Annotated in this window: 53 protein-coding genes and 1 tRNA gene; 33 read left to right on the forward strand and 21 right to left on the reverse strand. The window is 72.3% G+C overall.

Annotation, left to right across the window (positions count from 1 at the left end; translation table 11 throughout):
• Positions 1–122: 122 nt before the first annotated feature.
• The 3 genes from OTB19_RS27810 to OTB19_RS27820 all read right to left on the reverse strand — a co-directional run bounded on the left by OTB19_RS27810 (position 123) and on the right by OTB19_RS27820 (position 3,331).
• Positions 123–1,337: a S1C family serine protease gene (locus OTB19_RS27810; protein ID WP_267801250.1), complete on the reverse strand. Its 1,215-nt coding sequence runs from the start codon at positions 1,335–1,337 to the stop codon at positions 123–125.
• 155 nt (positions 1,338–1,492) lie between these two features.
• Positions 1,493–2,515: a LacI family DNA-binding transcriptional regulator gene (locus tag OTB19_RS27815; protein ID WP_267801251.1), complete on the reverse strand. Its 1,023-nt coding sequence runs from the start codon at positions 2,513–2,515 to the stop codon at positions 1,493–1,495.
• Between the two features lie 24 nt (positions 2,516–2,539).
• Positions 2,540–3,331, reverse strand: coding sequence for a winged helix-turn-helix transcriptional regulator (locus tag OTB19_RS27820; RefSeq protein ID WP_267801252.1), 792 nt, complete (start codon positions 3,329–3,331; stop codon positions 2,540–2,542).
• Positions 3,332–3,790: 459 nt separating this feature from the next.
• On the opposite strand from OTB19_RS27820, the gene OTB19_RS27825 reads away from it, so the two are divergent.
• The 10 genes from OTB19_RS27825 (at position 3,791) to OTB19_RS27865 (ending at position 11,048) form a co-directional block, all read left to right on the forward strand.
• Entirely contained in the window at positions 3,791–4,045 is a 255-nt protein-coding gene (locus OTB19_RS27825) for a MoaD/ThiS family protein (RefSeq protein WP_053680787.1), read from the forward strand.
• Positions 4,046–4,055: 10 nt separating this feature from the next.
• On the forward strand, positions 4,056–5,705 hold the full coding sequence (locus OTB19_RS27830; RefSeq protein WP_267801253.1) for a hypothetical protein: 1,650 nt from the start codon (positions 4,056–4,058) through the stop codon (positions 5,703–5,705).
• A gap of 80 nt (positions 5,706–5,785) precedes the next feature.
• On the forward strand, positions 5,786–6,502 hold the full coding sequence (locus OTB19_RS27835; protein ID WP_267801254.1) for a DUF2993 domain-containing protein: 717 nt from the start codon (positions 5,786–5,788) through the stop codon (positions 6,500–6,502).
• A gap of 161 nt (positions 6,503–6,663) precedes the next feature.
• Entirely contained in the window at positions 6,664–6,747 is an 84-nt protein-coding gene (locus OTB19_RS43720) for a putative leader peptide (RefSeq protein WP_350206375.1), read from the forward strand.
• A 187-nt stretch (positions 6,748–6,934) separates the two neighbouring features.
• A complete protein-coding gene (locus OTB19_RS27840) occupies positions 6,935–7,780 on the forward strand; it encodes a sulfurtransferase (RefSeq protein ID WP_053680791.1) in 846 nt (281 codons plus the stop codon).
• 69 nt (positions 7,781–7,849) lie between these two features.
• Positions 7,850–8,140, forward strand: a complete 291-nt coding sequence (locus tag OTB19_RS27845) for a DUF1416 domain-containing protein (RefSeq protein ID WP_053680793.1) — start codon at positions 7,850–7,852, stop codon at positions 8,138–8,140.
• A 185-nt stretch (positions 8,141–8,325) separates the two neighbouring features.
• Positions 8,326–8,589, forward strand: a complete 264-nt coding sequence (locus tag OTB19_RS27850) for a DUF3099 domain-containing protein (RefSeq protein WP_267801255.1) — start codon at positions 8,326–8,328, stop codon at positions 8,587–8,589.
• 315 nt (positions 8,590–8,904) lie between these two features.
• Positions 8,905–9,477, forward strand: coding sequence for an FABP family protein (locus OTB19_RS27855; RefSeq protein ID WP_267801256.1), 573 nt, complete (start codon positions 8,905–8,907; stop codon positions 9,475–9,477).
• A 79-nt stretch (positions 9,478–9,556) separates the two neighbouring features.
• Positions 9,557–10,024, forward strand: a complete 468-nt coding sequence (locus OTB19_RS27860) for a Fur family transcriptional regulator (protein ID WP_267801257.1) — start codon at positions 9,557–9,559, stop codon at positions 10,022–10,024.
• 55 nt (positions 10,025–10,079) lie between these two features.
• Complete coding sequence (locus tag OTB19_RS27865) at positions 10,080–11,048, forward strand: YgfZ/GcvT domain-containing protein (RefSeq protein WP_267801258.1); 969 nt, start codon at positions 10,080–10,082, stop codon at positions 11,046–11,048.
• A gap of 45 nt (positions 11,049–11,093) precedes the next feature.
• Here OTB19_RS27865 and dtd read toward each other — a convergent pair whose 3' ends face one another.
• Positions 11,094–11,519, reverse strand: coding sequence for a D-aminoacyl-tRNA deacylase (dtd, locus tag OTB19_RS27870; protein WP_267801259.1), 426 nt, complete (start codon positions 11,517–11,519; stop codon positions 11,094–11,096).
• A gap of 132 nt (positions 11,520–11,651) precedes the next feature.
• Here dtd and OTB19_RS27875 point away from each other — a divergent pair, with 132 nt between their 5' ends.
• The 8 genes from OTB19_RS27875 (at position 11,652) to OTB19_RS27910 (ending at position 17,034) form a co-directional block, all read left to right on the forward strand.
• The gene (locus tag OTB19_RS27875) at positions 11,652–12,272 is read left to right on the forward strand and encodes an AmfC protein (protein WP_267801260.1); all 621 of its coding nucleotides are present in this window, start codon (positions 11,652–11,654) and stop codon (positions 12,270–12,272) included.
• A gap of 94 nt (positions 12,273–12,366) precedes the next feature.
• A complete protein-coding gene (locus tag OTB19_RS27880; RefSeq protein ID WP_267801261.1) occupies positions 12,367–13,611 on the forward strand; it encodes a GNAT family N-acetyltransferase in 1,245 nt (414 codons plus the stop codon).
• Positions 13,593–13,745, forward strand: a complete 153-nt coding sequence (locus OTB19_RS27885) for a hypothetical protein (protein WP_267801262.1) — start codon at positions 13,593–13,595, stop codon at positions 13,743–13,745. Before OTB19_RS27880 ends, OTB19_RS27885 begins: the two co-directional genes overlap by 19 nt.
• On the forward strand, positions 13,727–14,518 hold the full coding sequence (locus OTB19_RS27890) for a putative protein N(5)-glutamine methyltransferase (RefSeq protein WP_267801263.1): 792 nt from the start codon (positions 13,727–13,729) through the stop codon (positions 14,516–14,518). Before OTB19_RS27885 ends, OTB19_RS27890 begins: the two co-directional genes overlap by 19 nt.
• A gap of 65 nt (positions 14,519–14,583) precedes the next feature.
• Positions 14,584–15,468: an RNA polymerase sigma factor SigJ gene (sigJ, locus tag OTB19_RS27895; protein WP_267801264.1), complete on the forward strand. Its 885-nt coding sequence runs from the start codon at positions 14,584–14,586 to the stop codon at positions 15,466–15,468.
• A gap of 94 nt (positions 15,469–15,562) precedes the next feature.
• On the forward strand, positions 15,563–15,973 hold the full coding sequence (locus OTB19_RS27900; protein WP_267801265.1) for a helix-turn-helix domain-containing protein: 411 nt from the start codon (positions 15,563–15,565) through the stop codon (positions 15,971–15,973).
• Positions 15,974–15,990: 17 nt separating this feature from the next.
• On the forward strand, positions 15,991–16,566 hold the full coding sequence (locus tag OTB19_RS27905) for a hypothetical protein (RefSeq protein WP_267801266.1): 576 nt from the start codon (positions 15,991–15,993) through the stop codon (positions 16,564–16,566).
• A gap of 129 nt (positions 16,567–16,695) precedes the next feature.
• Positions 16,696–17,034: a DUF2516 family protein gene (locus tag OTB19_RS27910; RefSeq protein ID WP_267801267.1), complete on the forward strand. Its 339-nt coding sequence runs from the start codon at positions 16,696–16,698 to the stop codon at positions 17,032–17,034.
• 118 nt (positions 17,035–17,152) lie between these two features.
• Here OTB19_RS27910 and OTB19_RS27915 read toward each other — a convergent pair whose 3' ends face one another.
• The 3 genes from OTB19_RS27915 to OTB19_RS27925 form a co-directional block, all read right to left on the reverse strand.
• Entirely contained in the window at positions 17,153–18,442 is a 1,290-nt protein-coding gene (locus tag OTB19_RS27915) for a PP2C family protein-serine/threonine phosphatase (RefSeq protein ID WP_267801268.1), read from the reverse strand.
• A 374-nt stretch (positions 18,443–18,816) separates the two neighbouring features.
• Positions 18,817–19,917 carry an NlpC/P60 family protein gene (locus OTB19_RS27920; protein WP_420716924.1) on the reverse strand — a complete coding sequence of 367 codons (1,101 nt, stop codon included), beginning with the start codon at positions 19,915–19,917 and terminating at the stop codon, positions 18,817–18,819.
• Positions 19,918–20,128: 211 nt separating this feature from the next.
• Positions 20,129–20,941: a class I SAM-dependent methyltransferase gene (locus OTB19_RS27925; protein WP_266948908.1), complete on the reverse strand. Its 813-nt coding sequence runs from the start codon at positions 20,939–20,941 to the stop codon at positions 20,129–20,131.
• Between the two features lie 209 nt (positions 20,942–21,150).
• Here OTB19_RS27925 and mshA point away from each other — a divergent pair, with 209 nt between their 5' ends.
• Complete coding sequence (mshA, locus tag OTB19_RS27930) at positions 21,151–22,533, forward strand: D-inositol-3-phosphate glycosyltransferase (protein WP_266948911.1); 1,383 nt, start codon at positions 21,151–21,153, stop codon at positions 22,531–22,533.
• Positions 22,526–23,011: a YbjN domain-containing protein gene (locus OTB19_RS27935; RefSeq protein ID WP_267801270.1), complete on the forward strand. Its 486-nt coding sequence runs from the start codon at positions 22,526–22,528 to the stop codon at positions 23,009–23,011. The genes mshA and OTB19_RS27935 overlap by 8 nt, the downstream gene beginning before the upstream one ends.
• Before the next feature lie 89 nt (positions 23,012–23,100).
• Here OTB19_RS27935 and OTB19_RS27940 read toward each other — a convergent pair whose 3' ends face one another.
• On the reverse strand, positions 23,101–24,432 hold the full coding sequence (locus OTB19_RS27940; RefSeq protein ID WP_267801271.1) for an MDR family MFS transporter: 1,332 nt from the start codon (positions 24,430–24,432) through the stop codon (positions 23,101–23,103).
• 207 nt (positions 24,433–24,639) lie between these two features.
• Between OTB19_RS27940 and OTB19_RS27945 the strand changes: the two genes are divergently transcribed.
• The gene (locus tag OTB19_RS27945; protein ID WP_267801272.1) at positions 24,640–25,398 is read left to right on the forward strand and encodes a phosphoglyceromutase; all 759 of its coding nucleotides are present in this window, start codon (positions 24,640–24,642) and stop codon (positions 25,396–25,398) included.
• Positions 25,399–25,582: 184 nt separating this feature from the next.
• Here the strand turns inward: OTB19_RS27945 and OTB19_RS27950 are convergent, their stop codons facing one another.
• Positions 25,583–25,732, reverse strand: a complete 150-nt coding sequence (locus OTB19_RS27950; protein WP_199826583.1) for a hypothetical protein — start codon at positions 25,730–25,732, stop codon at positions 25,583–25,585.
• Positions 25,733–25,940: 208 nt separating this feature from the next.
• Positions 25,941–26,618: a phosphate signaling complex protein PhoU gene (gene phoU / locus OTB19_RS27955; protein WP_267801273.1), complete on the reverse strand. Its 678-nt coding sequence runs from the start codon at positions 26,616–26,618 to the stop codon at positions 25,941–25,943.
• Between the two features lie 230 nt (positions 26,619–26,848).
• Between phoU and OTB19_RS27960 the strand changes: the two genes are divergently transcribed.
• On the forward strand, positions 26,849–28,087 hold the full coding sequence (locus OTB19_RS27960; RefSeq protein ID WP_053680830.1) for a sensor histidine kinase: 1,239 nt from the start codon (positions 26,849–26,851) through the stop codon (positions 28,085–28,087).
• The gene (locus OTB19_RS27965) at positions 28,084–28,764 is read left to right on the forward strand and encodes a response regulator transcription factor (protein ID WP_030009598.1); all 681 of its coding nucleotides are present in this window, start codon (positions 28,084–28,086) and stop codon (positions 28,762–28,764) included. The genes OTB19_RS27960 and OTB19_RS27965 overlap by 4 nt, the downstream gene beginning before the upstream one ends.
• Positions 28,765–28,870: 106 nt before the next feature.
• Here the strand turns inward: OTB19_RS27965 and OTB19_RS27970 are convergent, their stop codons facing one another.
• Positions 28,871–29,548, reverse strand: a complete 678-nt coding sequence (locus OTB19_RS27970) for a DUF461 domain-containing protein (RefSeq protein ID WP_267801274.1) — start codon at positions 29,546–29,548, stop codon at positions 28,871–28,873.
• Positions 29,549–30,161: 613 nt separating this feature from the next.
• On the opposite strand from OTB19_RS27970, the gene OTB19_RS27975 reads away from it, so the two are divergent.
• The 6 genes from OTB19_RS27975 to OTB19_RS28000 all read left to right on the forward strand — a co-directional run bounded on the left by OTB19_RS27975 (position 30,162) and on the right by OTB19_RS28000 (position 36,551).
• Positions 30,162–30,644 (forward strand): CarD family transcriptional regulator, encoded by a 483-nt coding sequence (locus tag OTB19_RS27975; protein ID WP_003953493.1) that lies wholly within the window; start codon positions 30,162–30,164, stop codon positions 30,642–30,644.
• 356 nt (positions 30,645–31,000) lie between these two features.
• Positions 31,001–31,747 carry a 2-C-methyl-D-erythritol 4-phosphate cytidylyltransferase gene (gene ispD / locus OTB19_RS27980; RefSeq protein ID WP_267801275.1) on the forward strand — a complete coding sequence of 249 codons (747 nt, stop codon included), beginning with the start codon at positions 31,001–31,003 and terminating at the stop codon, positions 31,745–31,747.
• On the forward strand, positions 31,737–32,249 hold the full coding sequence (ispF, locus tag OTB19_RS27985; protein ID WP_267801276.1) for a 2-C-methyl-D-erythritol 2,4-cyclodiphosphate synthase: 513 nt from the start codon (positions 31,737–31,739) through the stop codon (positions 32,247–32,249). Before ispD ends, ispF begins: the two co-directional genes overlap by 11 nt.
• Positions 32,250–32,340: 91 nt before the next feature.
• Entirely contained in the window at positions 32,341–33,741 is a 1,401-nt protein-coding gene (gene cysS / locus OTB19_RS27990) for a cysteine--tRNA ligase (protein ID WP_267801277.1), read from the forward strand.
• A gap of 109 nt (positions 33,742–33,850) precedes the next feature.
• On the forward strand, positions 33,851–34,822 hold the full coding sequence (rlmB, locus tag OTB19_RS27995) for a 23S rRNA (guanosine(2251)-2'-O)-methyltransferase RlmB (RefSeq protein WP_267801278.1): 972 nt from the start codon (positions 33,851–33,853) through the stop codon (positions 34,820–34,822).
• Positions 34,823–34,973: 151 nt separating this feature from the next.
• Positions 34,974–36,551, forward strand: a complete 1,578-nt coding sequence (locus tag OTB19_RS28000; protein WP_267801279.1) for a DoxX family protein — start codon at positions 34,974–34,976, stop codon at positions 36,549–36,551.
• 174 nt (positions 36,552–36,725) lie between these two features.
• Here the strand turns inward: OTB19_RS28000 and OTB19_RS28005 are convergent, their stop codons facing one another.
• The 4 genes from OTB19_RS28005 to OTB19_RS28020 form a co-directional block, all read right to left on the reverse strand.
• A complete protein-coding gene (locus OTB19_RS28005) occupies positions 36,726–37,496 on the reverse strand; it encodes a nucleotidyltransferase family protein (protein ID WP_267801280.1) in 771 nt (256 codons plus the stop codon).
• A gap of 52 nt (positions 37,497–37,548) precedes the next feature.
• On the reverse strand, positions 37,549–37,962 hold the full coding sequence (locus OTB19_RS28010; protein WP_053680849.1) for a hypothetical protein: 414 nt from the start codon (positions 37,960–37,962) through the stop codon (positions 37,549–37,551).
• Positions 37,963–38,255: 293 nt separating this feature from the next.
• A complete protein-coding gene (locus OTB19_RS28015; protein ID WP_267801281.1) occupies positions 38,256–39,344 on the reverse strand; it encodes an ABC transporter ATP-binding protein in 1,089 nt (362 codons plus the stop codon).
• An 83-nt stretch (positions 39,345–39,427) separates the two neighbouring features.
• On the reverse strand, positions 39,428–40,054 hold the full coding sequence (locus OTB19_RS28020) for a transposase (protein ID WP_267801282.1): 627 nt from the start codon (positions 40,052–40,054) through the stop codon (positions 39,428–39,430).
• A 159-nt stretch (positions 40,055–40,213) separates the two neighbouring features.
• Here OTB19_RS28020 and OTB19_RS28025 point away from each other — a divergent pair.
• Positions 40,214–40,289: transfer RNA gene (locus OTB19_RS28025), tRNA-Thr, on the forward strand.
• 95 nt (positions 40,290–40,384) lie between these two features.
• Here OTB19_RS28025 and OTB19_RS28030 read toward each other — a convergent pair.
• Positions 40,385–41,773: an NAD(P)/FAD-dependent oxidoreductase gene (locus OTB19_RS28030; RefSeq protein ID WP_267801283.1), complete on the reverse strand. Its 1,389-nt coding sequence runs from the start codon at positions 41,771–41,773 to the stop codon at positions 40,385–40,387.
• Between the two features lie 134 nt (positions 41,774–41,907).
• A complete protein-coding gene (locus OTB19_RS28035; RefSeq protein ID WP_267801284.1) occupies positions 41,908–42,630 on the reverse strand; it encodes a methyltransferase domain-containing protein in 723 nt (240 codons plus the stop codon).
• A 115-nt stretch (positions 42,631–42,745) separates the two neighbouring features.
• Between OTB19_RS28035 and OTB19_RS28040 the strand changes: the two genes are divergently transcribed.
• Positions 42,746–43,642 carry an aminoglycoside phosphotransferase family protein gene (locus OTB19_RS28040; protein ID WP_267801285.1) on the forward strand — a complete coding sequence of 299 codons (897 nt, stop codon included), beginning with the start codon at positions 42,746–42,748 and terminating at the stop codon, positions 43,640–43,642.
• Positions 43,643–43,655: 13 nt separating this feature from the next.
• On the opposite strand, the gene OTB19_RS28045 is transcribed toward OTB19_RS28040, so the two are convergent.
• The gene (locus OTB19_RS28045; RefSeq protein ID WP_267801288.1) at positions 43,656–44,648 is read right to left on the reverse strand and encodes a zinc-binding dehydrogenase; all 993 of its coding nucleotides are present in this window, start codon (positions 44,646–44,648) and stop codon (positions 43,656–43,658) included.
• A gap of 167 nt (positions 44,649–44,815) precedes the next feature.
• Here OTB19_RS28045 and OTB19_RS28050 point away from each other — a divergent pair, with 167 nt between their 5' ends.
• The gene (locus OTB19_RS28050; protein WP_267801286.1) at positions 44,816–45,490 is read left to right on the forward strand and encodes a pentapeptide repeat-containing protein; all 675 of its coding nucleotides are present in this window, start codon (positions 44,816–44,818) and stop codon (positions 45,488–45,490) included.
• A 76-nt stretch (positions 45,491–45,566) separates the two neighbouring features.
• On the opposite strand, the gene OTB19_RS28055 is transcribed toward OTB19_RS28050, so the two are convergent.
• The 3 genes from OTB19_RS28055 to OTB19_RS28065 all read right to left on the reverse strand — a co-directional run bounded on the left by OTB19_RS28055 (position 45,567) and on the right by OTB19_RS28065 (position 48,524).
• Positions 45,567–46,070 (reverse strand): hypothetical protein, encoded by a 504-nt coding sequence (locus tag OTB19_RS28055; protein WP_053678538.1) that lies wholly within the window; start codon positions 46,068–46,070, stop codon positions 45,567–45,569.
• A gap of 613 nt (positions 46,071–46,683) precedes the next feature.
• Positions 46,684–47,304 carry a response regulator gene (locus OTB19_RS28060; RefSeq protein ID WP_053681157.1) on the reverse strand — a complete coding sequence of 207 codons (621 nt, stop codon included), beginning with the start codon at positions 47,302–47,304 and terminating at the stop codon, positions 46,684–46,686.
• Positions 47,301–48,524, reverse strand: a complete 1,224-nt coding sequence (locus tag OTB19_RS28065; protein ID WP_420716925.1) for a sensor histidine kinase — start codon at positions 48,522–48,524, stop codon at positions 47,301–47,303. The genes OTB19_RS28060 and OTB19_RS28065 overlap by 4 nt, the downstream gene beginning before the upstream one ends.
• Positions 48,525–48,754: 230 nt before the next feature.
• Between OTB19_RS28065 and OTB19_RS28070 the strand changes: the two genes are divergently transcribed.
• A complete protein-coding gene (locus tag OTB19_RS28070; RefSeq protein ID WP_267801287.1) occupies positions 48,755–49,315 on the forward strand; it encodes a GlcG/HbpS family heme-binding protein in 561 nt (186 codons plus the stop codon).
• Positions 49,316–49,562 lie beyond the last annotated feature (247 nt).

Here is a 49,562-nt window from a genome sequence, read left to right on the forward strand (position 1 = left end):
CGCCAAGATGGACGACTACATGATCAAACGGAACGAGACCGCCCGCCCCTTCAAGTGGACCTACGCCGCCAGCCCCCTCCAGGAAGCCTGAACCCCCCTCCACGAACTTTCGCGGAGCAGCACTAGAAGGAGGTCCCGAAGCCGTTGGCGGCGCCGCCCGCGTCGCCGGCGCCCGAGTCGGCTCCGGTGTCGCCGGCGCTGCCGCTGCCGCCGCCGCGCAGGGATTCGAGGTCGGCCTTGATGGTGTTGACGGGGATGGCGAAGCCGAGGCCGACGCTGCCGGCGCTGCTGCTGTCACTGGAGGGGGAGTAGATGGCGGAGGGCATCCCGACGATCTCGCCGTTCATGTTGACGAGGGCGCCGCCGGAGTTGCCGGGGTTGAGGGAGGCGTCCGTCTGGATGGCCTTGTAGGAGGTGGTGTTCTGCCCGGTGTTCCCGTTGAACTGCTGTCCGTCGTACGAGAACGGCCAGCCGCCGCCCTGTCGGCCCTGCGGGGCCTGCTGCTCGGACTTGGGCACGTTCACGTCGCGGTTCAAGGCGGAGACGATGCCGCTGGTGACGGTTCCGGTCAGCCGGTCCGGGGAACCGATGGCCACGACCTCGTCGCCCACCTTGAGCCCGTCGGAGTTGCCGAGCTTGGCCGCCTTGAGGCCACTGGCGCCCTGGAGCTTGATCAGCGCCAGGTCCTTGTCCGGGTCGGTGCCGACGGTCTTGGCGGTGTACTTCTTGCCGTCGCTCATCGTCACCTGGATCTCGGAAGCCCCCTCCACCACGTGGTTGTTGGTGACGATCTCCCCGTCGGCGGTGACGACGATGCCGGAACCGGTGCCCTGGCCGGACGAGGTCCGGGTGTCGATGCGCACGACGGACGGGCTGACCTGCTCGGCCACGCCGGAGACGGTGCCGTTGCTGGACTGGGAGACGTTGGTGCCGCTGATGCCGGAGCCGCCTGTGTTCTGGCCGCCGAGGTACTGCTGCACCGCCGCGGCGGTGCCACCGCCCACGACGGCGGCGGCCAGCGCGACGGCGGCGAGCAGGGCGACGGGCCGCTTGGCGCGGGCGCGGCCGGCGTGGGCCGGTCCCGACGGGGCGGGCGCGGGCCGGTCCCAGCCGCCTTCGGCGGGCACCGTCTCGCCCTGGATGACGGGCGGCTGGTGCGCCTCGTGCCAACCGGGCGCCGGCGCGCCGGGCGGGTACGGGGGCGGCGGCGGGTAGGCGCCCGCCCCGGCCTCCTGTGCGAGCCGGTCACGTCCGCGCTGCCAGTCCTCGCCGAACGGCGCGGGCTGGGGGCGGTTCTCCTGGGGGTACTCGCCTTCGCGGCGGAAGCTCTCGGTCATGTCTATGACTGTGTCCGGGGATCATGAGAGCTTCCTGAGTCCCGGCTGAGAAGCCCGACAGAACCGCGTATGCCCGATATAAGGACAGGACCCGAACCCGGACCCGGACCCGGATCCGGGCTCGGGAAGCCCCGAGCCCGTCCGCGAGTGCAGCGTCAGCGGCAGCCGCAGGACCGTCGGATCACCAGCGCCGACGGGAACTGCTTGAGCCGCTCCCGGCGCGAACCCGCCACCCGCAGGGCGTCGTCCAGGACGAGGTCCACCGCCGCGCGGGCCATCGCCGTGCGGTCGGAGGCGATGGTGGTCAGCGGCGGGTCCGTCAGCGCCGCTTCCTTGACGTCGTCGAAGCCGGCCACGGCCAGCTCGCCCGGTACGTCGATGCGCAGCTCCCGCGCCGCCCGCAGCACGCCGATGGCCTGGTCGTCGGTGGCACAGAAGATCGCCGGGGGCCGGTCCGGCCCCGACAGGACCTCCAGGGCGACGGTGTACGCGTCGTAGCGGTTGTACGGGGCCTCGAAGAGCCGGCCCTCCACCGAGCGCCCGGCCTCCAGCATCGCCCGCCGCCAGCCCTCGACGTGGTCCGCGACGGGGTCGCCGACCGACGGGGTGTTCTCGACGCCGCCGATGCAGGCCACGTACGGGTGCCCGTGCTCCAGCAGGTGCCGGGTGGCGAGCTGCGCGCCGCCGATGTCGTCGGTGATCACCGCCACGTCGTCGATGGCCTCGGGACGCTCGTGCAGCAGCACGATCCGTGCGTCCCACGCCTCGATCTCGGAGGCGGCGCGCTCGCTCATGCCCTGGCTGACCAGGATCAGCCCGGAGACCCGCATGCCGAGGAAGGCCCGCAGGTAGTGGACCTCGCGCTCGTCGCGGTAGTCGGAGTTGCCGACCAGGACCATCTTCCCGCGCTCGGCGGCGGCCTGTTCGACCGCGTGCGCCATCTCCGCGAAGAACGGCTGCCGGGCGTCCGGGACGATCATGCCTATGAGGTCGGTGCGCCGGGACGCCATCGCCTGCGCGACCCGGTCGGGCCGGTAGCCCAGCTCCTTGATCGCGGCGAGTACACGCTCGCGCGTGGCCGGGGCAACCGGCCTGGGTCCGTTGTTGATGACGTAGCTCACGACGGCGGTAGAGGTACCCGCAAGTCGCGCCACGTCATCCCGCGTCACCTTGGCCACGCGCGGCAGTCTACGCGGGGTGACCTACCTCTGGGCAGGCCGTCCCGCCGACTCGATCGTTACCGGAGCTTCCTCCATACGGGGGAGGGCCGCGGCCGCCTTCGCGGCTGCCTGGGCCGCCGCCTCCGCGGCCGCCCGCTCGACCTTCTCGGGGGTGACGAAGCGGTAGCCGACGTTGCGCACGGTCCCGATGAGCGACTCGTGCTCGGGGCCGAGCTTGGCGCGCAGCCGACGCACGTGGACGTCGACCGTCCGGGTGCCGCCGAAGTAGTCGTAGCCCCAGACCTCCTGGAGCAGCTGGGCGCGGGTGAAGACCCGTCCCGGGTGCTGGGCGAGGTACTTGAGCAGCTCGAACTCCTTGAAGGTCAGGTCCAGGACCCGGCCCTTCAGCTTCGCCGAGTAGGTGGCCTCGTCGACCGACAGGTCGCCGTTGCGGATCTCCATCGGGGAGTCGTCGGAGCCCATCTGCTGCCGGCCGGTGGCGAGCCGCAGGCGCGCCTCGACCTCGGCGGGCCCGGCGGTGTCGAGGAGGACGTCGTCGATGCCCCAGTCGGCCGTGACGGCGGCCAGGCCGCCCTCCGTGACGACGAGGACGAGCGGACAGCCGGGGCCGGTGGAGCGGAGCAGCTGGCAGAGCGACCGCACCTGCGGGAGGTCGCGGCGCCCGTCGATGAGGATGACATCGGCTCCGGGGGTGTCCACGAGGGCCGGCCCCTCGGCGGGCGCCACCCGTACGTTGTGCAGCAGCAGGCCGAGGGCGGGCAGCACCTCGGTCGACGGCTGCAGGGCGTTGGTCAGCAGCAGGAGAGAGCTCATGCCCGACCACCTGCCCGGGTCGGGCGTTTGTGCACGTGCGTGTGCACGGATCGCTGGTCCATCACGTCGGTTCCTCCTCGGTCCCGTCGAGGACTTTCGCGGCACTGCTTCGTACGACTTGCCTTGCGCCCCCGGTCCCCGCGCCCTGGGGTCCGGGGGGACGCACTGTTCTCGGTCCGTTCAACGCGCTGAAAGCACAAAAGGACCCGGGGGCTACGTTGCCCGGATCCTCTACGCCGCCAGAATAGCCCACCGGTCCTTTCGGGGCAGGGGCTCCGACGAACCCCTTCTGTGGTTCCTGCCACGCCCGTCACCAGGGTATGCCCCGGTTTCGTCGGATCGGTGGCGTCTCGCCACCCTGCCCGTGCCTGGTCGGGGCGCGCGGAGGCACGCGGGGGTGGGCGGTCGGAGGGTTCATCATGGATGCCGACGAACAGAGAGCCGACGAGGGGAGCAGCTGTGGCAACCGGAACCATCCGCTACTGGGCGGCGGCCAAGGCCGCCGCCGGGACGGCGGAGGAGCCGTACGCGGCGCGGACACTGGGCGAGGCGCTCGACGCCGTGCGCGAACGCCACCCGGGAGAACTGACCCGGGTCCTGCTGCGCTGCTCCTTCCTCGTGAACGAAGAACCTGTGGGCAAGCGCCCGCACGATGCCGTCCTGCTCACGGAAGGCGGCACCGTCGAGGTGCTTCCCCCGTTCGCGGGCGGGTGAGCGGGAGCCCATGAGTACCCCCGAAGAACAGCAGCGCAGGCAGCGACGAGAGCAGGAGCAGGCGCAGGAGCAGGAGCAGCAGCACGATCCCTACGATCCGTACGGGACGCAGACCTGGCAGTCCGACACCTGGGACACCGGCTACCAGCCGGTGCAGCCGCAGCTCGGCGGCGTTCAGGGTCAGGCCGGGCAACAGCCGGCGCAGCCCGTGGCCCCCGAGGGCTGGTTCCGTGAGGAGGCGCCCGCGGCGCCCGCGCAGGAGTGGGCGGAAACGTCGTACCTGCCGCCGTACCAGGAGCCGTACCAGGAGCAGCCGCAGCAATCCCGGCAGCCGCAGCCGTCGCAGGGGCAGCAGTTCCAGCCCCGGCAGCGGGCCCAGCAGCAGCCTCAGCAGCCGCAGCAGGCGTCGTACGGGCAGCCGGTGACGCCGGAGGGCTGGTACCGCGAGGAGGCCCCGGCGGCGCCCGCTCAGGCGTGGGCCGAGACGTCGTACCTGCCGCCTTACCAGGAGCCGCAGCAGCAGCAGCAGCAGCAGCCGCAGCAGTCCCAGCCGTCGCAGGGGCAGCAGTTCCAGCCTCGGCAGCAGTTTCAACAGCAGCCGCAGCAGCCGCAGCCCCAGCAGCCGTCGTACGGGCAGCCCGTGGCGCCCGAGGGCTGGTTCCGCGAGGAGGCCCCCGCGGCCCCGGCCCCCGCCCCCGCCCCGTCTGCCGCGTCCGGGGCCGGGTGGGCCGAGGAGACGGCGTACCTGCCGCCGCAGCCCGCGGAGCCGGCCGTCGAGGCCACCGCCTACCTGCCGCCGGTGTCGGCCGCCCCGGAGCCCCCTCAGGGCCCCCTGGACCCCGAGGCCGACGCGGGTGCACGGTCCGAGTACTCCCCGCCGACGCTCGCGGGCAACACGCTCCGCGCCGTCGACCCGGCGCAGGCCCGCGCCGAGGGCCGGTCGCCGATCATCGACCCCGGTCCGCAGTCGGCCATACTGACCGCCGCCCTCGGACTGCTGCTGGCCGCGGCCGCGGCCTTCGGGGACCTCGCGCTGCTCGTGCCGCTGATCGCCCTCCAGGGCCTCACCGCGGCCGGCTGGTTCCGCCTCAACGGCATGTGGCCCGCCCGTCAGGGCATCGCCCTGGCCTTCCTCGGCGCCGTGGTCGCGGACGCCGCCGTGCTCGCCGTGGACGACGTGAACGGGCCCGGCGCGATCGTCGGCACCCTCGGTGCCTGGGTGCTGCTCACGCTGGTGCTCCAGCTCCGCAGCCACGCGGACCCCGACGAGCGGATGTACGGGCTGATGGCCTCGGTGGCGTCCGCCGCCCTCGCCATCGTCTGCGCCGGTTACCTGGCCGCCGGCTCCGACGCCGTCAGCGTGGGCGGGGTCGCCGTGGCGGTCGCCGTCTTCGCCCGGGCGCTGCCGCTGCCCGCTCCGGCGTCCGTGGCGGTCTCGCTGGCCGCCGCGGCGGGCGCGGGCGTCGCGGTCGGCACGATGACGGACATCGGGACCGGCGGGGCGCTGCTCGGTCTGGCCGCCGGGGTGTGCGCCCTGGTCGGCCTGCGGGTGGCCGCGTACGACTACCCGTCGAAGTTCGTCCACATGACGGCCGGTGTCGCGTTGCCGCTGGCGGCGGCGGCTCCCGCCGTCTATCTGATGGGCCGGGTGGTGGGCTGACGTCGGCCGCACGTTCGACCCCTCCCTTTCCCGGCGTGGTCAACTAGAGCGCACGTACTGATCTATTGGGGGAGGGGCACGTGCGCTTTCTGCGGGCCATCGTCATCATCGGAGTGATCCTGGGGGCCCTGTTCGTGGGCGCCGACCGCTGGGCGGTCGACTACGCCGAGAACCAGCTGGCCGACAAGATCCAGTCCCGGCAGGGCCTGGCGGGCGACGTGGAGGTCGACATCCACGGCTTCCCGTTCCTGACCCAGGCGTTGGACCACCGACTGGAGCGGGTGGATCTGGTGCTCACGGGCGTGGACGCCTCCGCCGAGGGCCGCAAGGCGCGGCTGACGCGGCTCGAAGCCGCCTTCCACGACGTGAAGTTGAACAGCGACTACACCGGCGGCACGGCCGGCAGGGCCGAGGGCGAGGCCCTGGTCTCGTACGCGGACCTGACCGCGGCCTCGGAGACCGGGGTGACCGTCTCCTACGGCGGGCAGCCGGGCAAGGTGAAGGTCAGCGCGACGGTGGACTTCCTCGGCCGGAAGTTCACCCGCAGCGTGATCTCGACCGTCACGCTGGAGGACGGCAAGGACTCCTCGGGCGGCAAGATCGTCCGGGTGCGCGCCGAGGAGGTCCCGGGCGAGGGGATCCCGGGGATCGAGAAGGTCGTCCGCAAGAAGACCGACTTCGACCGCCGGCTCGACGCCGGTCTGCCGGCCGGACTGCAGCTCACCACCCTGACCTCGGACGAGGCGGGCGTGCACCTGGCGCTGACCGGCACGAACGTGTCGCTGGCCGGATCGTGAGACGGTGCGGTCCGCCCCTTAGGAGGGTGGGCCGCACGAAGAGCCCCGGAGGCCGCCAGAGCGGCCTGCCAGGGCTTTCGCGTCCGCCATTCGGACGATCCTGTCTCACCATATGACACACCGGTGACAGGGCGGTCGATTCGTCCCTACGATCCATGCCTATGAAGCATCAGCAGGCGGACCTCACGAAGCGGCGGGCAGTAGACCTGTGTCGCGTCGCCGCCATGCTCTGTCGATCCATGTGACGTGTGAGCGCATCCGCTCCACCGGCCGGACGACTGGCCTTCCCCGCGTGACCGCACCCCGCCTTCCGCTCGCCCGGCGCCTCCCCGCCCGGGTACCGCGAGGCCGATCCGTCCGCGGCACGCACCCGCAGCACCATCCAGCAGCACCAGCACAGCCCCGCCGCACACTGCCCCGGAGGAGAACACCATGAGCCGCAGCGACGTCCTCGTAGACGCCGACTGGGTCGAGGCCCACCTGAACGACGCCGACGTCGTCATCGTCGAGGTGGACGAGGACACGTCCGCCTACGACAAGAACCACATCACCAACGCCGTGCGGATCGACTGGAAGACCGACCTCCAGGACCCGGTCCGCCGTGACTTCGTGGACCAGGAGGGCTTCGAGAAGCTCCTCTCCGCCAAGGGCATCTCCAACGACGACACCGTCGTCCTCTACGGCGGCAACAACAACTGGTTCGCGTCCTACGCCTACTGGTACTTCAAGCTCTACGGCCACCAGGACGTCAAGCTCCTCGACGGCGGCCGCAAGAAGTGGGAGCTCGACTCCCGCGACCTGGTCGACGGCAAGGACGTCCCGAACCGCCCGGCCACCCAGTACAAGGCCAAGGCCCAGGACAAGTCCATCCGCGCCTTCCGCGACGACGTCGTCGCCGCGATCGGCTCCCTGAACCTGGTCGACGTCCGCTCGCCCGACGAGTTCTCCGGCAAGCTGCTCGCGCCGGCGCACCTTCCGCAGGAGCAGTCGCAGCGCCCCGGCCACGTGCCGAGCGCCCGCAACATCCCGTGGTCGAAGAACGCCAACGACGACGGCACCTTCAAGTCCGACGACGAGCTGACCGCCCTCTACGAGGCCGAGCAGGTCGATCTGGCGAAGGACACCATCGCCTACTGCCGCATCGGTGAGCGCTCCGCGCTCACGTGGTTCGTGCTGCACGAGCTCCTGGGCCAGGAGAACGTCAAGAACTACGACGGTTCGTGGACCGAGTACGGCTCGCTCGTCGGCGTGCCGATCGAGCTCGGCGCCGCCAAGTAGCCCCTGCGGGCGCGCGGGGCCGCGCGCCCGCAACACGTACGTACGACCCCTCCAGGACAGGACAGAGACATGTGTGGAGCAAAGACCGGCGGGCCCGACCTCGCCACCCTCAAGCCCGGTGAGACCGCCATTCAGGGCCAGGTGACCAAGGACGGCGAGCCCGTCGTCGGTTACGTGCGGCTGCTGGACTCGACCGGCGAGTTCACCGCGGAGGTCCCGACCTCCGCGACCGGCCAGTTCCGCTTCTACGCCGCCACCGGCTCCTGGACCCTGCGGGCACTCGTCCCGGGCGGCCAGGCGGACCGTGCCGTCGTCGTCGCGGACGCCGGCGGTGTGACGGACGTGGCGATCGCCGTCTGATCGCTCCACACGAGAACGGCCGGAGGGCCGCACCCCAGGGGGTTGGACGCCACTGGAACGGGGTGCGGCCCTTCGTGCCGTCCCGGCCCGTGCGCGAAGGCCCGCGCGAAGGCCGGCCCCGGACCCTGCGCGAAGGCCCGTCCCGGATCCTGCGCGGCGGCCGGTCCCGGACCTACGCTGGAGGCATGTACGCCCGGCGGCGCCGCGCCTACTTCCTCATGATGGGCGGCTGCCTTTTCCTCTTCGTCTCGGCCTGGTCCTTCGTACGGCTCTTCTCCGTGCCGGCCGCCGTGGCCATGTGCGTCGTCGCCATGGTCATTCCGCCGGTCGCCGCGATGATGGCGAACCGGCGCGGCCCGGACGACCGCTGGTGGGACGACCCCTCGGGCGACAAGAAGTCGGACGAGTGGTGGGACGAACTGGACGGGAAGCACCGCCGCGACGAATGACGCGCCCCGCCGACCGCCGGGCCCGCCACCGGTACGGCCCACCTCGCAGAGTGTGTCGGGCCCCGGGCCAGTAGGCTTGGGGACCGGCCCCATACCTCCGGGGACTCCGTCCCGGGGGGACCCCCCGAACGCAACCTCCGAGGAGCACCTCCCGTGCTTGAGATTTTCTTCTCCGCCCTGCTGGTCCTGGTCTGCGTCGGCGTGCTCGCCTTCACCGCCCTGGCCGTGAAGAAGCTGTACCAGGGCCAGCGCTGACCCCCTGATCGGCAGCCGTCCCTCCCGGATCCCTCCCACAGATCGCCTGAGCAGCCATACATGATCCAGATCCCGTCCGACCTGAACCCGGGCCTCGTCCCGCTCGCCTTCCTCCTCGGCAACTGGGAGGGTGCGGGAGTCTTCGACTTCCCCGGCGAGGAGAAGTGCAACTTCGGCCAGGAAGTCGTCTTCAGCCACGACGGCCGGGACTTCCTGGAGTACACCTCCCACACCTGGGTGCTCGACTCCGAGGGCAACAAGGTGCGGCCGCTCGAATCCGAGTCCGGCTACTGGCGCATCGACAAGGACCGCAAGGTCGAGATCGTCATGGTCCGTGACCAGGGCGTCGTCGAGGTCTGGTACGGCGACCTCGCCGACCAGAAGCCGCAGATCGACGTCGTCACCGACGCGGTGGCCCGCACGGCGGCCTCCGGCCCGTACAGCGGCGGCAAGCGGCTGTACGGCTACGTCAAGAGCGACCTGATGTGGGTCGGCGAGAAGTCCACGCCCGACGTCGAGCTGCGCCCGTACATGTCGGCCCAGCTCAAGAAGGTCGTCACCCCGGAGGAGATCGCCGACATGGCGCGCAACCTGCCGGACATGCCGGACGACGGCATCGCGTTCTTCCGCTGATCGGCCGTTTTCCACAGCCTGTGCGAGAAGGGGACCCCGGGACCGCCCGCGGTCCCTTTCACGCGCTTACACTGGCCGGGTGGTGAGCACCGAGGGCACCGGGACCGCCGACGGCGGACTCGACTGGAAGAGCGACCTGCGGCAGCGCGGATACCGGCTGACCCCGCAGCGCCAACTCGTGCTCGAAGCGGTCGACGCACTGGAGCACGCGACCCCCGACGAGATCCTCGTCGAGGTCCGCAGGACGGCCTCCGGGGTCAACATCTCCACCGTCTACCGCACGCTGGAGCTCCTGGAGGAGCTCAAACTGGTCTCGCACGCCCACCTCGGACACGGCGCCCCCACCTACCACCTCGCCGACCGGCACCACCACATCCACCTGGTGTGCCGCGACTGCGCCGAGGTGATCGAGGCCGATCTGGACGTGGCCGCCGAGTTCACCGCGAAGCTCCGCTCGACCTTCGGCTTCGAGACCGACATGAAGCACTTCGCGATCTTCGGGCTCTGTGCGAAGGACGCCGCCAAGCACCGCGCCGCCGAGGCGTAGCACCGCCGCGCGACACCCCGTGGGATCGGCGCGGTCGGGGTCGTACGCTGGTGACATGACCAGCAGCCCCTTGCTCCATCTCCCCGGCGCCGTACCGGCCGAAGGCCGCGACGAGGGCGTCGCCGCCCACTACGGAGAGCTGTACGGCGAACAACGCGCCCTCGCGGACGGCCGGGGGTTCGTCGACCTCTCCCACCGCGGTGTCGTGACCGTCACCGGCGCGGACCGGCTGAGCTGGCTGCACCTGCTGCTCACCCAACACGTGACCGACCTGCCGCCCGGCCAGGCCACCGAGGCGCTGATCCTCTCCGCCAACGGGCACATCGAGCACGCCCTGTACCTCGTCGATGACGGCGAGACGGTCTGGGCGCACGTCGAGCCCGACACCCAGGAGGCGCTGATCGCCTACCTGGAGTCCATGAAGTTCTTCTACCGCGTCGAAGTCGCCGACCGCACGGCCGAGTTCGGGGTCGTCCACCTGCCGGCCGGCTCGATCGCCGAGGTCGCCAAGGAACTCGCCGTCCGCGAGACCGCGCACGGCCGGGACGTCTTCGTGCCCCGCGAGGACCTGGAGGCGTTCGCCGCCTCGCACGGCCCCGCCGCGGGCCTCCTGGCGTACGAGGCGCTGCGCGTGGAGTCGCACCGGCCGCGCCTGGGCCTGGAGACCGACCACCGCACCATCCCGCACGAGCTGGGTTGGATCGGCACCGCCGTCCACCTCCAGAAGGGCTGCTACCGGGGCCAGGAGACGGTCGCCCGTGTCCACAACCTGGGGAAGCCCCCGCGCCGGCTGGTGTTCCTGCACCTGGACGGCTCCGAGGTGCTGCTCCCGGCGCACGGCACGCCCGTACGGCTCGCATCCGACGGCGAGGAAGGCCGGCAGCTGGGCTTCGTGACCACCGCCGTCCGCCACCACGAGCTGGGGCCGATCGCGTTGGCGCTGGTCAAGCGGAACGTCCCGCCGGACGCGGCGCTGCTCGTCGGGAAGACGGCCGCCGCGCAAGAGGTCGTCGTCGCGCCGTGACGGGCGCGTGCGCCGGTGCGGATCCCGCCGCCCCGACGGGGATCCCTACACGTCGATGACGAGGGTGAACGGGCCGTGGTTGGTCAGCGAGACGCGCATGTCCGCCCCGAACCGGCCCGTTTCCACCGTCGCGCCCAGCGCCCGCAGCCGCGCCACGACCTCGTCGACCAGCGGCTCGGCCACCGGGCCGGGCGCCGCCGCGTTCCAGGTGGGGCGGCGGCCCTTGCGCGCGTCTCCGTAGAGCGTGAACTGGGAGATCACCAGCAGCGGGGCGTTCACGTCGCTGCAGGACTTCTCCGCCTCCAGGATCCGCACCGACCACAGCTTGCGGGCCAGCAGCTCCGCCTTCTGCGGGGTGTCGTCGTGGGTGACCCCGACCAGGACGCACAGCCCCTCGCCGACGATCTCCCCGACGGTTTCGCCGGCCACCACGACGCTCGCGCCGTCCACCCTCTGTACCACTGCTCGCATACCACCTGTGTATCAGGCGTGCACCCGTCCGGGGCCGATCGGGTGCAGTGGGACTGCATCCACACCACGGAGAGTGGCACGATGCACGCAGGCGGTGCCTCCGGCACCGGTCGAGGGGACGGACACGTTCACATGAATATCTCTGGTACCTCCGTACCTGCGCCCGCTTCGGCGACGACGGCGACGACCGCCGACGTCGCGGCGGCGGCGCTGAGACCGCCCGCGCAGCGCACCGGCGAGTCGCAGGGGCCGACCACCCCCGCCACCGCGCTCGGGCTGCCCGAACTGCGTGCCCTGCGCCGGGACGCGCAGCGCGACGAAGCCGATCTGAGCTACGTACGCAGACTCCTGCACGGCCGCATCGACATCCTGCGCGCCGAACTCGCCCGCCGCTGCGACCCCGAGGCGGCCCGGCGCGCGAACCCCGAGACGCCGGTGGTGGACCGGCTCTCGGAGATCCTCGCCGACGCCCCGTCCAGCCGCAGCGCCTCGGCCCGGCACGTCACGCTGGCCGCCCCGCACAGCGAGGCGTTCCGGCTGCTGGAGGCCGAGATGCTCTGCGACGTGGAGCTGTCGGACCTGGGCGCCCGCACGGACGGCGAACTGCACGAGGCCATGGGCCGGCTGGTGCGCTACGAACAGCAGGTCTCGCGGCGCCGGCAGCAGTTGCAGCGCACCGCCGACGAGGCCGGCGCGGAGATCACCCGCCGCTACCGGGAGGGCGAGGCGCAGGTGGACGACCTGCTGGCGTAGCCGTCGGGGCGCCGGGGCCGGCGGCGAGCGGGCCCTTCCGGGCGGCGGAAATTCAGGCGACGCGCCCGCGGCGGGGCGGTTAGCGTGGCCGGCCATGAGCACCGACGTCCGGCCGATCGCCGCCTCCGAACTCCCCGACTGGCTCCGAGCCCTGAACACCGGCTTCCTCACCACCGCCCCGGTCACCGACTCCGACGTCGCCCAACGGGCCGAGTACGGCGACCTGGCCCGCACCCGGGGCGCCTTCGACTCCGAGACCGGCCGCTGCGTCGCCACCTTCCGGTCGTTCCCGCAGGAGCTGACCGTCCCCGGCGGAGCCGTCGTCGCCGCCGACGCCGTTTCCAACGTCACGGTGTCGCCCACGCACCGCCGCCGGGGCCTGCTGACGCGGATGATGCGCGCCGACCTGACGGCCGCGAAGGAGCGTGGCGACGTGCTGTCCACGCTGATCGCCGCCGAGTACCCGATCTACGGGCGGTACGGCTACGGGCCCGCCGCCTCGATCGCCGAGTGGGAGATCGAGGTGGCCCGCACCGGCCTGGATCCGCGGTGGTCCGGGCCCGGTGACGGCGGCCGCGTCGACCTGGTGGACGTGGCCGAGGCCCGCCGGATCGGCGCCGCCCTCCACGAGCGGCTGCGCGCGCACGCGCACGGCACCATCAGCCGCGACGAACGCTGGTGGAACCTGGCCTCCGGCACGGAGCAGATGTCCCACCGCCCCTACAAGGAGTCGTTCCACGCCGTCCACCGCACGGCCGACGGCGAACCCGACGGGATCGCCGTCTACCGGGCCGACGACCAATGGAGCGACGCGAAGCTCCCGCAGAACACCGTGCAGGTCAAGGACCTGATCGCGGTCACCGCCGACGCGCAGCGGGCCCTGTGGCACTTCCTGTGCTCCATCGACTGGGTGCAGAAGGTCCGCACCGGCTACCGGGCCCCCGACGACCTCGCCCCGCTGCTGCTGCCCGATCCGCGGGCCGCGCGCCTGGTGACCGCCGCCGACTTCCTGTGGGTGCGGCTGCTCGACGTCGTACGGGCGCTGAGCGCGCGGACGTACGCCGTGCCCGGGGTCCTCGTCCTGGAGGTCGCCGACGCGGCGGGCCTGGCCGACGGGCGCTACCGGCTCGACACGGGCACCGGCGACTGCGCCCGTACACAGGAGCCCGCCGACCTGCGTCTCGACGTGTCCGCGCTGGGATCCCTGTACCTCGGCGACGAGTCGGCGGTCCGATTGGCCGCGCTGGGGCAGGTCACGGAGGAACGGCCGGGGGCGCTCGCGCTCGCGGACGCGGCCTTCCGCACCGCTCGCCGGCCGTGGTGCCCGGACGTCTTCTGACCGGCCCGTTCCCGTACCCCGTCAAGGACATGGAGTTCACGGTGTGCGACGGCCGTATCGTCGCAATCGACATCCCGGCGGATCCGGCACGGCTGGAGACCCTGGACGTCACCGGATGGGAAACCGAGGGCTGAGGTACGTGGCAACACTCGTGGAACGCCTGCGCGCGGCCGGCTGTGTCTTCGCGGAGGAGGAGGCGGACCTGCTGACGGCCGCCGCGCGGGACGACGGACACCTGGCGGGCATGCTGGCCCGCCGGGTCGCCGGCGAGCCGCTGGAGATGGTGGTGGGCTGGGCCGGCTTCTGCGGCCTGCGGATGGAGGTGGGCGAGGGGGTGTTCGTACCGCGCCGGCGCAGCGAGTTCCTCGCGTGGGAGGCCGTGGCGCTCGCCCGGCCCGGCGCGGTGGTCGTCGACCTGTGCTGCGGCGTGGGCGCGCTGGGCGCGGCCGTGGCCTCGCAGGTCCCGGGCGTCGAGCTGCACGCGTCGGACATCGATGCGGTGGCCGTCGACTACGCCCGCCGGAACGTGGCCCCGTACGGCGGGAGCGTCCACCGGGGCGACCTGTACGCGGCGCTGCCCGAGGACCTCGCGGGGCGGGTGGACGTCCTGGTGGTCAACGCCCCCTACGTGCCCACCGAGGAGATCGGCTTCCTGCCGCCGGAAGCCCGCGAACACGAACCGCTGACCACCCTGGACGGCGGCGCCGACGGTCTGGACGTCCACCGCCGGGTCGCGGCCGGGGCGCTGCGCTGGCTGGCGCCGGGTGGGCACCTGCTGATCGAGACGAGCGCCCGGCAGTCCCCGGTGACGGCGTCGGCGTTGGCGGCGGGCGGCCTCACGGTACGGGCGGTCGGCTCGCGGGAGCTGTATGCGAATGTGGTGATCGGCGCCCGACCGGGCGTCTGAACGGCCGCTCGTTCCAGGGGAGTCGACGGACGGGAGGGCCGGACCGACGGGGGAAGGGACGCGCAGTGGACCACGGGGCCTGGCAGGCGGATCGTTTCGAGGAGCACCGGCCGCGGCTGCGCGCGGTGGCCTACCGGATGCTCGGCTCGGTCAGCGAGGCCGATGACGCGGTCCAGGAGGCCTGGTTGCGCCTGGACCGCACCGACGCCGACACCATCGAGAACATGGCGGCCTGGCTGACCACGGTCGTCGGCCGGGTGTGCCTGAACATGCTGCGCTCCCGGGCGACCCGTCGCGAGGACCCGCTGGAGTCCCGGACCCCCGACCCGATCGTCAGCGGCGAGGACGGTCTCCACCCGGAACAGCAGGCCCTGTTGGCGGACTCGCTGGGCCTGGCCCTGCTGGTCGTCCTCGAATCGCTGGCGCCGGCCGAGCGGCTCGCGTTCGTCCTGCACGACATGTTCGCCGTGCCCTTCGACGAGATCGCCCCGCTGATCGGGAAAACCCCTGCCGCGACCCGGCAGCTCGCGAGTCGGGCCCGCCGCCGGGTGCGCGGCAGGGCGCCTGCCCCCGATCCCGACCTCGGGCTCCAACGCCAGGTGGTCAGCGCCTTCTTCGCCGCGGCGCGGGACGGCGACTTCGAGGCGCTCGTCTCGGTGCTCGACCCCGACGTGGTCCTGCGCTCCGACGGCGGAGTGACGCGCGCCCGCCACACGCTGGTGTTCAACGGCGCCCGCACGGTGGCCTCGCAGGCGATCACCTTCGGTTCCCTGTCGCCGTTCGCCCGCCCCGCGCTGATCAACGGGACGGCCGGCGTCATGGTCGTCATGGACGGCCGCCGCCTGTCGATGATGGCCTTCACGGTCGTCGGCGGCAGGATCGTCGCCATCGACGTCCTGGCCGACCCCGAACGCCTGAAGGAGCTCGACCTGAGCGCCCTCGACCTCTGAGTCACGTGCCCCGGCCGGGTGCCGTCCCTCACCCGGTGGGAGCTATTGCAAGCGTCTGCTTGCAATAGTTAGCAAGGTGCGGCAGGATCGGGGCATGGCATCGCTCAACGTCGGGAACCTCGGCGAATACCTCCGTGAGCAGCGGCGGCAGGCCCAGCTTTCGCTGCGGCAACTGGCCGACGCCGCAGGGGTGTCGAACCCGTACCTGAGCCAGATCGAGCGCGGGCTGCGCAAGCCGAGCGCGGACATCCTCCAGCAACTGGCCAAGGCGCTGCGGATCTCCGCGGAGACGCTGTACGTGCAGGCCGGAATCCTGGACGAGCGCGATCGGGACGAGGTCGAGACGCGGGCCGTCATCCTCGCCGACCCGTCCCTCAACGAGCGGCAGAAGCAGGTGCTGCTCCAGATCTACGACTCGTTCCGCAAGGAGAACGCGCCGGCCGCCGCCGACGCCGCCGCGACGGTCGATGCCGACGACGAGCCGCCCCATACGAACCGACTGTGATCCGGGAGGACCAGCACATGGCCATCGCCGATGACCTGAAGAAGACCCTCACCGACCCGACCCCGCTCTACTTCGCCGCCGGCACCGCCGACCTCGCGGTGCAGCAGGCCAAGAAGGTGCCCGGGCTCATCGAGCAGCTGCGCGCCGAGGCCCCCGCCCGCATCGAGGCCGTGAAGAACACCGACCCGAAGGTCGTCCAGGAGAGGGCCAAGGGGGCGCAGGAGGCGGTGACCGCCAAGGTCGCCGAGGTCTTCGGCGCGATCGATCCGAAGAAGCTGGGCGAGACCGCCCAGGACCTGGCCCTGCGCGGCGTGGGCGTGGCCGCCGAGTACGCGGTGCGCGCCAAGGAGACGTACGACAAGGTCGCCGAGCACGGCGAGCAGGCCGTACGGGCCTGGCGCGGTGAGCTGACCGACGAGATCGTCGACATCGCCGAGGTCGTCGAGCCGGCGGCGCCCGCGAAGACGGAACCGGTCGCCGAGCCGGTGGCCGCCGACGCCCCCGCCGAGGAGAAGCCGGCCGCGCGGAAGACCACCGCGCGCAAGAGCACCGCGAAGAAGACGGCGGTCGCCGCGACCGGCGACGAGAGCTGATCCGACTGATCCGACGCATGACGGACCGGGCACCGGGAAGGTGTCCGGTCCGTTGTCATGGGTGAGGGCCGGCTTCCCCGGTAGCGTGGGGGCGAACGGCATCAGAAGCGGAAGAAGGTGGTCGAGGCGATGTTGATGAACGGTTTCGACAACGGGGTCATCCCGTTGCTCGGGTTCGCCATGCTGGCGCTCGCCGTCGTGGCCTTCGTGTTCGCGCTGATGGCGCGCGACGACGCGTACCGGGCGGCCGACAAGAAGACCAAGACCTTCTGGCTGGTCATCCTCGGCATCACGATCCTCGTGGACTTCTTCCTCGGGATGCTGTTCCTGGAGATCGCCGGCCTGGTGGCCACCATCGTCTTCCTGGTCGACGTCCGACCGGCCCTCAAGCAGGTGTCGGGCGGCGGTCGGCGCAGCGGCGGCAGCAGCAGCGACGGCCCGTACGGCCCGTACAACGGCGGCCGGTAGACACTCCCGACCGGGGCCTCCCCGGTGATGGGCCCGGCGCCGCGCGCCGGGCTCGGTCCTCCGAGGCCGGGCTCGGCCCTCCGCGCGGGGAACGCCCGGCCCTCGGCGCGGGAGGGGCTCAGCCCTCCGCGCGGGAGAGCAGGACCACGGCGACGTCGTCGGTCAGCTCGCCGCCGTTGAGGCGCCGGGCCTCGGTGACGGAGGCCTCCAAGAGGCTCTCACCACTCAGCCCCTGATCCAGGTGCCGGTTGATCATCTCGACCATTCCGTCCTGTCCGAGCCGCTCCTTGCCCGCGCCGATCTTCCCTTCGATGAGGCCGTCGGTGTAGAGCATGAGGCTCCAGGTGCCGCCCAGCTCCACCTGGCGGCGGGGCCAGCGGGCCTTGGGGAGCAGCCCGAGCGCCGGCCCGCTGTTCTCGTACGGGAGGAGCCGCGCGGCCCGACCCGGCCGGGAGATCAGCGGCGCCGGATGGCCCGCCAGGCAGAGGCCGGCGCGCCGGCCGTCCGGGGCGATGTCCACGGTGCACAGCGTCGCGAAGATCTCCTCGCAGGGGCGCTCCACCTCCAGCACCTCCTGGAGGGTGGCCAGCAGATCGTCCCCGCACAGTCCCGCGAGGGTCAGCGCGCGCCAGGCGATGCGCAGCTCGACACCGAGGGCCGCCTCGTCGGGGCCGTGGCCGCAGACGTCGCCGATCATCGCGTGCACGGTGCCGTCGGGGGTGCGGACCGTGTCGTAGAAGTCCCCGCCGAGCAGGGCCCGGCTGCGGCCGGGCCGGTAGCGGGCGGCGAAGCGGAGGTCGGAACCCTCCAGGAGGGGGTTCGGGAGCAGTCCGCGTTCCAGGCGGGCGTTCTCCTGGGCCCGGAGCTTCGATTCCGCGAGCTTGTACTGGGCTATGTCGGCCCGTTTTCTCTCCACGGCGTAGCGGATGGCCCGGCTCAGCAGCCGGCCGTCGAGCTCGTCGCGGAAGAGGTAGTCCTGGGCGCCCACCCGTACCGCCTCGGCGGCGTGTTCCGCGTCGGCCTCGGCGGTCAGCACCAGCACGGCGTGCCGCGGGGCGAGCCGCAGGACCTCGCGGAGCGTGGCGAACCGGTCGTCGGCGGCGCCGGGGCCCGGGTTCGCGAGCGACAGGTCCAGCAGGATGCAGTGCACGTCGGGCGTGAGCAGCCGGGTGGCCTCGGTGAGGTTGCGGGCGGTGCGCAGCCGTATGCGATGGCCGTCGGCGTCGAGTACCTCGGGCACGGTGAGGCCGCCCGCGGGATCGTCCTCGATGACCAGGAGGGTCAGGGACGTCTGCGCGGGTACGGGGACGGGGATGGTGGTCGGGACGTGCTCGACGGTGGTGGCCAACAGGGCCTGGCCGCCCTCCGTGGCGGGGTTCTCCCTCTGCCGCGGTATGGGTACGGGCATCGTCTCCGGTTCCTTCCCTCCCCCCGAGGGTGCGCTCATGCGCTCGACCCTAGCGGGCCGGAACGGGAGAGCGGAATGGCGTTCCGGTGGAGGTCCCGGGGAGGGCCTCCGTCATATGCCGTTATCGCGGGGGAAATGCGGGCTGATGGGATGACCAAGCTCACGGCGGGAGAGCCGAAGTCCCGCCTGCCGAGACGGCCGGATGTGGGCTTCACCACCCGTACCAGGCGAAAGCCGGCCACACGAAGCCCCCGACCCGGCCCGGCACCCGCCCGGGGCCCGGCCCGGCACCCGCCCGGGGCCCGGCCCGGCACCCGGCCCGGCAAGGCGCACGCCCGCGCGCCCCCCGCCCCGGGAACCCCCGCGCCCCGCGGCTACGCGTCCGGGCGGACGACCGCCTTGATCGGCATCGAGCCCGCGCCCGCCATCGTCACGTTTCGGCCGGGGCGCGGCGCGTGGACCATGGCCCCGTCCCCGACGTACATCCCGACATGGCTCGCGTCGTCGAAGTAGATGATCAGATCGCCCGGCCGGATGTCCTTCACCGCGACCTTCCGCAGCCGCAGCTGTTCCTGCGAGGTCCGCGGGATGGCCTTCCCCGCCGCCAGCCAGGCCTGTGAGGTCAGGCCCGAGCAGTCGAACGACCCCGGACCCGTGGCGCCCCACACGTACGGCTTGCCCATCTGGGCCGTGGCGAACTGGACCGCCCTCTTGCCCGCGTCCGTCGCCTTGCCGTTGACGTCCTTCATCGCGCCGGACGACAGCCACTGCGTCTGCGCCTTGTACTGGGCTTCCTGCTCCAGCTGGAGCAGCCGGGCCTTCTCCTCGGCCGCCAGCTTGCTCTCCAGGTCCTGCGCGGCCTTGATCTTCTCCTCGATCCGCTTCTTGGACTTCTCCCGCTCGACCCGGTTCGTCTCCAGCTTCTGCCAGACCGTGCTCGCGTCCTTCGCGTACCGCTGGAGGTCGTGCTGGGTGCGGTCGAGCTCGGTCAGCAGGTCCGTGGTGGCCTTCTCGCCCTGCCGCAGCCGGTCCTTGGAGTCCAGGAACTGGCTCGGACTGTCGCTCAGCACCAGCCGCGCGCCCGCCGGCAGACCGCCCGAGCGGTACTGGGCCCGGGCGGCGGCGCCGGCCCGGTCCTTCAGCCCGCTGATCCGCTCCCGGCCGGCCACGATCAACTGCGCGATCTGGACGATCCGCTCCGACTGGACCTTCGTCTCGCTCTCCGCGAGGTTGTAGGCGTCCGTGGCGCTTCCGGCCTGGCGGTACAGATCCTCTATCTCCTTGCGGATCTGCTCCAGGGACTTGGCCCCCGGTTCGGGCGCGGGCGCCACCGGCGCTCCGGGCGCGGAGGGAGCCGCGGGCGCCGCGTACGCCGTCCCCGAGAGTCCGAGGCCCGGGGCCGTCAGTATCGCCATCGCGCACAGCAGTGTGAGAGCGGATGCGCCCCGTCGGTGCGCTCGCTTCACGGTCCCCATGGTCCCCCCAGGTGCCCCGCGTCAGACCGATGTCATCCCACATCAGATCTGACTATTCATCAGTAACTTGGCACTGCCTTCGGGATGGTGCCACGAGTCCGTGAATTCCGACACCCTTGCGGATGTCCCCCTGATCATCACCGGCCACGTCGCGCCCGCCCCTGCCGACTCAACGGGCCGCTCCGGACACGGGTTCCCCGACACGCGAGGTTCACCCCGAAGGGCGCAACGCCTCCCACCGCACCGTCAGTTCCCCCTGCCTCCACCGCACCGGCCCGTCCGCCAGCGGCCAAGTCCCGGCCAGCGCCCGGGCCGTGCGGATCCAGCGCTGCCGTGCCCCGTACGAGGCGTAGGGGGCCGCCGCCGCCCACGCCCGGTCGAAGTCGCGCAGGAACGCGTGCACCGGCTCGCCCGGGACGTTCCGGTGGATCAACGCCTTCGGCAGCCGCTCGGCCAGGTCCGACGGCCGCTCCAGCGACCCCAGCCGGGTCGCGAACGTCACCGTGCGCGGCCCCTCCGGACCGAGCGCGACCCACACGTGCCGGCGTCCGATCTCGTCGCAGGTCCCCTCGACGAGCAGCCCGCCGGGGGCCAGCCGGGCGCACAGCAGCCGCCACACCTCCTCGACCCGCTCCTCGTCGTACTGCCGCAGCACGTTCGCGGCGCGGATCAGCATCGGTGCCTCGCCGCCGTCCAGGGGCACCTCGAAGCCGCCGTGCCGGAAGGCCAGGCCCTCCCGCTCGTACGGCTTGGCACCCGCCACCCGGGCCGGCTCGATCTCGATGCCGACCACCCGCACGGCGGGGGCGGCCGCCCTCAGCCGTGCCAGCAGTTCCACCGCCGTCCACGGCGCCGCCCCGTAACCGAGGTCGACCGCGACCGGGGCCGTCGCCCGCCGCAGCGCCGCCCCGTGCGTCGCCGCGATCCAGCGGTCCATGCGACGCAGACGGTTCGGGTTCGTCGTCCCGCGCGTCACCGTGCCCACAGGGCGTCTCGGGGGCGGCGGGGTGCTGCGGGAGGCCATGCGCCGAGCGTATGCGGAGCGTGCGCCCAACATAAAAATCCGGCAAACGACCGAGGAAAAAGGCGCCCCCCGGAATGCGGGGCACCGCCGTACGGGTTGCACTGCTGGAAGAGCGCCGCCCGCGCTCCGTTCGCCATGCCGTCCGCGCGGCACCCGGTGTACGCGTCGTGCGAGTCGCCCGAGTCGTCCGAGCGAGAGGAACTGCTCCCTTGAGCCAGTACGTGTCCCGCCTCGGCGGCAGCATCAGCGGTCGGATAGCCGCCGCCCGCAGCACCCGTCACGACCCGCCGCGCCTGCGCCTCCCGGCCGTCGGCCACCACCGCAAGCCGCGCCGCGTCGCCATGCTCAGCGTGCACACCTCACCGCTGCACCAGCCGGGGACCGGCGACGCGGGCGGGATGAACGTGTACATCGTCGAGCTCGCCAAGCGCCTCGCCGCGATCAACATCGAGGTCGAGATCTTCACCCGGGCCACCACCGGAGGGCTTCCACCGGCGGTCGAGCTGGCCCCCGGCGTCCTCGTACGACACGTGGACGCGGGCCCCTACGAGGGCCTCGCCAAGGAGGAGCTGCCGGCGCAGCTGTGCGCCTTCACCCACGGCGTGATGCAGGCCTGGGCCGGGCACCGCCCCGGCTACTACGACCTCGTCCACTCCCACTACTGGCTCTCCGGCCACGTCGGGTGGCTCGCCGCCGAACGCTGGGGCGTGCCCCTCGTCCACGCCATGCACACCATGGCCAAGGTCAAGAACGCGGCGCTGGCCGAGGGCGACACGCCCGAGCCGGCCGCCCGCGTCATCGGCGAGACCCAGATCGTCTCCGCCGCCGACCGGCTGATCGCGAACACCGCCGAGGAGGCGGACGAACTCGTACGGCACTACGAGGCCGACCCCGGGAAGGTGGCCGTCGTCCACCCGGGCGTGAACCTCGACCGGTTCACCGTCGGCGACGGCCGCGCCGCCGCCCGCGCCCGCCTCGGGCTGCCCCAGGACGCGGTCATCCCCCTCTTCGCGGGCCGCATCCAGCCCCTCAAGGCCCCCGACGTCCTGCTGCGGGCCGTCGCGGAACTGGTGGACCGGGATCCGACGCTGCGCGGGCGGCTCTTCGTCCCCGTCGTCGGCGGGCCGAGCGGCAGCGGGCTCGCCAAGCCGGAGGGCCTGCAGAAACTCGCGGCGAAACTCGGCATCGCGGACCTCGTGCACTTCCAGCCGCCGGTCGCGCAGGACCGGCTCGCGGACTGGTTCCGCGCGGCCTCCGTGCTGGTCATGCCCTCGTACAACGAATCCTTCGGGCTCGTCGCCCTGGAGGCCCAGGCCACGGGCACGCCCGTCCTGGCCGCCGAGGTCGGCGGCCTGCCGGTGGCCGTCAACGACGGGGTCACGGGCATCCTCGTACCCGGCCACGACCCGGTGGACTACGCCCGCGAGCTGCGGCGTTTCGTGGACGACCCGGGGCTCACGGACCGGATGGGCGGCGAGGCGGCCCGGCACGCGCAGTTCTTCGGCTGGGACACCGCGGCCGCCGGCACCGCCGACGTCTACACCGCGGCCATGCATGATCATCGCCGTCGCGTACGCTCCCACCATGGCTGACACCGCCGCGATCATCGAAGCCACGCTGAACGGCGCCGAGCTGGGCTGGGAGAACCCGGACCCGGGCACCTACGTCGTCCAGCTCCCCGGCACCCGCAAGCTCTCCACGACCTGCTCGCTGCGGGTCGGCAAGCACTCCCTGTCGGTCAACGCCTTCGTCATCAGGCACCCCGACGAGAACGCGGCGGGCGTCCACCGCTGGCTGCTGGAGCGCAACCTCAAGCTGTACGGCATGGCCTACGCCGTCGACCGTCTCGGCGACGTGTACCTGACGGCCCGACTCCCGCTGTCCGTGGTCACTCCGGACGACCTGGACCGACTCCTGGGCACCGTCCTGGAGGCGGCGGACGGCGCCTTCAACACCCTGCTGGAACTCGGCTTCGCGAGCGCCATCCGCCGCGAGTACGAATGGCGGGTCTCCCGCGGCGAACCGACCTACAACCTCGACGCCTTCAAGCACCTGACCCGCCCGGAGTGACGCCCCGCGCGACCCGCTGACGCCCTGCGCGACATCGTGCCTTCGAGCAGGGGGCCTTCGAGCAAGGGGCCCTTCGCGCGGGGGCCGCGTCAGAGTTCGGCCGGCGTCGCGGCCGGTGTCCGCTCCGGCGTCGGCGCCTGGACCACCGCGGCGGGCTGCGCCGCCGGCACCTGGGCCGGGACCGGGGCCTCGACCACCGGGACCGCCGACTCGCCCACCTCGGGCAGGTTGCGCATCAGCAGCCAGTAGCCCAGCGCCGCCACCGTGCCCAGACCGGCCGTGCCCGCCCACAGCCACGACGCCCCGAACCGGTCGATCGTGAACCCCGCCATCAGGGGCGCGACCAGCGAGGCCACGGCCCAGGACAGCGTGTACATGCCCTGGTAGCGGCCCCGGCCGTGCAGCGGGGACAAGCGGGCGACCAGCCCCATCTGGGTCGGCGAGTTCACGATCTCGGCCAGCGTCCACACGCACACGGCCAGCCCCAGGCTCCACACGGCCCCGCCGAAGGCCGTCAGCGCGAACCCGTACCCGGCCAGCAGCGCCGACAGGACCAGCAGCATCTGCGGATCCCGGTGCTCGATGAACCGGGTGACCGGGATCTGGAGCAGCACGATCAACACCCCGTTCACGGCGATGACGAGCCCGTAGTCACCCGTGGAGAACCCGGCCTCGCCCATGGCCAGCGGCAGTCCGAACGACCCCTGCATGAAGATCAGCGAGATCAGGAACGACAGCCCGACCACACCCATGAACCGGCCGTCCCGCAGCACCGTCCCCATCCCGATCTCGGGCTCGGCCGCCGCCTTCTCCGCGGCGCTCTTCTCCGGCCGGGACTCGGGCAGCTTCACGAACACCAGCACCGCGCACACCAGGGTCAGCGCGGCCTCGCCCAGGAACCCGGCGAGATAGCTGTACTCGGCGATGAATCCCGCCACCGTCGCGGACACGGCGAAGCCCAGGTTGATCGCCCAGTAATTCAACGCGAACGCCCGCACCCGGTCCTCCGGCCGCACGATGTCCGCCATCATCGCCTGCACCGCCGGCCGAGAGGCGTTCGAGGTCATGCCCACCAGCAGGGCCACCGCGGCGATCGCCGCCGGGTGTTCCATGAAGCCCAACAGCGCCACCGAGAACGCCGTCGACGCCTGCGCCGCCACCAGCGTCGGCCGCCGCCCCAGCCGGTCGGTCATCACCCCCGCGACCAGCGAGGACATCACACCGCCCAGCCCGTGCAGGGCCACCACCAGACCGGCGAACGAGCCCGAGTAGCCCCGCTCCAGGGTCAGGTACAACGTCATGAACGTGGCGACGAAAGCCCCGAGCCGGTTGACGAGGGTGCTCGTCCACAGCCACCAGAACGCGCGCGGAAGACCCCCCACGCTTTCCCGGGCAATCCGCGTCAAACGGCCTGTGAACATACGGATTCCCCCAGGAGATGTAAGTGCCTCTATGGCTTTCCGCATGCTACGAACGCCCGTGGTGCCCCGCCAGTCAATTGACGCCGAGCGTCAAACGAGGCCCTCCCGAGGGCCGAACGAGAGGGTCCTGCGGCCCGTACGGAAGGCCCCGGATCCCCCTGGCACACCGCGCGCGAGCGCCCCGAGGCGTCCATTAGGCTCGTACGCATGGCCGACGCACCGTACAAGCTGATCCTCCTCCGTCACGGCGAGAGCGAGTGGAACGCGAAGAACCTGTTCACCGGCTGGGTGGACGTCAATCTCAACGAGAAGGGCGAGAAGGAGGCGGTCCGCGGCGGTGAGCTGCTCAAGGACGCCGGCCTGCTCCCCGACGTCGTGCACACCTCGCTCCAGAAGCGCGCGATCCGCACCGCGCAGATGGCGCTGGAGGCAGCCGACCGCCACTGGATCCCCGTCCACCGCTCCTGGCGCCTGAACGAGCGCCACTACGGCGCCCTCCAGGGCAAGGACAAGGCCCAGACCCTCGCCGAGTTCGGCGAGGAGCAGTTCATGCTGTGGCGCCGCTCGTACGACACCCCGCCGCCGGCCCTCGAAGACGGCACGGAGTACTCGCAGTCCGAGGACCCGCGCTACGCGACCATCCCGCCGGAGCTGCGCCCGAAGACCGAGTGCCTCAAGGACGTCGTCGTCCGCATGCTGCCGTACTGGTACGACGGCATCGTCCCGGACCTGCTCGCCGGCCGCACAGTCCTGGTCGCCGCGCACGGCAACTCGCTGCGCGCCCTGGTCAAGCACCTGGACGGCGTCTCCGACGAGGACATCGCGGGCCTCAACATCCCGACCGGCATCCCGCTCGCCTACGAGCTGGACGCCGAGTTCAAGCCCCTCAAGCCGGGCGGCACCTACCTCGACCCGGCCGCCGCCGCGGCCGCCATCGAGGCCGTCAAGAACCAGGGCAAGAAGTAACCCCCACGCACGAACCAGCCCCCACCCGCCGATACCTGGCGGGCGGGGGCTTCTCGTTGACCGGGGCCGGGCGGCGCCGGAGGGATGAGCAGGTCACGTCGGCGAACACACCGAACAAGTGCGAAGGGCCCCGTCCGACGGGATCGGACGGGGCCCTCGCTTACGTGCGTACGTGCGGCCGGGGTCAGCCGCCGCACTGGCAGGGGGCGCCGGACTGGCAGCCGCAGCCGCAGCCCGAGCCGCACCCACAGGCCGCGAGCAACGGCAGGCGGAGCGGTTCCCGGGGCTGCGGCTGCTCGTGTTCCGGGGTGATGGGGACGGGGGAATCGGACATGGATCCTCCTCGCAGGCGGCGTGCGCACAGGTCGTCGTACGGCGTGGTGCCTTCGTGCCTTCGCCTCATTCATGCCCAGCCGCACCGGCGCGTCAACGGCGCATTGGGGCTCGGCCCGATCCGCCCGGCGCCCGCTCCGACCCGCGAGGACTCCCGCTCCGACCCGCGAGGATTCCCGCACCCGACCCCGTCCGACGTGTCACACGCGTCAGACGCCCTCCACCTGCGTCGGCTGCTGGAGCTCGTCCGCGTGCTCGCCCGTCACCAGGTACACGACGCGCTTCGCGACCGACACCGCGTGGTCCGCGAACCGCTCGTAGTACCGGCCCAGCAGCGTCACGTCGACGGCCGTCTCGATGCCGTGCTTCCAGCGGTCGTCCATCAGGTGCTGGAACAGCGTGCGGTGCAGCTGGTCCATCTCGTCGTCGTCCTGCTCCAGCTGGAGGGCCAGGTCGACGTCCTTCGTGATGATGACCTCGGCCGCCTTCGCCATCAGGCGCTGCGCCAGCTGACCCATCTCCAGGATGGTCGCGTGCAGGTCACGCGGTACCGCCGTGTCCGGGAAGCGCAGCCGCGCCAGCTTCGCCACGTGCTGCGCCAGGTCGCCGGAGCGCTCCAGGTCGGCGCTCATCCGCAGCGAGGTCACGACGATGCGCAGGTCGGTGGCGACCGGCTGCTGCCGGGCCAGCAGGGCGATGGCCCGCGCCTCCAGGTCGTGCTGGAGGTCGTCGACCTTCTGATCCCCGGCGATGACGCTCTCGGCCAGCTTCAGGTCGGCGTCGAGCATCGAGGTCGTGGCCCGCCCGATCGCGGAACCGACGAGCCGGGCCATCTCGACCAGGCTTTCTCCGATCGAGTCCAGTTCCTCGTGGTACGCGTCGCGCATGGTGGTCCCTCTCTCGACTGCTCGCCCGCTGATGTCGCGGGCTCTTACTACTACTGCCCTATCGCTGCGTGGCTTCTTGCCTCACGTTGCCACGGTGGGCCTCGAACGCGTCCGACTCCGGCACCGCAAGTGAATCAACCCCGTCGCCAGGGTGAACTCTGGGCGACGAGTGTTCGAGCTGCCACCCGAACGGCTGTGGAAGTGTCGTTGCACCTGCTTAACCTGGGTGCATGGACGTGAACGCGGCGGTCGCCGCAGCTGCAGCGATCGCCGGTCTTTGCACCGGTGTGATCGCGATGCTGGCGTTCCGCTGGAGCGAGCGCGACCAGGCCCGCCCCACCCGGAGCTCCATGCGCCCCGACATCAACGCGGTGCTCCCGCCCGGCGTGGACACCGTGCTCTCCGTGCTCCGCTCCTCCGCCGTCGTCCTCGACGAGGGCGACGCGGTGGTCAAGGCCAGCTCGGCGGCGTACGCCCTGGGGTTGGTCCGCGGCGGCAAGCTCGCCGTGGAACCCATGCTCCACATGGCGCGCGACACCCGCCGGGACGGCGAGATACGACAGATCGAACTGGACCTGCCCCGCCGCGGCACCGGCCGCGGCGAGGCCCTCGCGGTCTCCGCCCGCGTGGCACCGCTGGGCTCCCGCCTGGTGCTGCTGCTCGTCGAGGACCTCACCGAGGCCCGCCGCATCGAGGCGGTGCGCCGCGACTTCGTCGCGAACGTGTCGCACGAGCTGAAGACCCCCGTCGGGGCGATCTCCCTCCTCTCGGAGGCGGTCATGGACGCCTGCGACGACCCCGAGGCGGTCAGCCGCTTCGCGGGCCGGATGCAGATCGAGTCCACCCGCCTGATCAACCTCGTACAGGAGCTCATCGACCTCTCCCGGGTGCAGAACGACGAGGCCCTGGAGGACGCCGAGCCCGTGCGGGTGGACACCCTCGTGGCCGAGGCGATCGACCGCTGTCGGCACACGGCCACCTCCAAGCAGATCACCATGGCCGCCGGCGGCACCGCCGAACTGCGGGTGTGGGGACATCGGGGGCAGCTGGCGGCCGCCCTCGGAAACCTGGTGGAGAACGCCGTCAACTACAGCCCGGCCCGCACCCGCGTCGGCATCGCCGCGCGCCGGGTCACCGCGCCGGGAGGAGACTTGATCGAGATAGCCGTGACCGACCAGGGCATCGGCATCCCGGAGAAGGACCGCGAGCGTGTCTTCGAGCGCTTCTACCGCGTGGACCCGGCCCGCTCCCGCGCCACGGGAGGAACCGGACTGGGCCTCGCGATCGTGAAGCACGTGGCGGCATCGCACGGCGGGGAGGTGTCGGTGTGGAGCTCCGAGGGCCAAGGCTCCACGTTCACCCTGCGCCTGCCCGAAGCGGCCGCGCAGGCCCCTGCGACGGCCCCCGCACCCGCCCGACCCCTGCTTGAAACAGAAACAGCCATCCCTGCCCCGGAGGTCCTTCCGTGACCCGAGTGCTCGTCGTCGAGGATGAGGAATCCTTCAGCGACGCCCTGTCCTACATGCTCCGCAAGGAGGGATTCGAGGTCGCGATCGCCGCGACCGGGCCCGACGGGCTCGACGAGTTCGAGCGCAACGGCGCCGACCTCGTCCTCCTCGACCTGATGCTCCCCGGCCTGCCCGGTACCGAGGTCTGCCGGCAGCTGCGCGGCCGTTCCAACGTCCCCGTGATCATGGTGACCGCCAAGGACAGCGAGATCGACAAGGTCGTCGGGCTGGAGATAGGAGCCGACGACTACGTCACCAAGCCCTTCTCCTCGCGGGAGCTGGTCGCCCGCATCCGCGCGGTGCTGCGCCGCCGCGGCGAGCCGGAGGAGGTCACCCCGGCGGCCCTGGAGGCCGGTCCGGTACGGATGGACGTCGACCGGCACGTGGTCACCGTCTCCGGCGGCAAGGTGGACCTCCCGCTCAAGGAGTTCGACCTGCTGGAGATGCTGCTGCGCAACGCGGGCCGCGTACTGACCCGCATGCAGCTCATCGACCGGGTCTGGGGCGCCGACTACGTCGGCGACACCAAGACCCTCGACGTCCACGTCAAGCGCCTGCGCGCCAAGATCGAGCCGGACCCGGGCGCCCCGCGCTACCTGGTCACCGTGCGCGGCCTGGGCTACAAGTTCGAGCCGTAGGCCGGCGCCGCCGACCCGACCCGGGTCGGGTCGCACCACGGGAAGGGCCCCCGACCGCCGGAGCGGTCGGGGGCCCTTCCCGTACGTACGTCGTGACGGCCGGGGCTCAGTGCCCGGCGCTCTGCGACGGGGAGCCCGAGGGCTTGCCCGAGGCGGAACCGGAGGGGGTGCCCGCGGCGGACCCGGAGGGACCACCGGACGGGGTGCCCGAGGGGGACCCGGAGGCGGACCCGGACGGGGAGGCCGACGGGCTCGGCGCGGCGACCGGGGCCACGGTCGGGCCATAGCCCGCGTACATGCCCGCGGCCGGGACCACGAAGGCGTCCAGCGCCACGTCGCCGGTGCTGCTGAGCTGGAAGGTGACCTTCTGGACGTTGCCGTCCTCGACGGCCTCGCGGCCGCCCACGACCACGGCGGAGGCGTTGCCCGCGCCGCCCAGGACGACGGAGCCGCCGGCCGGCACGGTGATCTTGCCCGCGCCCTCGGCGTTCTTCAGGACGACCTTGCTCTTGCCACCCGCGAGGGTGATGCCGTCAAGGGTCTGCGCCTGGGTGCCGGTGTTGAAGACCGTCGCCGAGACGGCCGCCGGGCCCTTCTTGTCCTGCTCGCTCTGGGTGATCACCAGGGCGTTCTGGATCTTGATGTCGCCCTTGGTGATGGCGGCGTTGTCCGGCTTGATCTCGAGGGTCTGGGCGTTGTTGCCCGCTCCGCATGCGGCGAGCGCAGCGATCGAGAAGACGACGGCGGTAGCGGCGAGGGCGCCGCGTCGAAGGCTGCGGCTCACGGCGGCGGCAACTCCTTGGACGTTCGGACGGAGGGTGGACGCCCCCAGCCAGTGCGCTGGGAGGTTCCCCCTGGGGCGGCTGAGGTAAAGCCGTCCTAAGGGTGTGTCAGCGCGCTTAGGTTACCGAGCCGCCGCCCCGCCCCCGCACCCGACCCTCCGCAGGGCGCCGGCCGCCCTGCGTCGGTTCGGCGATCACCCCGCGATCTTCGGGGGATCCGTCCGTGATCTCGCATTCCCCATATCGTGCGCGGGCTGTTCGGTGATCAATTCCGGGAATCCTCCGAACACCCCTCGATGATCAATTCGAGATTGGGCCGGAACCGCTCCGTACGTCCGCCCGCCAGTCGAACGGAGTAGTCGGGTTTTCGGTTGCGGAAACGGGCAAAACGGGATGTACATCACACTGGACGGGGTACCTGTCAGGTGTAACGTGGCCGTTTCTCCTGGTCCGCACAGCACCTCCGACCTGCGAATACCCCCTTCCGCAAGCCCTTCGCAGCACGTTCGTGTCGCTGTTGTCAAGCCCCGAGATGTGCCCTGACCTGCGAAAACGCCATTCATAACAGTCCGTTCTCGTGTTACCCTGGATAGCCACGGAAGGGGTACCTGTCACATGACGTTCAAGGTTGGCGACACCGTGGTCTATCCCCATCACGGGGCCGCGCTGATCGAGGCCATTGAGACTCGTCAGATCAAAGGCGTGGACAAGACCTACTTGGTGCTCAAGGTCGCCCAGGGCGACCTGACGGTTCGTGTGCCTGCGGACAATGCGGAGTTCGTCGGCGTTCGCGACGTAGTCGGCCAGGACGGGCTGGACCGGGTCTTCGAGGTGCTTCGCGCACCGTATGCCGAAGAGCCGACGAACTGGTCCCGGCGCTACAAGGCAAATCTGGAGAAGCTCGCTTCTGGCGATGTCATCAAGGTCGCCGAGGTCGTGCGTGACCTGTGGCGTCGTGAGCGTGAGCGCGGGCTTTCCGCTGGTGAGAAGCGCATGCTCGCCAAGGCGCGCCAGATCCTGGTGAGTGAACTCGCGCTCGCCGAGAACACCAACGAGGACAAGGCCGAGGCTCTCCTCGACGAGGTTCTCGCGTCCTGACGCGAACACCGGTCGCACACAACCGGTCGTACACAGTCGTGCCGCGGTGCCCGATGACAAGGAAACTTGTCGCCGGGCGCTGCGGCATGTCTGTACCCATGCTTGCGCACACTGCCTGCGCTGCTTGTCCCAGCAACTTCCATGGAACGCGCTCCGCGGTGCCCACCCTGCTGGTTTTCACCCCGTGGTGCAAGCCCCACCGAAGTGCGGACCACCAAAGTGCCGACCTCACTGGCGTGCCGGGTCCGGGCAGCCGGCTCGACCGGTCGTCACGGAAGGGGCGAGGGCGTCGCACCCGGCACCCCTGAGGCCATACCCATGTCGGCCGAAGTCACAAACCTGGCTCGGAGTCACTGATGTCTGACGCAACGCGCACCCCCCGCACCGCCGCCGTGATCCCGGCCGCCGGGCGCGGGCTGCGCCTCGGTCCCGGCGCCCCCAAGGCGCTGCGGACCCTCGGCGGGATCCCGATGCTGATCCACGCCGTCCGCGCGATGGCCCGCTCCCGCGCGGTCTCCCTCGTCGTGGTCGTCGCCCCGCCCGACGGCGCCCCCGGGGTGCGCCGCATGCTCGACGAGCACGCGCTGCCCGAGCGGACCGAGATCCTCGTGGTGCCCGGCGGGGAGACCCGCCAGGAGTCCGTGCGCGCCGGTCTCGCCGCGCTGCCGGCCGACGTCACCGCCGTGCTGATCCACGACGCGGCCCGGCCGCTGGTGCCCGTGGACACCGTCGACTCCGTCGTCGAGGCCGTCCGTCAGGGCGCCCCCGCCGTGGTGCCGGCGCTGCCGTTGGCCGACACCGTCAAGGAGGTCGAGCCCGGGAAGCCCGGCGAGCCCGAGCCGGTGGTCGCCACGCCCGAGCGGGCCCGTCTGCGCGCCGTGCAGACCCCGCAGGGCTTCGACCTCGCCACGCTCGTACGGGCCCACGAGCGGGTCGCCGTACGCGGCGAGGGAGCGACCGACGACGCCGGCATGGTGGAACAGCTGGGCGTCACCGTCGTGGTGGTGCCCGGCCACGAAGAGGCCTTCAAGGTCACCCGTCCGCTCGACCTGGTCCTCGCCGAGGCCGTACTCGCCCGCAGGAGGGCCACCGATGCCTACTAGTCCCCAGATCCCGATCCCGCAGGTCGGCATCGGCACCGACGTGCACGCCTTCGAGGCCGGCCGCGAACTGTGGTGCGCGGGCCTTCTGTGGGAGGGAGAGGACGGCCTCGCCGGCCACTCCGACGGCGACGTCGCCGCCCACGCGGCCTGTGACGCCCTCTTCTCCGCCGCCGGCGTCGGCGACCTCGGCGCGCACTTCGGCACCTCCCGCCCCGAGTGGTCCGGCGCCGCCGGGGTCACCCTGCTGGCGGAGGCCGCCCGGATCGTGCGGGCCGAGGGCTTCGAGATCGGCAACATCGCGATCCAGGTGATCGGCGTCCGCCCGAAGATCGGCAGGCGGCGCGATGAGGCACAGAAGGCGCTCGCCGCCGCGGCGGGCGCCCCCGTCGCCGTGTCCGGAACCACGACCGACGGCCTGGGCCTGACCGGCCGGGCCGAGGGCCTCGCCGCCATCGCCACGGCCCTCGTCTACCGGACGAACAGTGGGAAATCGCCCGAGTGAGAGCGTTCGCGCCGGGTCCCGCGCCACAAACGTCACCCCGCGTCCCCAAAGGGTCGCGGGGCACTGCTACGCGCGCACTACCCTGGATGCCGTGACTATTCGCCTGTACGACACCAGCGCCCGGCAGATCCGTGACTTCACCCCCCTCACGCCGGGCTGTGTCTCGATCTACCTGTGCGGCGCCACGGTGCAGGCCGCCCCGCACATCGGGCACGTCCGTTCGTACCTGAACTTCGACATCATGCGCCGCTGGTTCGCCTACCGCGGCCTCGACGTCACCTTCATCCGCAACGTCACCGACATCGACGACAAGATCATCGCGAAGGCCGAGACGCAGGGCCGCCCCTGGTGGTCCATCGGCTACGAGAACGAGCGCGCCTTCAACGACGGCTACGACGCGCTGGGCTGCCTCCCGCCCACGTACGAGCCCCGCGCCACCGGTCACGTGCCGGAGATGATCGAGATGATGCGCACGCTCATCGAGCGCGGCCACGCCTACGAGGCCGACGGCAGCGTCTACTTCGACGTGCGGTCCTTCCCCGGCTACCTGGAACTCTCCAACCAGAACATCGACGACCTGCGCCAGCCCTCCGAGGAGGGCATCACGGGCAAGCGGGACCCCCGCGACTTCGCGATGTGGAAGGCCACCAAGCCCGGCGAGCCCGACTGGGAGACCCCCTGGGGCCGCGGTCGCCCCGGATGGCACCTGGAATGCTCCGCCATGGCGCACAAGTACCTCGGCAGCGCCTTCGACATCCACGGCGGCGGGCTCGACCTGATCTTCCCGCACCACGAGAACGAGATCGCCCAGGCCAAGGCCTTCGGCGACGAGTTCGCGAAGTACTGGGTGCACAACGCCTGGGTCACCATGTCCGGCGAGAAGATGTCCAAGTCCCTCGGGAACTCGGTCCTCGTCTCCGAGATGGTCAAGCAGTGGCGCCCGATCGTCCTGCGCTACTACCTCGGCACCCCCCACTACCGCTCGATGATCGAGTACAGCGAGGAGTCGCTGCGCGAGGCGGAGTCGGCCTTCGCGCGCATCGAGGGCTTCTACCAGCGCGTCATCGAGAAGGCCGGCGGGCCCGTGGAGCCCGCCGCGGAGGTCCCGCTCGCCTTCGCCGAGGTCATGGACGACGACCTCGGTGTCCCGCAGGCGCTCGCCATCGTCCACACCGCGGTCCGGCAGGGCAACAGCGCCCTGGCCGCCGACGACAAGGACGCGGCCATCGCGCGCCTGTCCGAGGTGCGGGCCATGCTGGGCATCCTCGGCCTGGACCCGCTCGACCCGCACTGGGCGGGCGAGACCGACCGGGGCGAGGACCTGCACGGCGCCGTGGACACGCTCGTACGCCTCGTCCTGGAACAGCGCGAGTCCGCCCGCGGCCGCAAGGACTGGGCGACCGCCGACGCCATCCGCGACCAGCTCCAGCAATCCGGCCTGGTCATCGAGGACAGCCCCACGGGACCCCGTTGGACGCTCGGCCCCCGCTGAGCCCATCGGAGCAGTACCACCGGAGCAGTCCGACTGTGCCGCCCGGCCCCCCGGGCGGCACACTCTTCATACGTACACACCGCAGCACCAACGAAAACAGGTAGAAGTCATGGCCGGGAACAGCCAGCGCAGGAACCGCCGCACGTCCAACAAGAAGGGCGCGACGGTCGGCAGCGGTGGCCAGCGGCGCAGGGGCCTGGAGGGCAAGGGCCCCACGCCCAAGGCCGAGGACCGCAAGAAGCACAAGGCGAACCGCATCAGCAACGCGATGGCCCGACAGGCGGCCAAGCGCCGCCCGGCCCCGCGCCGCGGCGGTCCCAAGGGCACGAGCGAGATGGTCGTCGGCCGCAACCCGGTCTTCGAGGCGCTGCGTGACGGTGTTCCGGCCACGACCCTGTACGTCCAGCAGTTCATCGAGAACGACGAGCGCGTCCGCGAGGCCCTCCAGCTCGCGGCCGAGCGCGGCAACATCAACCTGATGGAAGCCCCGCGCCCCGAGCTCGACCGGATGACCAACGGGCTCAACCACCAGGGCATGGTGCTCCAGGTCCCGCCGTACGAGTACGCGCACCCGGAGGACCTCGCCGCCGCCGCCCACGACAACGGCGAGGACCCGCTGATCGTCGCCCTCGACGGCGTCACGGACCCGCGCAACCTCGGTGCGATCGTCCGCTCCGTCTCCGCCTTCGGCGGCCACGGCGTGGTCATCCCCGAGCGCCGCGCCGCCGGCATGACCGCCGGTGCCTGGAAGACCTCGGCCGGCACGGCCGCCCGTACCCCGGTCGCCCGCGTCACCAACCTGACGCGCGCCCTCCAGGACTACAAGAAGGCCGGCATGACCATCGTCGGCCTCGCCGCCGAGGGCACCCACACGGTGAACGACCTGGAGGCGCTCGTCGGTCCCGTCGTCATCGTCGTCGGTTCCGAGGGCAAGGGACTGGGCCGCCTGGTCGGCGAGAACTGCGACTACCTCGTCCGGATTCCGATGCCCGGTGGCGCCGAGTCCCTCAACGCCGGTGTCGCGGCGGGCGTCGTCCTGTACGAGGCCGCACGCCGCCGCGCCGAGGCCCCCCGCCTCTGAACGGACCAACCCCCTTGATCCACTTGGCTCAGGGAATATGACCCGTGAGCGTGTCACCCCGCCCGATTCGGGCGGGGTGACTTGATCTTGACGGGTCTCGGACAGATCCCTGATGTCAAGGCAGTGTCCTAACCACTGATCACTCGGTTAGATGAGTGTGGACACCAGAACGTCAGGGTTCGACGACCAGCCCGCGCTGAGCATGGTCAAGGTGCCGTGCGATCCCGCACAGGTCATCGTCAACCACGCCAGCTTCCGCGTGCGGCTCGCACCGAGCCCGAGCGCGCGTTCCAAGCCCGCGAACGCCCATGGCCGCGCACCCGTCCTCGGCGTCGCCGCCGCGGCCGCCGTCGCCGGGGCCACCCGCCGCCGGGCCCCCGTCGTCTGGAGCGGCAAGGCCGCCCCCGGCGACTCCGCGGCCATGGGGGGACTCCTCCAGGCCGTACGGGAGGCCGGGCGCGGCTCCGACGAGTACGACGGCGGCGCCACCCAGACCATCCCGCGCGTCGACCTCGCGCAGGACCTCGCCGACGACACCCTCGTCACGCCGACCGTCATCGGCCAGCGCAGCTACGGGGACCCGGACGAGACGCGTCCGCCGGCCGCCGTACGGGACCTGTCGTACGACCCGCGCGACGGCGACGGACCGGGCGGAGGCGGGGCGGACTCCCGCCGGGCCGCCGCGGACTCCCGCGCCCAGGCCCAGTACTACCCCGGCCGCCGGATGAACCTGGGCGTCGTGCTGCTCCCGTTGCGCGTCTTCCTCGGCTTCATCTCCATCTACGCCGGCATGGGCAAGCTGTGCGACCCCGTCTACTTCGACGGCGGCGAACGCGGCTCCATGGTGACCTGGCTGCACACCCTCCAGCCGTGGGCACTCGCCGAACCGCTGCGCGACTTCGCGCTCGCGCACCCGGTCGGCGCCGGCCTCAGCGTGGCCTTCCTCCAGGTCATCGTCGGCGTCCTGACGGTTTTCGGCCTGTGGCAGCGGTTCGCCGCCTGCTTCGGGGCGCTGCTGTCGGCCGCGCTGCTGATGACGGTCAGCTGGAAGACCGTCCCCGCCTACGACGCCCCCGACATCATCTACCTGGCCGCCTGGAGCCCGCTGATCATCGCCGGCGCCCCCGTCTACTCCCTCGACGGACGCCTCGCCGGCGAGGCCTGGCGCACCCTCGGACCGCGCAGCGAGGTCTGGCGGCTGCGCCGGCGGGTCCTGCGGCGCGGAGCCGTCATGGCCACCGTCGTCTGCGGACTCACCCTGCTCATCGGCTCGCTGCTCGGCGGCGCCGTCCGCTCCACCGCCGTGGTCACCGTCCCCGGACCGGGCCGCGCCCCCAGCAACTACCTGCCCGGGACCCCGCTGCCGCAGACCCCGACCAAGCAGCAGCCGTCCCCCCGGCAGTCCACCCCGAAGCAGCCCGTGAAGAAGGCCTCGCCGTCGGCCGGCGCCTCGGCCCCGACCAGCAAGTCGAGCCGCGGCAGCACCGGTTCCGCGGCCCGCGAGACCGCCGGTACCGGAGCGCAGTCGCCCTCCGCGACCCGCGGCTCCGGCAGCCAGTCCAGCCCGCGCAGCAGCGCCCCGCGCCAGTCCAGCCCGCAGAAGGCGCCGTCCTCGTCCTCCGGGAACGGCAGCGCGGGCAGTGCGACGGGCGGCAACGCCAGCGGTGGCGGCAGCGGCGGTACCCCGGCCAGGAAGCCCGGCCTGGTGGGCGGCCTGATCGGCGGCTGACCGGACGCGACGATCGTACGGAGGGGGGCCCGGCGCGCGATGAGCGCGCCGGGCCCCTTCGCGTACCGCGGCCCCATTCGCGTACCGCGCCGGGCTCTTTGGCGTACCGGGTCGGCGGGGTGGGCGATCGGGAGGCTCGGGCGGGGCCCGGCCCGGGAGGCGCTCAGGTGCCGCTCAGGTGCCGCTCTGCGCGGCCAACTCCCGGGCGGCCTCGGTGAGGTCCTTGGCGGTGTCGATGGCCCGCCAGTAGGCGCCCTGGGGCAGCGGGAAGCCCGCCAGGCGACGTTCCCGGGCCAGCCGGGGGAAGGTGGTCCGCTCGTGATCACCCAACTCGGGCAGGAGTGCGGTGAATTCGGGGCCGAAGACGTATACGCCGGCGTTGATCAGATAAGGCGACGGCGGCGCCTCGATGAAGTCCAGCACCTGCCCGAACTCGTTCGTCTCCACGACCCCCCACGGGATCCGCGGGCGGGCCAGCGCGAGCGTCGCGGTCGCACCGCGCTCCGTGTGGAAGGCCGCCATCTCCCGCAGCGAGAACCGGGTCCAGATGTCGCCGTTGGTCGCGTACCAGGGCTCGTCGGGGTACGGGAGCCTGCGCGCGGCGTACTTGAGGCCGCCGCCGCGCCCCAACGGCTCCTCCTCGACCACCGTGGTCACCCGCAGCGGCAGGCGCGCCCGGGACAGCCAGTCCTGGAGGACCTCCGCGAGATGCCCGCAGGACACCACCGCGTCGGTGACCCCCTCCGAGGCCAGCCAGGCGAGTTGGTGCCCGATGATCGGGATGCCCGTGCCCGGGATCTCGACCATCGGTTTCGGCCGGTCGTCCGTATACGGGCGCAGCCGCGAACCCTGGCCACCCGCCAGGATCACTGCCTGGGTCGGGCGGGCCGGGAACGCGGCCGCGTCATGGGTGGATTGGGGTGCTGCGGGGGGAACGTCGGTCATGGCGGTCAGAGTAGGGAGACCCCGACTCCGGCGGAGGGCGACGCGGCGTGCGTCAGCCCATGGAGGCGACGCCGGTCGCGTACGAGGTGTCGCACACGGGCCGGGCGAACGACTGGGCCTTCGTGGGCCCGTACGCGTCCACCGCGGCGCGGCCGAGCGCCCGCGCGATGCCCACGCAGTGCGCGGCGAGGGAAGGCCGCCGGTCCACCTCCTGCTGGAGGTGCGTCAGGACGGCCCCGGGCTGTGCGCCGTCCTGCAGCTCGGTGAGCAGCTTGTCGCGCAGCACGTCCTGTGCGGCGCGCGGCTTCGCGGGGACGGACACACCCTCGGCGGACGCGGTCAGGACCTGGGACGAGGACGTGTCCGACCAGGGGACCATGGTGACCGCGAGGGTGCCGGACAGGACCAGGACGACGGGCAGGACCAGGGCGAGGGAACGGCCGATACGGCGGGCAGAGTGGGTCACGAGGGCGAGAGTAGCGCTCGGTGAGGATCGGGCGACATTTAGTCACCCGGTCGGGGGATGGTTCGATGTGGCTTTTCGAATAAGGGGTTGACGAGTAGGGCTGAATGGCCCGGTCTGCCGGGGTTCCCGCAGGGGTTGGCGCGCCGGCGGCCGCCGGGGCCGAACCGGGGTCGGCCGCCGTACGCGCGGACCGCGCCGGGGCCGCGCGTACAACTCACGCCGAAGGGGCGCCCCTTGGCGGAGCGCCCCTTCGTGTGTCACCCGTTCACGGCCCATCTGCCGCCGTGTGGACGTCAGTCGGAGAGACGGGCACCCGAGGACGTCGAGAACACGTGGATCTCGCCGCCGCGCGGCACCACGTGCAGCGTCGAGCCCTTCTCCGGGACCTGGCGGCCGTTCACGCGGACCACGATGTCCTGCTTGCCCTCGGCCTCGGAGGTCGAGCCGTAGACGTAGCCGTCGGCGCCGAGCTCCTCGACCACGTTCACGGTGATGGTCAGGCCGCCGGTGTCGCCGATGTCGAAGTGCTCGGGGCGGACGCCCACCGTGACGGTGCGGTCGCCCGCGTCGGCGGCGGCGGACAGCGCCTCGCGCGACACCGGGACGACGCTGTCGCCGAACTTCACGCCGCCGTCGGTGATCGGGACCTCGACCAGGTTCATGGCGGGCGAGCCGATGAAGCCGGCGACGAAGAGGTTCGCGGGACGGTCGTACATGTTGCGGGGGGTGTCCACCTGCTGGAGCAGGCCGTCCTTGAGGACCGCGACGCGGTCGCCCATCGTCATGGCCTCGACCTGGTCGTGGGTGACGTAGACGGTGGTGATGCCCAGGTCGCGCTGGAGGGCGGCGATCTGCGTACGGGTGGACACGCGGAGCTTGGCGTCGAGGTTCGACAGCGGCTCGTCCATCAGGAAGACCTGCGGCTTGCGGACGATCGCCCGACCCATCGCGACGCGCTGGCGCTGACCACCGGAGAGGGCCTTCGGCTTGCGGTCGAGGTACTGGGTGAGGTCCAGCATCTTCGCCGCGTCCTCCACCTTGCGGCGGATGGTCGCCTTGTCCTCGCCGGCGATCTTGAGCGCGAAGCCCATGTTGTCGGCGACGGACATGTGCGGGTAGAGCGCGTAGTTCTGGAACACCATCGCGATGTCCCGGTCCTTGGGCGGCAGGTGCGTGACGTCGCGGTCACCGATGCGGATGGCACCGCCGTTGACGTCCTCCAGGCCGGCGAGCATGCGCAGCGAGGTGGACTTGCCGCAGCCGGAGGGGCCGACGAGGACGAGGAACTCGCCGTCCTCGATCTCCAGCTGGAGCTGGTCCACGGCGGGCTTGTCGCCGCCGGGGTACAGCCGGGTCGCCTTCTCGAAAGTGACAGAAGCCATGGTGATGAATCCCTTCTACCGGCAGGAACGTGCCGGACGATCCGAGTGGAAGGTCTAGTCCAGTAATCGGACTCCGCCCGACGCTACCCCGGCCACGCCCGTTCTGTCAGCACCCGGACGCGGCCGACTTCACCGCCCGCGGGGCTGTCCGGCCAGAGCAACGCATTTTTGACCTCGGGGCAGAGGGGTTCCCTCTTGTTCCCCTCGTCGCCCTCGCGAGCGACACTTCCTGCTTCACGGCGCGTGCCTCCGGAGGAGGCTCGGGTCAGCTGTGCGACGGCCAGATCTTCCACGACGAGCACTTGGTTCTCGCGCACGAGGCGGGTGGTGAGCTGGTCGAGCCCGTCCTTCCGGGCGTCGCTGAGGGAGGCGTGGAGCTTGGCGATCCTCTCCCGGGCCTTGCCCCTGTTGCTGTGTTCTTCCACGAGAGCGTGGAGGAAGTAGCGGCCGGCCCGGTCGCGGACCACCGTCAGCTTGACCGGCGTCACGCCGGGCGGCATCGGACGGGACCAGCGCACGTCCAGCGGTTCGTTGTGCTTGGCCAGGCGGTACACGCGTTGTTGCGTTCCCGGTTCCTTCACCCGACCGGCCACCGGCTTGGCCGTGCGCCCCCGATGCTTGCGCTGGTCGGGGATGCCCAGGACCTCGCGTTTGACCCGCCCGGCCTCGTCGCCGACGACGCGCGCTCCTTGATCCGCGGCTGCTGCCACGCTCTCCCCCAGCCCTACGGTCCGATAGTCGGATGTGAACTCTCGTACGGAGAGCGAACGCGGGGGCGAGGGGTTACGAGGCCCGGAAAGGTCTTCGCGACGCGGTCTGGCGGCTGTGTAGAGTGAAGGCGATTCTGCGTGCTGCGCAGCGTCGCGTGTGCCGCCTTAGCTCAGTTGGTAGAGCAGTTCACTTGTAATGATCAGGTCATCGGTTCGATTCCGATAGGCGGCTCCATCCCAGGTCGGACACGTGCCGACCCGGACAGTTCGTACGGGTACGAAGGCCCCGGATCCTTGTGGTCCGGGGCCTTCGGCGTGTGGGGGTGGGAGTCAGTGGCGGCCTGACACGCGGTTCGCGAGGCGGGCCAGGGCGGTGGTGTTCGGGGTGCCGGTGGCGCTCTCGCGGCGGTCCGCCTCGCGGTAGGCGGCGTACAGGGCGTGGACGCCGAGCCAGCGGAAGGGCTCCGGCTCCCAGCGCCGGACGCGGTGGTCGACCCAGGGGAGGGCGGTCAGTTCCGTGGAATCGCCCAGGACCAGGTCGCGCAGGGTGCGGGCGGCCAGGTGGGAGGTGGCCACGCCGGAGCCGACGTAGCCGCCGGCCCAGCCGAGGCCCGTGAGGCGGTCCAGGGTGACGCCGGCGCACCAGTCGCGGGGGACGCCGAGTACCCCGGACCACGCGTGGGTGATCTCCGTACCCGCCAGCCGCGGGAAGAAGGAGGTCAGGAGCGTGGTGAGCGCGGCGACGGTGGCGGGGTCCGTGCTGCCCGTGTTCTCGGCGCCGGCCGCGCGCGAGGCGAAGCGGTACGGGGCGCCGCGGCCGCCGATCGCGATGCGGTCGTCGGCGGTGCGCTGGGCGTACATGTAGGCGTGGGCCATGTCGCCCAGCACCTCCCGGCCGGACCAGGCGAGGGAGTCCCAGACCTCGGGGGGCAGCGGGGCCGTGGCGATCATCGAGGAGTTCATCGGGAGCCAGGACCGCTTCTGGCCCTTGAGGGCGGCCGTGAAGCCCTCCGTGCAGCGCAGTACGTACGGGGCGCGGACGGTGCCGTGGGGGGTGGCGGCCCGGCCGGGGGCGATGTCGGTGACGGGGGTGGACTCGTGAATGACGACGCCCAGCCGTTCGCAGGCGGCGGCCAGGCCGAGGACGAGCTTCAGGGGGTGGACGCGGGCGCCGTGCGGGGACCAACTGGAGCCGATGGCGTCGGTGATGTCGACGCGGGCCCGGGTGTCGGTGGCGTCGTACAGTTCGCGGTCGCTCTCGCCGAAGGCGAGTTCGGCGGCGTGGAAGGCCTTGAGGCGGGTCAGTTGGGCGGGGGTGCGGGCGACTTCGAGGACGCCGCCGTGGTGGATGTCGGCCTCGATGCCCTCCTTGGCGGCGGTGCGGATGACCTCGGTGACGGTCTCGTTCATGGCCTGCTGGAGGCGGCGTGCGGCGTCGTGACCGTGGAGCTCGGCGTAGCGGTCGCGGCCGGCGACGCCGTTGTAGAGCCAGCCGCCGTTGCGGCCGGACGCCCCGTAGCCGCAGGTCTTCTGCTCCAGCACGACGACGCGGAGGTCGGGTGCGGAGGTCTTGAGGTGGTAGGCGGTCCACAGGCCGGTGTAGCCGCCGCCGACGATGACGACGTCGGCCGTGGCGTCGCCGGTGAGGGGGGTTCGGGGCGGCCGGGGGGCGCCGGCGTCCGTCGCGTGCCAGAAGGAGATTCCGCCGTTGATCGTCATGGGGGAGTTGCTACACCTCGTCGCGAAGGGGTGTCCAGGGACGCGGTGCCGGGTTCCGGGGCGGGATGCGCGGCCTTCTGGCTGATGCGGCGGGTCCACGGCTGGACGTACGCGTGCCGGCGGCCGGGGGTGGGTCAGGGGCGGCGGCCGGCCACGAACCAGCGGGCGGGGAGCATCACGGGGGTGCCGTCGGCGCGGGTCTCGCTCATCGCCAGGGCCGTCTCGCCCTCGTCGAGGACGTGCAGGCCGGCGCCGCGCAGGAGCCCGGCGATCTCGCCGTCGGCGACCTCGCCGGGGCGCAGGTCGTGTTCCTTGACGCGGCGCAGCTTCGGGGAGGGCCCGCCGGACCGCTCCGCGTGGTCCTGGAGAACGGCCTTGGCCTCGCCGGTCGGTTCCAGGACGAGCGCCCGGCCGCGGTCCCCGACGAGGGTGGCGACGCAGGCGGCGACCGACGGCCGGTCCTCGGGGTCGCTCTGGTGCAGGACGGCCCGCATGTAGACGTGGGTGTCGCCGAGCCGGTCGTGGAGGGCGTGGGCCTGGGAGTCGTCGGCCAGGTTCAGCTGCTCGTACGTGGCGGTGCCCGCGGGGTCGGCGCGGCGGGCGTGTGCGACGGCGGCCGCGCAGAGGTCGACACCGACGACGACGGCGAACCGGGTGGCGAGGTGGCGGGTCTGGGTGCCGTTCCCGCAGCCGAGGTCCGCGAGGGGCAGGGCCGGGTCGGCGTGGGGGGCGAGGAGGGCGATGTCCCGTTCGGCGGTCAGGGAGGCGTCCGCGTCCCAGAACGGTTCGCCCGGTTCGCCGTTGCTCTGCTCCCAGTAGCCGTCCCAGGCCTTGCGGTAGCGGTCGGACACGGTCATGTGCGGGTCTCCCTCGGTGCTGCGGCCTACGGTGTCGACGGGGTGCGTACCCCGGGTGGCGGCGGGTCATCCGGGGTCCGGCGCGGCACAGGTGTGCGGACGTAGGGTCGGGAGGATGGTGGAGATTCCGACCGGATTGGTCGAGGCCCAGATCAGGTACAACGGCGACGCGGGGCGGGAGTTCATCGCCGTGTTGCCGGCGCGGGCGGCGGAGTTCCTGGAGCGGTGGGGGCTGACGCGGACGGGCCCGGGGATGCACGGGGTGACGGCGCTGGTGCTTCCGGTGGAGCGGGCCGACGGCACGCCGGCCGCGCTGAAGTTGCAGGCGCTGGACGAGGAGAGCGCGGGGGAGCACCTCGCGCTGCGGGCGTGGGGCGGGGACGGCAGCGTACGGCTCCTGGACCACGACGCGTCGACGGGCACGATGCTGCTGGAGCGGCTGGACGCGGGCCGGCACCTGTCGGTGCTCGCGGCCCGGGACGTACGGCAGGCGGTACGGGTGATCGCGGAACTGCTGGCGCGGTTGACGTCCGTGCCGGCGCCGGCGGGAGTGCGCGGGCTGGGCGACGTGGCGGGCGCGATGCTGGCGGACGTGCCGGACGCCCTCGGCGGGTTGGACGAGCGGGGGCGCGGGGTGCTGCGGAGCTGCGCGGCGGCGGTGGCGGAGGTGGTGGGGGAGCCGGGGGACCGGCTGCTCCACTGGGACCTGCACTACGACAACGTGCTCGCGGGCGGGCGGGAGCCGTGGCTGGCGATCGACCCGAAGCCGCTGGCCGGCGATCCGGGCTTCGACCTGATGCCGGCGATCGGCGAACACTTCGCGGCGGACGACGTGTGGTGGCGCTTCGACCTGATGACGGAGGTGATGGGCCTGGACCGGGATCGGACTCGGGCCTGGACGTTGGGGCGGGTGTTGCAGAACTGCCTGTGGGACGTGGAGGACGGGGAACCGTTGCAGGAGGAGCAGTTGGTGACCGCCGAACTGCTGTTGGCCGGCCGACGGGCGGGGTGACGGCCGGCGCGGCTCAGGGGACGAGGACGACCTTGCCCGTGGTGTCGCGGGAGGCGAGCGCGTCGTGGGCGGCGGCCGCCCGGGACAGGGGATAGCGCTGGATCGCCGGCCGCAGCCGGCCGACCGCGGCCTCCGCGAGGGCCCGCGTCTCCAGGGCGCGGATCGGGTCGGGGGCGTCGACGCGCCGCAGCATGGCCGGGCCGAGGACGACCTCGCTGGTGACGCGGCGGGCCGTGAGGGCGGCGCGCTCGGCGTCGGTGAGGGTGAGCTCGCCGCCCGACCAGCCGAAGACGAGCCGGCGTCCGCCGGGCGCGAGCAGGTCGAGGGCCGCCCGGGAGACGGCCCCGCCGGCGGAGTCGAAGAGGACGTCCACTCCGCCGGGGTGGTGGGCGCGTACGGCCGCCGCCCAGCCGGGGTCGTTGTAGTCGAGGGCGAGGTCGGCGCCGTTGGCGTGGGCCAGGCCCGCCTTGACGGGACCGCCGGCGAGGGCGACGACGGTGGCGCCTGCGTTCTTCGCGTACTGCACGAGCAGCGTGCCGATGCCGCCGGCGGCGGCCGTGACGACCACGACCGAGCCCGGGCCGAGGTCGACGAACCCGAGGATCCCCAGGGTGGTGCGGCCGGTCCCGATCATGGCGACGGCCCGGGCGGGGTCGAGGCCCGGCGGTACGGGGTGCAGCCGGTCGGCGGCGGCGACCGCGTACTCGGCGTAGCCGCCGGGGGCGAACCCCAGATGGACGACGACCTCCCGCCCGAGCCAGGCGGGATCGGTGCCGGGACCGAGGGCGTCGACGGTGCCGGCGACCTCCCGGCCGGGGACGGTCGGCAGTTCGGGGAGGGCGGGGGCGGGCCCCTGGACGCCCTCGCGGAGCGCGGTGTCGAGGAGGTGGACGCCGGCGGCGGCGACGGCGATGCGGACCTGCCCGGGGGCGGGAACGGGGACGGGCACGCGCTCGTACGTGAGGTTCTCGGCGGGGCCGAAGGCGTGCAGGCGAACGGCGTTCATGGTGTCGGGGCCGCCGGTCGTGCCCGGGGCGGTGTGCGTGTCGGGGGTGGTGTCCATGGGGTCAGCCTCGGACCTCGACCTGGGTTGAGGTCAAGGGTTGCCGGGGGTTGCCGGGGGCCCCAGGGGGTCTTCGGGGCTTTGTCAGTGCGGTGGGTCACGATGGTGCGATGGTGCGAAACGAGCGGGCCCGGACGGTGAAGGCGGCACGACGGCCGGAGGTGCGGCTGCCGGAGCTCGTGGGGTGGCGGGGCGGTGAACTGGAGCCGGACGGGGACTACGACGGGCTGGAGTTCGCGGACCTCGACCTGGTCGGGCAGGAGGGGGTCGGGGCGCGGTTCATGGACTGCGCGCTGCGGCGGTGCGCGTTGGACGAGACGGGGCTGACGAAGGCCCGTTTCCTGGACTCGGTGCTGGAGGGGGTGCGGGGCGTGGGCACGGACCTGTCGGGAGCCTCGCTGCGGGACGTGGAACTGGTGGAGGCCCGCCTGGGCGGGATCCAACTGCACGGCGCGGTACTGGAACGGGTCGTCGTACGAGGCGGCAAGATCGACTACCTGAACCTGCGCGGCGCCCGGCTCAAGGACGTGGTGTTCGAGGGGTGCGTGCTGGTGGAGCCGGACTTCGGGGGCGCGGTGCTGGAGCGCGTGGAGTTCCGGGACGTCACGCTGCGCGGGGCGGACTTCAGCGGGGCGCGGATGACGGACGTGGACCTGCGGGAGGCGGCCGAGCTGGGCATCGCGCGCGGCGTGGAGGCCCTGTCGGGGGCGGTGATCAGCCCCTCGCAGCTGTTCGACCTGGCCCCGGCACTGGCGGCGCAGCTCGGGCTGCGGGTGGTGCCGTAGGCGGGGGCGGGGGAAGCGGGCGGGGGACGCGTTCGGGGCGCGGGGCTACGCGGGGGCGCGGGGGAAGCGTTCGGGGCTACGCGGGAACGCGGGGGAAGCGGGACTGGAGCGTCCAGATGACCGGGTTGTCGCCGAGTCCGTCGTGCATGTCGACGAGGTCCGCGATCACGTCGTGCAGGAAGTCCCGGGCCTCGCGGCGCAGCAGGCGGTGCGTGAAGGTCAGCGGGTCCTCCTCGGCCGGCATCCAGTCCGCCTCGATGTCCACCCAGCCGAAGCGGCGCTCGAACAGCATCCGGTCGCTGGACTCGGTGAAGTCGAGTTCGGCGTACTGCCGGTTGGCGGAACGGCTCCCGCGCGGGTCCTGGTCGAGCTGCTCGACGATGTCGCAGAGCGCCCAGGCGAAGTCCAGTACCGGAACCCATCCCCAGGCTGTGGACACTTCCCGGTCCGCGTGGGTGTCGGCGAGGTAGACGTCCCCGCAGAACAGGTCGTGGCGCAGCGTGTGGACGTCCGCCGAGCGGTAGTCGGTCTGCGGGGGGTCGGGGAAGCGCCGGGAGAGGGAGTAGCCGATGTCGAGCACGTACCCGATGGTGTCACGGGCCCGCCCCTCCCGGCGCCGGGGCCCTGGCGGGCCGTTGATCAACGGACGTTGACGGCCGTCCACGCGGCGGCGACCCGGGCGACCTCGACGCTGCCCGCGCCGCCGGCGGGGCTGGAGATGGGCGGGGCGGCCGGTGCGTCAGCCGCTCACCGTCGCGCGGAGCGGCCCCGGCTCCGCCGGGCTTTCGGGGCTCCGCCCCGGACCCCGCGCCTCAAACGCCGGCGGGGCTGGATTGGCCGACCCGAACCGGAAGGGTGGCCCGCACCCGCGCCTCAAACGCCGGCGGGGCTGGATTAGCCGGACCGGCCGGTGAGGCTGGATTGACGGGGGTCGGACGGTTGGTCGGGGGCGGGGACGGGGTGGGGTGTTGGCCGGGACGTAGAAGTGGGATGTGTGGCGCGTGACCACCGCCCGACAGAGCAACCCAACCCAGGGCGCCCAAATCACACAGTCCAGGACGACACCCCACCCCGGCACCGACCCCCCGCCCGGCCCCGCCCGGCCCCGCCGGCGCTTGAGGCGCCCGGCGCAGCCGGGACCCGCAGCAGACGACAGCAAGGCAGCAACCACCCGGCGCAGCCGGGACCGACCGTCACGGCAGCAGGCGCTGTTCCTTCGCCACCGACACCGCCCCCGCGCGCGTGTCCACGCCGAGCTTGTCGTAGATGCGGCCCAGGTGGGTCTTGACCGTGGCTTCGCTGATGAACAGGGCCCGGGCGATGTCCCGGTTGCCGAGGCCGCGGGCCAGTTGGCCGAGGATGTCCAGTTCACGGTCCGTCAGGGTGGGCCGGGTGCCCCGCATGTGGGCCATGACCCGGCTGGCCACCGGCGCGGAGAGCGTGGTGCGGCCGGCCGCCGCGGAGTGGATCGCGGCGAAGAGTTCCTCGGGGCGTTCCGCCTTGAGGAGGTAGCCGGTGGCGCCCGCCCCGATGGCCCGGGTGATGTCGGCGTCGGTGTCGTAGGTGGTCAGTACGAGCACGTGCGGCGGGTCGGTGAGCGCCGTGATGCGGCGGGTGGCTTCGACGCCGTCGATGCCCTCCCCGAGCTGGAGGTCCATCAGGACCACGTCGGGGCGGAGTTTGGCGGCCAGCGCGACGGCTTCCTCGCCGCTGCCGGCTTCGCCGAGCACCTCGATGTCGGGCTCGCTGCCCAGCAGGGCGAGCAGGCCGGCGCGGACCACCACGTGGTCGTCGCAGAGCAGGATCGTCGTCATCCGGTGGGCTCCAGGGGGATCGAGGCGGAGAGGACCGTGCCCTCGCCCGGGGTGGATTCGACGGTGAGGTCGCCGCCGAGCTGGCTGACGCGGGCGCGTATGGCCGGGAGGCCGTGCCCGCGGTTGCCCGGACCGGATCCGCCTCGGCCGGCGGCCTGCGGGGAGGGTGTGAAGCCGTGGCCGTCGTCCGCGATGTCCAGGACCACCTGGTCGCCGAGGAAGCTCAGGGTGAGGGCGGCGGTTCGGGCGCCGGAGTGTTCGCGGACGTTGGCCAGCGCGCCTTGGGCGATCCGCAGGAGGGCGGATTCGGCCCGGTCCGGGAGGGGGGTCGGGGTGCCCTCCAGGTGGAAGCGGACCTCGATGTCGGGGCCGGCGTCGAGGGCGCGCAGGGCGTCGGCGAGGCCGGCGCCGCCCGCGAGTTCCGGCGGGGCCAGGTCGTGGACCAGGCGGCGGGCCTCGGCGAGGCCGCGAGCGGCGATGTCGGTGGCGGTACGGACGTGCGCGCGGGCGGTGCCGGGATCGCTGTCCCAGGTGCGGTCGGCGGCCTGGAGCAGCATCTGCTGGCTCGACAGGTGCTGGGCCAGGGTGTCGTGGATCTCCATCGACAGTCGCTGGCGTTCCGCGAGGGTGCCCTCGCGGCGCTCGGTGGCGGCGAGTTCCCGGCGGGTCCGGATCAGGTCGTCGATCAATGCGCGCTGGGCCTCGGCCTGGCGTTCGGTGTGCACGAAGACGGCCGTGGCGAGCGCGGCGACCGCGGGCGGGGCGAGCAACAGGTTCGGGTCGAAGTCCTGGGACAGCTTCAGCTGGGCGGCCACCACGAACACGGTGAGCAGGGCCACGAGCACGACGGCCGCGCGGGGCGGCAGGGTGCGCAGGCCCGTGTAGAAGAGCGGTACGGCGCACCACGCGAAGCTCGGCGCGAGGACGACGAGGACCACCCAGGTGGCCACGACCAGGCCGAGCCACAGGAGTCTGCGCAGGGTGGGCGCGGCGCCGAGGGCGGGGCCCAGGACGTACAGCAGGGCGAGGACGATGCTGAGGGCGATGATCCACGGGGTGCGGGGCTCGCCGGGGTGCCGGAGCAGGAAGCGGGCCACGGAGGCGCCGAGGAGCAGGAAGAACGCCGCGTGCATGACGGTGGCCAGGGCGCGGGTGTCGGGTTTCCGCAGCGGTGCGGGGCTCACGGGGTGCTCCTGGGGTGGGGTGGTGCGTACGTCCATCCTGACGCGTCGGCGAGGCCTTCGAACGGAGCCGCCGGTGCGCGCGCCGATCGCGGGCGCGCTCTGACCAGCCAATCCGTCCGCGTACCCCGTGCACATCGGCCGATCGGTTGACCCCCGGGTCAACCGGTGTGCCGGCCGGCGCGAGCCGGTACGGCGACGGACGGACGGGGTTTGCGGGCCGAGGCTTGGAGCAGCAGGAAACGAGTCCGACGCATCCAGGAGCAGACATGAACACCCGCACCCGCGTTCTCACCGGTACCGCTCTCGCCGTCGCGCTCGGCGCCGGGACCTTCGGTGCCGTCAGCGCGAGCGCCGCGCAGAGCGAGTCCGCCCCGGCGGCGGCCGTCCAGGCCGCTTCCTCGAAGAAGGACGACGACAGGAACTTCACCACCTCGACCCACCTCACCGTCGACGCCGCCTCCCGCGCCGCCCAGGCCGCGCTCAAGGCCGCCGAGAAGGAGGGTCAGAAGGTGACGGTCGCGGTCGTGGACCGCAACGGCAACACCCTGGTCACCCTGCGCGGCGACGGCGCCGGCCCGCAGTCCTACGAGTCGGCGCAGCGCAAGGCGTACACGGCCGTGTCCTGGAACGCCCCGACCTCGGTGCTGGCCGGTCGGCTCGCCCAGACCCCGAACCTGAAGGACATCCCGGGCACCCTCTTCCTCGGCGGCGGCACCCCGGTCCAGGCCAAGGGCGCCCCGGTCGCCGGCATCGGCGTGGCCGGCGCCCCGAGCGGCGACCTGGACGAGAAGTTCGCGAAGGCCGGCGCGGACTCCCTCGCCAACTGACCCCGCCCGGCGGCCGACGCCCTACGCCGCCCCGCCCGGCCGCCGACGCCCTGCCCCGCCCTGGTGTCGACGCCATGCCCGCCCGGCCCTGTTGTCGACGCGATGCCCCGCCGGGTGCCCGCTTAGTGGTCTGCGTCGTAAGTCCTTCGGGGGTTGATCACGCGGCCTTGGCGGCGGAGGATTCTTCTGGGTGATCGGCGGTGTGCTGGTCGAGCCTGGCCAGGAGATCGTCCAGGTCGGAGGTGGT

Origin of the sequence: Streptomyces sp. H27-H5, assembly GCF_026627505.1 — a bacterium.
In the GTDB taxonomy this organism is placed as follows: Bacteria; Actinomycetota; Actinomycetes; order Streptomycetales; family Streptomycetaceae; genus Streptomyces.

What these genes read in the sequence shown, in the direction of transcription:
- OTB19_RS28060 (WP_053681157.1), bottom strand. Translation starts at nt 47,304, where the DNA reads ATGACGACGATCCTGCTCTGCGACGACCACGTGGTGGTCCGCGCCGGC.
- OTB19_RS27880 (WP_267801261.1), top strand. Translation starts at nt 12,367, where the DNA reads ATGAGCACCGACGTCCGGCCGATCGCCGCCTCCGAACTCCCCGACTGG.
- OTB19_RS28065 (WP_420716925.1), bottom strand. Translation starts at nt 48,524, where the DNA reads ATGGACGTACGCACCACCCCACCCCAGGAGCACCCCGTGAGCCCCGCA.
- OTB19_RS28045 (WP_267801288.1), bottom strand. Translation starts at nt 44,648, where the DNA reads ATGAACGCCGTTCGCCTGCACGCCTTCGGCCCCGCCGAGAACCTCACG.
- OTB19_RS27875 (WP_267801260.1), top strand. Translation starts at nt 11,652, where the DNA reads ATGAATATCTCTGGTACCTCCGTACCTGCGCCCGCTTCGGCGACGACG.
- OTB19_RS27865 (WP_267801258.1), top strand. Translation starts at nt 10,080, where the DNA reads ATGACCAGCAGCCCCTTGCTCCATCTCCCCGGCGCCGTACCGGCCGAA.
- OTB19_RS28070 (WP_267801287.1), top strand. Translation starts at nt 48,755, where the DNA reads ATGAACACCCGCACCCGCGTTCTCACCGGTACCGCTCTCGCCGTCGCG.
- OTB19_RS27975 (WP_003953493.1), top strand. Translation starts at nt 30,162, where the DNA reads ATGACGTTCAAGGTTGGCGACACCGTGGTCTATCCCCATCACGGGGCC.
- OTB19_RS27915 (WP_267801268.1), bottom strand. Translation starts at nt 18,442, where the DNA reads ATGCCCGTACCCATACCGCGGCAGAGGGAGAACCCCGCCACGGAGGGC.
- OTB19_RS27935 (WP_267801270.1), top strand. Translation starts at nt 22,526, where the DNA reads ATGGCTGACACCGCCGCGATCATCGAAGCCACGCTGAACGGCGCCGAG.
- rlmB (WP_267801278.1), top strand. Translation starts at nt 33,851, where the DNA reads ATGGCCGGGAACAGCCAGCGCAGGAACCGCCGCACGTCCAACAAGAAG.
- OTB19_RS27850 (WP_267801255.1), top strand. Translation starts at nt 8,326, where the DNA reads ATGTACGCCCGGCGGCGCCGCGCCTACTTCCTCATGATGGGCGGCTGC.
- OTB19_RS27910 (WP_267801267.1), top strand. Translation starts at nt 16,696, where the DNA reads ATGTTGATGAACGGTTTCGACAACGGGGTCATCCCGTTGCTCGGGTTC.
- OTB19_RS27890 (WP_267801263.1), top strand. Translation starts at nt 13,727, where the DNA reads ATGGGAAACCGAGGGCTGAGGTACGTGGCAACACTCGTGGAACGCCTG.
- OTB19_RS28000 (WP_267801279.1), top strand. Translation starts at nt 34,974, where the DNA reads ATGAGTGTGGACACCAGAACGTCAGGGTTCGACGACCAGCCCGCGCTG.
- OTB19_RS28015 (WP_267801281.1), bottom strand. Translation starts at nt 39,344, where the DNA reads ATGGCTTCTGTCACTTTCGAGAAGGCGACCCGGCTGTACCCCGGCGGC.
- OTB19_RS27905 (WP_267801266.1), top strand. Translation starts at nt 15,991, where the DNA reads ATGGCCATCGCCGATGACCTGAAGAAGACCCTCACCGACCCGACCCCG.
- OTB19_RS28030 (WP_267801283.1), bottom strand. Translation starts at nt 41,773, where the DNA reads ATGACGATCAACGGCGGAATCTCCTTCTGGCACGCGACGGACGCCGGC.
- OTB19_RS27925 (WP_266948908.1), bottom strand. Translation starts at nt 20,941, where the DNA reads ATGGCCTCCCGCAGCACCCCGCCGCCCCCGAGACGCCCTGTGGGCACG.
- OTB19_RS27845 (WP_053680793.1), top strand. Translation starts at nt 7,850, where the DNA reads ATGTGTGGAGCAAAGACCGGCGGGCCCGACCTCGCCACCCTCAAGCCC.
- OTB19_RS27950 (WP_199826583.1), bottom strand. Translation starts at nt 25,732, where the DNA reads ATGTCCGATTCCCCCGTCCCCATCACCCCGGAACACGAGCAGCCGCAG.
- ispF (WP_267801276.1), top strand. Translation starts at nt 31,737, where the DNA reads ATGCCTACTAGTCCCCAGATCCCGATCCCGCAGGTCGGCATCGGCACC.
- OTB19_RS27945 (WP_267801272.1), top strand. Translation starts at nt 24,640, where the DNA reads ATGGCCGACGCACCGTACAAGCTGATCCTCCTCCGTCACGGCGAGAGC.
- OTB19_RS28005 (WP_267801280.1), bottom strand. Translation starts at nt 37,496, where the DNA reads ATGACCGACGTTCCCCCCGCAGCACCCCAATCCACCCATGACGCGGCC.
- OTB19_RS28035 (WP_267801284.1), bottom strand. Translation starts at nt 42,630, where the DNA reads ATGACCGTGTCCGACCGCTACCGCAAGGCCTGGGACGGCTACTGGGAG.
- OTB19_RS27810 (WP_267801250.1), bottom strand. Translation starts at nt 1,337, where the DNA reads ATGACCGAGAGCTTCCGCCGCGAAGGCGAGTACCCCCAGGAGAACCGC.
- OTB19_RS27900 (WP_267801265.1), top strand. Translation starts at nt 15,563, where the DNA reads ATGGCATCGCTCAACGTCGGGAACCTCGGCGAATACCTCCGTGAGCAG.
- OTB19_RS27960 (WP_053680830.1), top strand. Translation starts at nt 26,849, where the DNA reads ATGGACGTGAACGCGGCGGTCGCCGCAGCTGCAGCGATCGCCGGTCTT.
- OTB19_RS28050 (WP_267801286.1), top strand. Translation starts at nt 44,816, where the DNA reads ATGGTGCGAAACGAGCGGGCCCGGACGGTGAAGGCGGCACGACGGCCG.
- OTB19_RS28040 (WP_267801285.1), top strand. Translation starts at nt 42,746, where the DNA reads ATGGTGGAGATTCCGACCGGATTGGTCGAGGCCCAGATCAGGTACAAC.
- dtd (WP_267801259.1), bottom strand. Translation starts at nt 11,519, where the DNA reads ATGCGAGCAGTGGTACAGAGGGTGGACGGCGCGAGCGTCGTGGTGGCC.
- OTB19_RS27940 (WP_267801271.1), bottom strand. Translation starts at nt 24,432, where the DNA reads ATGTTCACAGGCCGTTTGACGCGGATTGCCCGGGAAAGCGTGGGGGGT.
- OTB19_RS27855 (WP_267801256.1), top strand. Translation starts at nt 8,905, where the DNA reads ATGATCCAGATCCCGTCCGACCTGAACCCGGGCCTCGTCCCGCTCGCC.
- OTB19_RS27830 (WP_267801253.1), top strand. Translation starts at nt 4,056, where the DNA reads ATGAGTACCCCCGAAGAACAGCAGCGCAGGCAGCGACGAGAGCAGGAG.
- phoU (WP_267801273.1), bottom strand. Translation starts at nt 26,618, where the DNA reads ATGCGCGACGCGTACCACGAGGAACTGGACTCGATCGGAGAAAGCCTG.
- ispD (WP_267801275.1), top strand. Translation starts at nt 31,001, where the DNA reads ATGTCTGACGCAACGCGCACCCCCCGCACCGCCGCCGTGATCCCGGCC.
- OTB19_RS27920 (WP_420716924.1), bottom strand. Translation starts at nt 19,917, where the DNA reads ATGGGGACCGTGAAGCGAGCGCACCGACGGGGCGCATCCGCTCTCACA.
- OTB19_RS27820 (WP_267801252.1), bottom strand. Translation starts at nt 3,331, where the DNA reads ATGAGCTCTCTCCTGCTGCTGACCAACGCCCTGCAGCCGTCGACCGAG.
- OTB19_RS27840 (WP_053680791.1), top strand. Translation starts at nt 6,935, where the DNA reads ATGAGCCGCAGCGACGTCCTCGTAGACGCCGACTGGGTCGAGGCCCAC.
- OTB19_RS43720 (WP_350206375.1), top strand. Translation starts at nt 6,664, where the DNA reads ATGAAGCATCAGCAGGCGGACCTCACGAAGCGGCGGGCAGTAGACCTG.